This window comes from Arthrobacter sp. 10N44_2, assembly GCF_056394385.1.
On the sequence record NZ_JBFTHT010000001.1, the window covers coordinates 223,505 to 280,075 of the forward strand.

General features: G+C 67.5%; 53 protein-coding genes (1 of these 53 running past the window's edge). 32 read left to right on the top strand and 21 right to left on the bottom strand.

Annotation, left to right across the window (positions count from 1 at the left end):
* Positions 1-633 carry the end of an AMP-binding protein gene (locus AC1DBX_RS01070; protein WP_476930880.1) on the top strand. It extends 1,926 nt beyond the left edge of the window, so the window shows 633 of its 2,559 coding nt (coding positions 1,927-2,559); its start codon lies off the left edge, out of view; the stop codon is at positions 631-633.
* 32 nt (positions 634-665) lie between these two features.
* Positions 666-1,154, top strand: a complete 489-nt coding sequence (locus tag AC1DBX_RS01075; RefSeq protein ID WP_476930881.1) for a hypothetical protein — start codon at positions 666-668, stop codon at positions 1,152-1,154.
* Here the strand turns inward: AC1DBX_RS01075 and AC1DBX_RS01080 are convergent.
* Both AC1DBX_RS01080 and AC1DBX_RS01085 read right to left on the bottom strand, forming a co-directional pair.
* Entirely contained in the window at positions 1,144-2,433 is a 1,290-nt protein-coding gene (locus AC1DBX_RS01080) for a cytochrome P450 (protein ID WP_476930882.1), read from the bottom strand. The two genes, AC1DBX_RS01075 and AC1DBX_RS01080, sit on opposite strands and share 11 nt — an antisense overlap.
* Positions 2,434-2,487: 54 nt before the next feature.
* A complete protein-coding gene (locus AC1DBX_RS01085; protein ID WP_476930883.1) occupies positions 2,488-4,119 on the bottom strand; it encodes an FAD-dependent oxidoreductase in 1,632 nt (543 codons plus the stop codon).
* A gap of 291 nt (positions 4,120-4,410) precedes the next feature.
* Here AC1DBX_RS01085 and AC1DBX_RS01090 point away from each other — a divergent pair, with 291 nt between their 5' ends.
* The gene (locus AC1DBX_RS01090; protein WP_476930884.1) at positions 4,411-5,199 is read left to right on the top strand and encodes a GNAT family N-acetyltransferase; all 789 of its coding nucleotides are present in this window, start codon (positions 4,411-4,413) and stop codon (positions 5,197-5,199) included.
* A gap of 28 nt (positions 5,200-5,227) precedes the next feature.
* Here the strand turns inward: AC1DBX_RS01090 and AC1DBX_RS01095 are convergent, their stop codons facing one another.
* Together AC1DBX_RS01095 and AC1DBX_RS01100 are read right to left on the bottom strand one after the other, a co-directional pair.
* Positions 5,228-6,670: an AAA family ATPase gene (locus AC1DBX_RS01095; protein WP_476930885.1), complete on the bottom strand. Its 1,443-nt coding sequence runs from the start codon at positions 6,668-6,670 to the stop codon at positions 5,228-5,230.
* Positions 6,671-6,726: 56 nt separating this feature from the next.
* On the bottom strand, positions 6,727-7,485 hold the full coding sequence (locus AC1DBX_RS01100) for a VOC family protein (RefSeq protein ID WP_476930886.1): 759 nt from the start codon (positions 7,483-7,485) through the stop codon (positions 6,727-6,729).
* Between the two features lie 207 nt (positions 7,486-7,692).
* Between AC1DBX_RS01100 and AC1DBX_RS01105 the strand changes: the two genes are divergently transcribed.
* Positions 7,693-8,004: a hypothetical protein gene (locus AC1DBX_RS01105; RefSeq protein ID WP_476930887.1), complete on the top strand. Its 312-nt coding sequence runs from the start codon at positions 7,693-7,695 to the stop codon at positions 8,002-8,004.
* Positions 8,005-8,513: 509 nt separating this feature from the next.
* Here AC1DBX_RS01105 and AC1DBX_RS01110 read toward each other — a convergent pair.
* The 4 genes from AC1DBX_RS01110 to AC1DBX_RS01125 form a co-directional block, all read right to left on the bottom strand.
* Entirely contained in the window at positions 8,514-9,014 is a 501-nt protein-coding gene (locus AC1DBX_RS01110) for a DinB family protein (RefSeq protein WP_476871615.1), read from the bottom strand.
* 67 nt (positions 9,015-9,081) lie between these two features.
* Positions 9,082-9,744: an MBL fold metallo-hydrolase gene (locus tag AC1DBX_RS01115; RefSeq protein WP_476873889.1), complete on the bottom strand. Its 663-nt coding sequence runs from the start codon at positions 9,742-9,744 to the stop codon at positions 9,082-9,084.
* Positions 9,741-10,826, bottom strand: coding sequence for an S-(hydroxymethyl)mycothiol dehydrogenase (locus AC1DBX_RS01120; protein ID WP_476930888.1), 1,086 nt, complete (start codon positions 10,824-10,826; stop codon positions 9,741-9,743). The genes AC1DBX_RS01115 and AC1DBX_RS01120 overlap by 4 nt, the downstream gene beginning before the upstream one ends.
* 132 nt (positions 10,827-10,958) lie before the next feature.
* Entirely contained in the window at positions 10,959-11,216 is a 258-nt protein-coding gene (locus AC1DBX_RS01125; protein ID WP_011692168.1) for a mycoredoxin, read from the bottom strand.
* Positions 11,217-11,477: 261 nt separating this feature from the next.
* Here AC1DBX_RS01125 and AC1DBX_RS01130 point away from each other — a divergent pair, with 261 nt between their 5' ends.
* The gene (locus AC1DBX_RS01130) at positions 11,478-12,224 is read left to right on the top strand and encodes an SOS response-associated peptidase (RefSeq protein ID WP_476930889.1); all 747 of its coding nucleotides are present in this window, start codon (positions 11,478-11,480) and stop codon (positions 12,222-12,224) included.
* 68 nt (positions 12,225-12,292) lie between these two features.
* Here the strand turns inward: AC1DBX_RS01130 and AC1DBX_RS01135 are convergent, their stop codons facing one another.
* Positions 12,293-12,715, bottom strand: a complete 423-nt coding sequence (locus tag AC1DBX_RS01135) for a VOC family protein (protein WP_476930890.1) — start codon at positions 12,713-12,715, stop codon at positions 12,293-12,295.
* 14 nt (positions 12,716-12,729) lie between these two features.
* On the opposite strand from AC1DBX_RS01135, the gene AC1DBX_RS01140 reads away from it, so the two are divergent.
* Entirely contained in the window at positions 12,730-13,056 is a 327-nt protein-coding gene (locus AC1DBX_RS01140) for a chorismate mutase (protein ID WP_028277548.1), read from the top strand.
* 7 nt (positions 13,057-13,063) lie between these two features.
* Here the strand turns inward: AC1DBX_RS01140 and AC1DBX_RS01145 are convergent, their stop codons facing one another.
* On the bottom strand, positions 13,064-13,450 hold the full coding sequence (locus tag AC1DBX_RS01145; RefSeq protein WP_476849331.1) for a hypothetical protein: 387 nt from the start codon (positions 13,448-13,450) through the stop codon (positions 13,064-13,066).
* 202 nt (positions 13,451-13,652) lie between these two features.
* On the opposite strand from AC1DBX_RS01145, the gene AC1DBX_RS01150 reads away from it, so the two are divergent.
* The 6 genes from AC1DBX_RS01150 to pdxS all read left to right on the top strand — a co-directional run bounded on the left by AC1DBX_RS01150 (position 13,653) and on the right by pdxS (position 22,042).
* Positions 13,653-13,988, top strand: coding sequence for a DUF6504 family protein (locus AC1DBX_RS01150; RefSeq protein WP_476856813.1), 336 nt, complete (start codon positions 13,653-13,655; stop codon positions 13,986-13,988).
* On the top strand, positions 13,985-17,497 hold the full coding sequence (locus tag AC1DBX_RS01155) for a DNA polymerase III subunit alpha (protein ID WP_476930891.1): 3,513 nt from the start codon (positions 13,985-13,987) through the stop codon (positions 17,495-17,497). The genes AC1DBX_RS01150 and AC1DBX_RS01155 overlap by 4 nt, the downstream gene beginning before the upstream one ends.
* A gap of 129 nt (positions 17,498-17,626) precedes the next feature.
* The gene (gene thrS, locus AC1DBX_RS01160) at positions 17,627-19,636 is read left to right on the top strand and encodes a threonine--tRNA ligase (protein ID WP_476871611.1); all 2,010 of its coding nucleotides are present in this window, start codon (positions 17,627-17,629) and stop codon (positions 19,634-19,636) included.
* 19 nt (positions 19,637-19,655) lie between these two features.
* Positions 19,656-20,276, top strand: coding sequence for an HIT family protein (locus AC1DBX_RS01165; RefSeq protein ID WP_476930892.1), 621 nt, complete (start codon positions 19,656-19,658; stop codon positions 20,274-20,276).
* Positions 20,269-20,907 (top strand): phosphatidylinositol phosphate synthase, encoded by a 639-nt coding sequence (gene pgsA, locus AC1DBX_RS01170; protein WP_223916731.1) that lies wholly within the window; start codon positions 20,269-20,271, stop codon positions 20,905-20,907. The genes AC1DBX_RS01165 and pgsA overlap by 8 nt, the downstream gene beginning before the upstream one ends.
* A 208-nt stretch (positions 20,908-21,115) precedes the next feature.
* On the top strand, positions 21,116-22,042 hold the full coding sequence (gene pdxS / locus AC1DBX_RS01175) for a pyridoxal 5'-phosphate synthase lyase subunit PdxS (RefSeq protein ID WP_026266390.1): 927 nt from the start codon (positions 21,116-21,118) through the stop codon (positions 22,040-22,042).
* Between the two features lie 213 nt (positions 22,043-22,255).
* Here the strand turns inward: pdxS and AC1DBX_RS01180 are convergent, their stop codons facing one another.
* Positions 22,256-24,268 carry a M3 family metallopeptidase gene (locus AC1DBX_RS01180; RefSeq protein ID WP_476930893.1) on the bottom strand — a complete coding sequence of 671 codons (2,013 nt, stop codon included), beginning with the start codon at positions 24,266-24,268 and terminating at the stop codon, positions 22,256-22,258.
* Positions 24,269-24,350: 82 nt separating this feature from the next.
* Here AC1DBX_RS01180 and AC1DBX_RS01185 point away from each other — a divergent pair, with 82 nt between their 5' ends.
* Genes AC1DBX_RS01185 through AC1DBX_RS01195 form a run of 3 tightly spaced genes read left to right on the top strand, consistent with a single transcriptional unit; the run spans position 24,351 to position 27,358 of the window.
* Positions 24,351-25,637, top strand: coding sequence for a CapA family protein (locus tag AC1DBX_RS01185; RefSeq protein ID WP_476930894.1), 1,287 nt, complete (start codon positions 24,351-24,353; stop codon positions 25,635-25,637).
* Between the two features lie 11 nt (positions 25,638-25,648).
* On the top strand, positions 25,649-26,512 hold the full coding sequence (locus AC1DBX_RS01190) for an alpha/beta fold hydrolase (protein WP_476930895.1): 864 nt from the start codon (positions 25,649-25,651) through the stop codon (positions 26,510-26,512).
* Between the two features lie 9 nt (positions 26,513-26,521).
* Entirely contained in the window at positions 26,522-27,358 is an 837-nt protein-coding gene (locus AC1DBX_RS01195; RefSeq protein ID WP_476930896.1) for an alpha/beta fold hydrolase, read from the top strand.
* 34 nt (positions 27,359-27,392) lie between these two features.
* On the opposite strand, the gene AC1DBX_RS01200 is transcribed toward AC1DBX_RS01195, so the two are convergent.
* From AC1DBX_RS01200 to AC1DBX_RS01210, 3 genes are read right to left on the bottom strand one after another with little or no spacing between them, the layout of a single operon-like run.
* The gene (locus AC1DBX_RS01200) at positions 27,393-27,881 is read right to left on the bottom strand and encodes a GNAT family N-acetyltransferase (RefSeq protein WP_476871607.1); all 489 of its coding nucleotides are present in this window, start codon (positions 27,879-27,881) and stop codon (positions 27,393-27,395) included.
* 5 nt (positions 27,882-27,886) lie between these two features.
* Complete coding sequence (locus AC1DBX_RS01205) at positions 27,887-28,693, bottom strand: type 1 glutamine amidotransferase (RefSeq protein WP_476858407.1); 807 nt, start codon at positions 28,691-28,693, stop codon at positions 27,887-27,889.
* Positions 28,690-29,979 carry a MurT ligase domain-containing protein gene (locus AC1DBX_RS01210; protein WP_476930897.1) on the bottom strand — a complete coding sequence of 430 codons (1,290 nt, stop codon included), beginning with the start codon at positions 29,977-29,979 and terminating at the stop codon, positions 28,690-28,692. Before AC1DBX_RS01210 ends, AC1DBX_RS01205 begins: the two co-directional genes overlap by 4 nt.
* 103 nt (positions 29,980-30,082) lie before the next feature.
* Between AC1DBX_RS01210 and pdxT the strand changes: the two genes are divergently transcribed.
* The 9 genes from pdxT to AC1DBX_RS01255 all read left to right on the top strand — a co-directional run bounded on the left by pdxT (position 30,083) and on the right by AC1DBX_RS01255 (position 40,129).
* Positions 30,083-30,784: a pyridoxal 5'-phosphate synthase glutaminase subunit PdxT gene (gene pdxT, locus AC1DBX_RS01215; RefSeq protein ID WP_476856804.1), complete on the top strand. Its 702-nt coding sequence runs from the start codon at positions 30,083-30,085 to the stop codon at positions 30,782-30,784.
* 3 nt (positions 30,785-30,787) lie between these two features.
* Entirely contained in the window at positions 30,788-31,543 is a 756-nt protein-coding gene (locus tag AC1DBX_RS01220) for a YebC/PmpR family DNA-binding transcriptional regulator (RefSeq protein ID WP_223916716.1), read from the top strand.
* Between the two features lie 49 nt (positions 31,544-31,592).
* Positions 31,593-32,171, top strand: coding sequence for a crossover junction endodeoxyribonuclease RuvC (gene ruvC, locus AC1DBX_RS01225; protein WP_079554348.1), 579 nt, complete (start codon positions 31,593-31,595; stop codon positions 32,169-32,171).
* 125 nt (positions 32,172-32,296) lie between these two features.
* Complete coding sequence (gene ruvA / locus AC1DBX_RS01230; RefSeq protein WP_018773177.1) at positions 32,297-32,941, top strand: Holliday junction branch migration protein RuvA; 645 nt, start codon at positions 32,297-32,299, stop codon at positions 32,939-32,941.
* Complete coding sequence (gene ruvB / locus AC1DBX_RS01235) at positions 32,934-34,058, top strand: Holliday junction branch migration DNA helicase RuvB (protein ID WP_476871604.1); 1,125 nt, start codon at positions 32,934-32,936, stop codon at positions 34,056-34,058. The genes ruvA and ruvB overlap by 8 nt, the downstream gene beginning before the upstream one ends.
* A gap of 214 nt (positions 34,059-34,272) precedes the next feature.
* Positions 34,273-34,695, top strand: coding sequence for a preprotein translocase subunit YajC (gene yajC, locus AC1DBX_RS01240; RefSeq protein ID WP_476849317.1), 423 nt, complete (start codon positions 34,273-34,275; stop codon positions 34,693-34,695).
* Between the two features lie 104 nt (positions 34,696-34,799).
* Complete coding sequence (secD, locus tag AC1DBX_RS01245) at positions 34,800-36,575, top strand: protein translocase subunit SecD (RefSeq protein WP_476858410.1); 1,776 nt, start codon at positions 34,800-34,802, stop codon at positions 36,573-36,575.
* A complete protein-coding gene (gene secF / locus AC1DBX_RS01250; RefSeq protein ID WP_230008622.1) occupies positions 36,576-37,595 on the top strand; it encodes a protein translocase subunit SecF in 1,020 nt (339 codons plus the stop codon).
* A gap of 215 nt (positions 37,596-37,810) precedes the next feature.
* On the top strand, positions 37,811-40,129 hold the full coding sequence (locus AC1DBX_RS01255) for a RelA/SpoT family protein (RefSeq protein ID WP_476849343.1): 2,319 nt from the start codon (positions 37,811-37,813) through the stop codon (positions 40,127-40,129).
* A 27-nt stretch (positions 40,130-40,156) separates the two neighbouring features.
* Here AC1DBX_RS01255 and AC1DBX_RS01260 read toward each other — a convergent pair whose 3' ends face one another.
* The 3 genes from AC1DBX_RS01260 to AC1DBX_RS01270 form a co-directional block, all read right to left on the bottom strand.
* Positions 40,157-40,834, bottom strand: a complete 678-nt coding sequence (locus tag AC1DBX_RS01260) for a hypothetical protein (RefSeq protein ID WP_476930898.1) — start codon at positions 40,832-40,834, stop codon at positions 40,157-40,159.
* A 116-nt stretch (positions 40,835-40,950) separates the two neighbouring features.
* Complete coding sequence (locus tag AC1DBX_RS01265) at positions 40,951-42,639, bottom strand: DUF349 domain-containing protein (protein ID WP_476930899.1); 1,689 nt, start codon at positions 42,637-42,639, stop codon at positions 40,951-40,953.
* A gap of 61 nt (positions 42,640-42,700) precedes the next feature.
* Positions 42,701-43,507 (bottom strand): peptidylprolyl isomerase, encoded by an 807-nt coding sequence (locus AC1DBX_RS01270; protein ID WP_476849313.1) that lies wholly within the window; start codon positions 43,505-43,507, stop codon positions 42,701-42,703.
* Positions 43,508-43,786: 279 nt separating this feature from the next.
* Here AC1DBX_RS01270 and hisS point away from each other — a divergent pair, with 279 nt between their 5' ends.
* Positions 43,787-45,127, top strand: coding sequence for a histidine--tRNA ligase (gene hisS / locus AC1DBX_RS01275; protein ID WP_476849312.1), 1,341 nt, complete (start codon positions 43,787-43,789; stop codon positions 45,125-45,127).
* Here the strand turns inward: hisS and AC1DBX_RS01280 are convergent.
* Positions 45,124-46,503 (bottom strand): APC family permease, encoded by a 1,380-nt coding sequence (locus AC1DBX_RS01280; RefSeq protein ID WP_476849311.1) that lies wholly within the window; start codon positions 46,501-46,503, stop codon positions 45,124-45,126. The two genes, hisS and AC1DBX_RS01280, sit on opposite strands and share 4 nt — an antisense overlap.
* Before the next feature lie 123 nt (positions 46,504-46,626).
* Between AC1DBX_RS01280 and aspS the strand changes: the two genes are divergently transcribed.
* The 4 genes from aspS (at position 46,627) to AC1DBX_RS01300 (ending at position 51,422) form a co-directional block, all read left to right on the top strand.
* On the top strand, positions 46,627-48,411 hold the full coding sequence (gene aspS / locus AC1DBX_RS01285) for an aspartate--tRNA ligase (protein WP_476930900.1): 1,785 nt from the start codon (positions 46,627-46,629) through the stop codon (positions 48,409-48,411).
* A 95-nt stretch (positions 48,412-48,506) separates the two neighbouring features.
* Complete coding sequence (locus tag AC1DBX_RS01290) at positions 48,507-49,349, top strand: GNAT family N-acetyltransferase (protein ID WP_476930901.1); 843 nt, start codon at positions 48,507-48,509, stop codon at positions 49,347-49,349.
* Positions 49,350-49,561: 212 nt separating this feature from the next.
* Complete coding sequence (locus tag AC1DBX_RS01295) at positions 49,562-51,154, top strand: HNH endonuclease signature motif containing protein (protein WP_476930902.1); 1,593 nt, start codon at positions 49,562-49,564, stop codon at positions 51,152-51,154.
* Complete coding sequence (locus AC1DBX_RS01300; protein WP_476930903.1) at positions 51,087-51,422, top strand: ASCH domain-containing protein; 336 nt, start codon at positions 51,087-51,089, stop codon at positions 51,420-51,422. Before AC1DBX_RS01295 ends, AC1DBX_RS01300 begins: the two co-directional genes overlap by 68 nt.
* On the opposite strand, the gene AC1DBX_RS01305 is transcribed toward AC1DBX_RS01300, so the two are convergent.
* From AC1DBX_RS01305 to AC1DBX_RS01315, 3 genes are all read right to left on the bottom strand, one after another.
* Positions 51,360-51,872 carry an RES family NAD+ phosphorylase gene (locus tag AC1DBX_RS01305; RefSeq protein WP_476930904.1) on the bottom strand — a complete coding sequence of 171 codons (513 nt, stop codon included), beginning with the start codon at positions 51,870-51,872 and terminating at the stop codon, positions 51,360-51,362. The two genes, AC1DBX_RS01300 and AC1DBX_RS01305, sit on opposite strands and share 63 nt — an antisense overlap.
* Positions 51,873-52,036: 164 nt before the next feature.
* Complete coding sequence (locus AC1DBX_RS01310) at positions 52,037-52,522, bottom strand: DUF2306 domain-containing protein (protein ID WP_476872418.1); 486 nt, start codon at positions 52,520-52,522, stop codon at positions 52,037-52,039.
* A gap of 274 nt (positions 52,523-52,796) precedes the next feature.
* A complete protein-coding gene (locus tag AC1DBX_RS01315; RefSeq protein WP_476930905.1) occupies positions 52,797-53,444 on the bottom strand; it encodes an acVLRF1 family peptidyl-tRNA hydrolase in 648 nt (215 codons plus the stop codon).
* Positions 53,445-53,503: 59 nt separating this feature from the next.
* Between AC1DBX_RS01315 and AC1DBX_RS01320 the strand changes: the two genes are divergently transcribed.
* From AC1DBX_RS01320 to rpsD, 3 genes are all read left to right on the top strand, one after another.
* Complete coding sequence (locus AC1DBX_RS01320) at positions 53,504-54,949, top strand: replication-associated recombination protein A (protein ID WP_476857085.1); 1,446 nt, start codon at positions 53,504-53,506, stop codon at positions 54,947-54,949.
* A 265-nt stretch (positions 54,950-55,214) separates the two neighbouring features.
* Complete coding sequence (locus AC1DBX_RS01325; RefSeq protein ID WP_028276474.1) at positions 55,215-55,613, top strand: cupin domain-containing protein; 399 nt, start codon at positions 55,215-55,217, stop codon at positions 55,611-55,613.
* A 186-nt stretch (positions 55,614-55,799) separates the two neighbouring features.
* Complete coding sequence (gene rpsD / locus AC1DBX_RS01330; RefSeq protein ID WP_018773157.1) at positions 55,800-56,426, top strand: 30S ribosomal protein S4; 627 nt, start codon at positions 55,800-55,802, stop codon at positions 56,424-56,426.
* Positions 56,427-56,571 lie beyond the last annotated feature (145 nt).

Genomic DNA, 56,571 nt, shown 5'->3' on the forward strand with positions numbered 1-56,571 from the left:
CTCAATGCCGTCCTCGGGCCGGAGGGGGTGAGCACCCAGTGGCATTTCTGGTTCATCGAAGTTCTTGTTTACCTGCTTGTGGGGTCCGTGGCTCTGCTTGCCGTTCCGTGGGCGGACCGCGCCGAGCGGCGCTTCCCCCTGCTCTTTCCGCTGGCGCTGACCGGCGTGGGGCTCCTGACCCGGTATGAGCTGGTCAACCCGGGAGTGCCGCACACGGCGCCTGCGCTCTGGCTCTTCGCGCTGGGTTGGGCTATCGCACGGTCCCGGACCGTCGCCCAGCGTTGCCTGGTCTCGGTCATTGCAGCAGTGACCGTTCCGGGATTCTTCGAGAATCCGGGTCGGGAGGCCACGCTGCTCGCCGGGATCCTGCTGCTCATCTGGCTGCCCAGCATTCCGGTGCCGCAGGTCCTCCGCCGCCTCATGGTGGTACTCGCCAGCGCCTCCCTCTACGCATACCTTGTCCACTGGGTGGTCTATCCGCCGCTGGCCGGGATCAGCCCCGCCTTGGCCGTGGCAGGCTCGCTGGCCGCGGGGGTAGCCTACTGGGCGCTCTGCCTGCGCTTGATGGGGGCGGTCAACCGCCGGCGGGCAGGCGCAGGCAACGATCCGGGTACGAATTCAGCACAACAGTAGGCGCCGACTGCTGTACCAGCGACACTGACGGCATGGTTCTCTGTCTGAAAGACAGCGGGCGGCGCTCCGCGATCCGTGCCACGGTTGGCGCATTGGTGCTGGCTGCCTCGGTCTCGGGGTGCTCGTCCTCCACCGGTGGGGAACCGCCGTGTTTCCCGCCCGCCTATTCGCTGACCCCGTCGGAAGCCAAACCGGGGCAGAGCGTGACGGTGGCAGCGCCGGACGCTGACTGCAATCCCCGCTACGGCAAGAACGCCCGTATCCAGGTGAGCGTCACCGACGCCACAGGCGTGGAGGTTGTCAACACCACCACCGCCATGAACGACGCCGGGGGGTTCACCTATACGTTTGTCGTTCCCGCCCGGACAGCTGTGGGGGATGCCGCCGTAACCGCGGTGCCCTACAACATTGACTGGTGCGATGACACCGGCAGGAACAACCGCGTGGCGGGCGCTGGCGACCTACGACTGGAACGGGTGTCCTGTGTGTTGCCCATGAAACCTCTAACCGTCACCCGCTGAAGTGCATTTTCCGGGCGACGGTCGGCAGGGGCTTACCCGGGGCGAGGACGCCGTCGATGTCTACCGGGAGGTGGGAGGGGCCGCGCAGGAACGGGCTCGGCCGGTACGGCGGTGGGTCCGAGACCAGCCGCGGGTTCTCCAGCCTGGTGGCGAATTCAGTGAGCGCGATCTGCGCTTCCAGCCGGGCCAGGGGCGCCCCGAAGCACAGATGAACCCCGCCCCCAAAACCGAGGTGCTGGTTGTTGGCCCGGTCAGGGATGAAGAGCCCGGGGTCAGTGACGTGGGCGGGGTCGCGGTTGCCCGCAGCAAGGACCAGGGTGAGGGAGGCGCCGGCCGGGATGGTGGTGCCGGCGATGTCGATGTCGTCGAGGGCGGTACGGAACGGGACGAAATGCACGGGCGGCTCGTAGCGGAGCAGCTCCTCGACCATCGGGATGGCCAGGCCGGAGTCAGCGCGCAGCCTCTGGAGCTCGGCCGGGTGGCGGAGCAACGTCAGTACGCCGTTGGAGATGAGGTTCACGGTGGTTTCATGTCCGGCGATGAGCAGGAGAAGCCCGGTGCTCACCAGTTGTTCGTCCGGCATGCGGCCCTCCGGGCCATCATCGGTGGCCATCGCTGAAAGCAGGTCAGTCCCCGGGGCCTGCCGGTGGGCGTCGACTAGCTCTTGCATGAACGCGCGCAGTTCCGTGCCGGCCTCAATCCTCTTCTTTTGCTGGGTTTCGGGATCGAGTCCGGGATCTGTGGATTGCAGGGCCAGGTCCACCCAGACCCGGAAGCGCTGTTCATCTCCCGGGGGCACACCGAGAAGTTCGCAGATCACCGTGACGGGCAGGGGATACGCCAGATCATCGACGACGTCGATCCGGCTGCGGTCCGCCATATTGTCGACCAGATCGGTGACAATTTCCGCCATCCGCGCCTCCATCCCGGCTACCCTGCCAGGCGTCGTGGGCGGCCCGAAATGCCGCATGGTGATCCGCCGGAACTTGTCGTGATCAGGGGGATCCATGCTGAGGAAAGTCGGCGTCATGCCGGCGCCGTCCCCGTCCCCGTCCTCACCGACGGCGGCGCCCGCCGCGGCGGCAGCCGGGTTGCGGGTTATGTCGGAGCTGACCCGTGGATCGTGCAACAGGGCGGCGATCTCCGCGTAGGTGCTCACGAGATAGCTGCCGTCCGGAAGTCGTCTCACGGGGGTTTTGCGGAGTTCGTCGTAGAACGGGTAGGGGTTAGCCCGGTTGGTGTAGTCGAGGATCTGCTCCCAGGTGCTGGGCTCGGCCATGGCGAAGGCTCCTTGGGTCGTGGGCCGGTGGCTGCCGGCCTCCGGTGCGGCGCTTTACGGGAGGCGGCGGTCAGTCAATCTGGCGCGCCGCTCATTGGGATAGTGACCGGTCACGACGACGGTCGCATCCTGGGTGGGGCTGGCGGCGGGCTGGAACCCGGCCGGCACGGGCTGCGCATCCTCGGCCTCGTCAATATGGTGGAACGACGGCGGGAAGGGCGCCGCCTGGTCAATCAGCGGTTCATAGAAGTCAAGCCATTTGTTCTGGTTGAACGCCACTGCAGCCACGATCCGGCCCTTGTAGCCGTAAACGGCCAGGAACCGCCGAGATCCGACCGATCCTTGCACGATGGCGACCTCATCGGCGACCGAGGGCACACCCACGCTCTTGATTTCGGTGCCGAACTGGACGGACCAGAATTTGGGCACAGCCAGGTGCGGCCACCGTTCGGTTTCGCCGCTGACCATATTGTGCGCTGCAACCTCGGCCTGGGAGATTGCGTTGCCCCAGTGTTCGACGGCGAGGAACTGGTAGCCGAACATCGGCTGCGGGGCGCGGGATACGTCGCCGGCGACGAAGACGTCATCGGTGACCAGCCCGTTGACGTCGAAAGCCCGGCAGCCGGCGTCGCACGCGACGCCCCACACGCCGCTCGCCAATCCGGAGCCTGCGAGCCAATCACCGTTACGAACGGTCCCCAGCGCGGCGACCGCGATGTCCACGTCAAGTGTTGTGCCATCGGAGAGGCGGGCGCGGCGCAGCTGTCCGCCGGCATCGCCTTCCAGTGCAACGACCCTGACGCTGCAGCGCAGATCCACGCCGTTCTCGATCTGAAGCTCTCCGGCAATTGCACCGATCACGCTGCCGAGCGCCGCGCCGAGCGGTGCCCGGCCCGCCTCGGCCACGGTGACCGGCAGGCCAAGTTCGCGGCACACCGAAGCGACTTCGCAGCCGATGAACCCGGCGCCAATGACCAGGACCCGGCGAGGGCGCGCGGCCAGGAGCTGCCGAAGCGTTGCCGCGTCCTCCCGGGTCCGCAAGGTCAGCACGCCTGCCAGCGCCGCCTCCGCCGCGTTTGGCCAGGACCGGGCCCGCACCCCAGTGGCGATCAACAACTTGTCGAATCCGATCCGGCCACCGTCGGCGAGATGCACCTGCCTGGCGGCGAGATCCAGACCCGTGGCCGCGACGCCCAGACGCCAGTCGGCGTCGATTGCCCGGCGGCGCGGCAGCGACGTGTCCTCGGACGGCACCGACCCGGCCAGGACCTGTTTCGACAGCGGCGGCCGGTCATACGGCTCGTGCGTTTCCTCACCAATGAGAGTCAGCGAGCCCGTGAACCCTTCCTCGCGCAGCCGCTCCGCCGCGCGCAGCCCGGTCAGTGACGTGCCCACGATGACAATCCTGCCGGATCGAAGGAACGCGCCCCCGTTGCCCCCGGCGGCAGCGGCCGTCCCCGGGGCTTCTTCGGGAGGCCGCGGCCTGTGCGGCTCCTCAAGCTGGTCGAGCCGGATGGCCTGGACGGGGCAGGCCACGGCTGCCCGCCGGACCCTCGTGCGCTGCGCCTCGTCAGGGTCCGGGTCGTAGGTAAGTGCCTCGTCCCCCTGGATCGTGAAGACCTCCGGGGCGAGGAAGGCGCATTGTGCGTAACCCTGACACTTAGTGAGATCGACGACGAGCCTCATGCCGAACTTCTCCCTGTTTGCTCAAGCCAATCGAGTCTAAGCCTCGCGGGCTGGCCGTGGAAGAGGCCTGCGGCCGGGTACGACGAGGCTACGGAGGCCCTCCAGAGCGGAGCGTGGGGGATCTTGCGGCGGAGGCGGACCTTCGCCACGTGGCCGCGCTGGGGACGGCGGCAGGAGTGCAGGTGACACTTAGCCATCGCTCCGGCCGGGTTGCCCTCGGTGAGGGAACTTGAGCGCAGGCTGTCCTATGTCCTGTATCCGGCGTCCGGCGTGGCTGTAGGGTGGACGCCGATGACTCTTTCTGAAGAACTTCTTGTGGCGTACGACCAGCAACTCCGGACAGCTGCAGAGACGCCCGGTGCCAGCGGCGTGGAACGGCTGGGTCCGCTGCGGCTGGTGACCTTCGCAGGCGGCAGGGGCTTCGTGACCTATCAGAACCTCGATGGGGCCAACGCCCTGACGATCGCGCAGTGGGTGGCCGAAGCGCTCGCGTTTTACCGCAGCGATCCCGCAATCGTGCGGGTCGAGTGGAAAACCCGTGGTCACGATCATGCGCCCGGGCTCCACGGGGCACTGCTCGACAACGGATTTGAGCCTGATGAGACCGAGTCGATCATGATCGGACCGGCAAAGGCCTTGACGGCGGACGTCCAGCTCCCGCCCGGCGTCAGCCTGCGGCCGGTGAGCGCAGAACGGGACATCCGCGCCATGAGCGCGATGCAGGACGAGGTTTTCGGCGTTGACGTCTCCGACGGCAACGCCGACGCAATCCTGAAACGCATGGCGCGCGACGACGGCATGGAACTGTGGGTAGCCGAACACGAAGGACTGATCGTGAGCGCCGGCCGCCTCGAGTCGGTGCCGGATACGGAATTCGCGGGCATCTGGGGCGGGGCGACGCGACCAGAATGGCGTGGTCAGGGTATCTACCGTGCCCTCACTGCCGCCCGGGCCCGGGCCGCGCTGACGCTCGGCAAGAGACTCATCCACAGTGACTCGACTCAATATTCGCGACCGATCCTGGAACGCTATGGATTGCTGCGAGTCTCAACGACCACCCCGTACCGCTGGCGGCGCTGAGGGCCCAAGCGCACTGGCGCGGTTCGTCCTAGCCCCCGGGATGGAAGGCCGCCGGCGGTCCGGGGAACGGTCCGCCCATGCCCTCAGAGCCGTCTCCGGTGCCGCTGCCGAGGAGGCTTCGGGTGAGCGCGGCGCTGTCGGCCATCAGGTCATCCACAGCCTTCTGAAGATGATGGTCCGCCACCGGCACGCCTTCCAATGCGCCGGCAACGACCGCACGGCGGACGAGTTCGCGTGCGAACGAAGCGGTGGTTCCTTCGGTGCGGGCGGCGGCGTCTTCAATCGAGTTCGGACTGAGGGGAATACCGCGGGCATACAGTTTGATCAGTGCAACCCGCTCCGCCTGGGCAGGCATAGGAATTTCCACGGCCAGGTCCACACGGCCGGGACGCTGTGCCAGGGCGCGTTCCAGCATGTCCACGCGGTTGGTGGTGAGGACGAACGCCACGTCGGCATCGCTGGCCAAACCGTCCATGGCGTCCAGCACCTCGAATAGCAGCGGCTGGGGTCCGTGCCCGAAGCTGCGGTCCTCGGCGATGAGGTCGCAGTCCTCAAGGACCACGATGGAGGGCTGCAGCGCCCTGGCCATGGTGGCGGCTTCTGAGATCCTGGCGAGCGATCCTCCCGAAAGAAGGATTGCTGTGACACCTTCGCTCCGGCTCAACAAGTACCGCACCGTATGGGTCTTGCCCGTCCCCGGCCTGCCGTAGAGCAGGACGCCGCGTTTGAGGTGCTGGCCGTACCTGATCAGAGACTCACGGTGCTCGGCGATACCTAAGGCGTGGTCCGACACTTTCTCCAGCAGGCCATCCGGCAGGATGACATCCGACGCGGCAAGGACTGGCCGTGCATGGAACGTCACCCCGGCCGCGCTGGGACCATACTCACCCATCACCAGGGAAATGACCTGTCCCTTGAGCACGCTGCGGTGCTGCATCCGACGGCGGAACTCCGAGAGGAAGCGTGCGGCCTTATCTGTAGCGCCGGCCAAAACCTCAAGGGACGCTGACTGCCGGCCATACCGGGGGTTGGCGTCCCGCTGCAGCACGGCGATGGGACTGCCTCCATGGCTGAATAGCCAGAGCCCCAGTGCCACGGCCTGCCGTTGTTCGTCCGGCCCGACAGCTAAGTTGGCGTAGTCCGGCTGGGACAGGGGGAACTGCGGATATAGCTGGGACTGCTGCAGCATGTCGCTCAGCGAGTGATGGTGGCGTTGGTCGCCGCCGCCGATGCCCACGAGCCGGAACTCAGGATCCTCGGCGGCGAGCTCTTCCATGAGGATGTCTGCGTCCACGAATCGGTGCGGCGGAATCTCCTCAACCACTACCGACACTGATTCGGCCCGGACCGCCAAATGCTCGGTGAGCGTAGTCAGCAGCTGGGTTCCCGGTTGCCCCCGACGCTGCCCGGACTGCGCAAGCTCCACGAGCCGCGCGAAATCGTCGATGAACTTCCCCAAAATTTCATCCATGGGCTGACCCTACCAGCGCCGCCAATCGGTGTGGCGCCTATGCTCTCCAGCAAGCATCAGCCGGTGGTTGCGCTGACCGCGGTGGTGCCGCCCTGGGGGTCCCTGATCACGGCGCTGCGAAATCCCGGCGTGTCCATGGGCACCATCAAGACGCTGCCACCCAGGGCTACGGCCTGCCGGGCAATGGCGTCCGCGTCGCGGACGGCGAAATTGACGCTCCAATGCGGCGGGACCGCGACGCCGTCCGTGGCTGCCACCACCGCCACTACCCGGCCGGAGCGGAGCCACCGCGAGAAGGGGGCGTCCGGGACGGGTTCGAGTTCCCAGTCGAACATTGCACCGTAGAACGCCTGGGCCCGCCCGACATCTGTGGTGTGCAGCGAGCTCATGGCCCAGGAATTCGGCTCATTGGCCAGCTGGGCGCCGTCGTTCCCTCCTGCCCGCCGCAGGCAGAACGGGATGCCGGTGGCATCGGCGAGCACAGCAATACGGTCATCCGGGCCGGCACCAAACGGCGCCAGGCGCTTGCCCCCCGCCCGCTCGGCACGAGCCAAGGCTTCCCCGACGTTTACGACACGCACGTGGGTGGTCCACCCCGGCGGCGATTGCGGCGGCGCCTGTCCGATTCCGGCAACCAGTTGACCGCGGAGACGCGCAGCGTAGTAGAAGCCGTCGAGCCCGGGCGGCATCGGAATGGGGTCGTCGAAAGTCCACCCGAAGAGCGGACCGTAGAAGTCCTTGGCCGCCTGGGGGTCGGGCTGCCAGGTGTCGACCCAGCACGGAGCGCCGACTGAGGAGGTATCCCGCGCTGTCATTGAAACCCTTTCTCCGGGGCCCGTTACGCCGCGAACATTGTTTCCCAAGACCGCGGAGTGGATCAAGACCCAACTGCGATTCCGGCGAGGCAAACTGCCGAATCCTCCATGACCGAGGGGAAAACACCGTCGCTCGGGAAACCTGGCACCTGCGCGGTAGGCTCGCCAACATATTTCTGGCCAATCGGGGGAACCATGAATAAAGGAATGAAAACTGGAATTGCAGCCGTGGCGCTCACGCCACTTCTCGCGCTGGGGCTGTCCGCCGCATTCGGAGCATCGAAATCCGGTCCTGCTGGCACGGCAGTTGATGCCTCGGATCATCCCGGGTGCTACAACGAGGCCAGGCTGAACGATCCGAATGACTTCTGCTACCGAACGATGGGACCGTGGAACAGCACCCGATCCTCGGACGAGGAAGTCCGGAGCATGATGTCCGTTGAGCGAATGGTGAGGGCCGGCAAGACCGTTCAAGAGATCCAGCGTTACTACCCGGAATACGCCCCGTCCACGAAATGACGGCCAGCGCATCGGCCGGTTGACCTCAACCGCATCCCACATCTTTCCGGACTGTAGAGACGGTGAGCCGCGGATTACGGGGGGATGCCGGCCCAAAAAGCCGCAGGATAATTGTTACTCTCTTTTCCTTTTGTGTGGCAAATGCAATTGATATTCTGATTTTGGTCATGCAGAGGCTGCTAACTTCGTTGCGGGAGTTCCTATCTCATGGCCACCAAAGTCGTTGTCGCCGGCAATGCCGTCGCCCCGTTCACGGCGTTCGCCTTGAGATCGGACACGACATCCGGCCGGCCCGGTTCCTTGCGCGCCCCCGCTGTGCTGTCTGAGCTGGCCGGGGCGCGATTACGCCGCCGGCACGCGGAACCAGAGCCGGAACCCGGCCTTCCCTAGACCAGCGCGGATGCGGCCCTGTGAAAACCAATCGGGGGTGGCCGCATCCGCGCTCACCCGCACCCATGGTGCAATGCGGGTCTTCTGGTTTAGAACCTTGACCCGGGCGGCCGGTGCCGTCAGGTGCGCGCAGCGAGGATCTGCTCGCGCAAAATATCCGCGTGGCCGCAGTGCTGGGCGAGTTCCCTGAGCATGTGCAGGTAGACCCACCGCAGCGGCAGCGGACCGCGCCGGTTGCCTCTGACAAGGTCGTCGAGGCCGAGCGAAGCGGCTCGACGCCGTGAGTCCCCGCAGGCCTGAAGGTAGGCGGCCTGGAGGCCCGCGATGGTGTCATCATCCGCCAGGATGAACGATTCGTCGGGGGTGGCCGGAATGCCGATCACCGCCCGGGGCCGGCACGTGATGGCCTCGTCAAACCAGACCTTCTCCACGAAGGCGGCGTGCTTGACCAGCCCCAGAAGGGTGGTCCGCGACGGCACCAGCGAGGCCCGGGCCTCCTCTTCGGTGAGCCCGTCCAGGCAGGCGTGCAGGTCCGCACGATGCTCGTCGAGGAATGCATCGAACTGGGTACGCAGGTCCGCGGCCAGTGTTGCCGGATCCATGCTGGGGTGAGAGCTCATGGCCCCACATCCTATGGCGGAAAAGCCCGGTCCGGAAGCAGTGGACCGGGCCTTTCCGCGGACGCGGTCAGTGGCCGCGGGCGATCCATTCCTCAAGGTGCGGCGCTTCGGCGCCGATCGTTGTGGGTTCCCCGTGGCCGGTCCGGACCGTCGTGTCGGCCGGGAGCGGCAGGAGCCGGGTCCGGATGGACTCGATGATGGTCGGGAAATCGCTGAAGGATCGGCCCGTCGCCCCGGGGCCACCCTGGAACAGCGTGTCCCCGCTGAACACTGTTTTTTCGCTAAGCAAGGTGCCTTCGCTTTCGAGAAGGAAGCACACGGACCCGGGCGAGTGGCCGGGGGTGTGCCGTGCCACGAGTCTTGCCCCTGCGACGTCGAACGTGTCGCCGTCGGCAATGGCGTGGTCCGGCTCGGTGCCGGGGAACACCCGCTCCCACAGCATCCAGTCGTCCCGGTGCAGGTACACCGGCGCGTTCACGAGAGTCCGGACCTCGCCCACGGCGCTGATGTGGTCATCGTGGCCGTGCGTGAGCAGGATTGCGGTGACCTTCCGGCCCGAGACGGCCGCGGCCACGGCAGCGGGATCGTGGGCCGGGTCGATGATGACGCATTCGGCGTCGTCCCCGAGGATCCAGACGTTGTTCTCAACATCCCAGGTGCCGCCGTCGAGGGAAAACGTCCCGGAGGTGACCAGCCGGTCGATCCGGATGCTCACAGGGCCGGCGTTCACAGCTCCACCACCGAGCGCAGCACAGCGCCGGCATGCATCTTCGTGAAGGCCTCCTCGATCTGGTCGATCGTGATCCGCTCCGTCACGAAGGCGTCCAGGTCCAGCTTGCCCTGCCGGTAGAGGCTGATGAGTGTGGGGAAGTCGCGCGAAGGCAGGCAGTCGCCGTACCAGGAGGACTTCAGGGAGCCGCCGCGCCCGAACACATCCAGCAGCGGCAGTTCCAGGGTCATCTCGGGGCTCGGCACACCCACCAGGACCACCGTGCCGGCGAGGTCCCGGGCGTAGAAGGCCTGCTTGTATGTTTCCGGGCGGCCGACGGCGTCGATCACCACATCGGCGCCGAAACCGCCGGTCAGTTCGCGGATCGCTTCGACGGGGTCGACGGCGGAGGAGTCCACCGTGTGGGTGGCGCCGAGGTCCTTGGCGCGCTGGAGCTTTTTGGCGTCGATGTCGACGGCGATCACGGTGGTGGCGCCGGCGAGCGCCGCGCCGGCGACGGCCGCCGTGCCGACTCCGCCGCAGCCGATCACGGCGACCGAATCGCCGCGCTGGACGTTTCCGGTGTTGATCGCCGCGCCGATGCCTGCCATGACGCCGCAGCCGAGCAGGCCGACGGCGGCGGGATCGGCGCCGTCGTCCACCTTGGTGCACTGGCCGGCCGCTACGAGGGTCTTTTCGGCGAAGGCACCGATGCCCAGCGCGGCCGTCAGCTCGGTGCCGTCCTCCAGCGTCATTTTCTGGGTGGCGTTGTGGGTATTGAAGCAGTACTGCGGCTGGCCCCGGCGGCAGGCCCGGCACTCGCCGCAGACGGCCCGCCAGTTCAGCACCACGCGGTCCCCGGGGGCGACCTCGGTGACGTCCGGTCCCACGGCACTGACAACGCCGGTGGCCTCGTGGCCGAGCAGGAAGGGGAAGTCGTCGTTGATGGCGCCCTGCTTGTAGTGCAGATCGGTGTGGCAGACACCGCAGGTGAGGATGTCCACGAGGGCCTCGCCGGGGCCCGGGTCCGGCACCAGGATCGTCTCCAGGGTGACGTCGGCATTCTTGGAACGGACTACTGCGGCTTTGACTTTATGGACCATGAAACAAGCTCCTCTGTTCTGGAACGCGGATTGCTGGCACAACTTACTGGTTACTGGCACAACGGGCGGCGGCGCGGCCCTTGGGAGGCCGCGCCGTCGTGGTTTGGTGGTGTCCTGGGATGCAGGAAGGGCCTAGGCGGCGAGCCGGCTCTTGACCTCAGCTGCGGAGGGGTTGGTGGCGGCGGTGCCGTCGGGGAACAGCACGGTGGGGACGGTGCGGTTGCCTCCGTTGAGCTGCTCGACGAGATCGGCCGTGCCTTCGACTTCCTCGATGTTGATCTCTGTGTACCCGATGCCCTGTGCGTCCAGCTGCTTCTTCAGCCGGTTGCAGTAGCCGCACCACGTGGTCGAAAACATAGTGATGGTGCCGGATTCGGGGGTGAAGTCCACGAAGTTCTCCTCAAGTAAGTGGATGGGGCCGGCGTATCGGGCCGGGCGCCAACTGAAGTCGTACGTCACTGCCAACAACCGTACCCTGCAGCCCGCTATTCCCGCAGAGAGCGCTGCCCCCCTTCGCCGTCCGACGCGAACTCGCGGTAAAGATGCGAAATCGCCGGAAAGTTCCGGCGACTTCGCACGTTTCCGGCGACCTCGGCGGGCTCAGGCGGCAGCCCGGATGACATGGGATGGGTGCGGTGGCATGCTGATGCCATGTGTGGACGCTACGTGATGGCCCGGGCCGTCGGAGACCTGCTGGCCGAATTCGATGCCGGGCTGGAGGATGAGATCGCGATTCCGCCGTCGTGGAACGTGGCCCCGACGGCTGATGTGCCGATCCTGCTCGAACGGCTTGTGGAGGGAGAATCGGTCCGCCAACTGCACATTGCGCGCTGGGGCCTGGTGCCGTCCTGGGCCAAGGACCCGGGCATCGGGTCCAAGATGATCAATGCCCGCAGCGAGACCGTGCTGGAGAAGCCCGCCTTCCGGAAAGCGACCCGCGCCCGTCGCTGCGCCGTCCCGGCGGATGGCTACTACGAGTGGAAGGGCGAGGGCCGCACCAAGCAGCCCTACTACGTCCATCCCAAGGACGGACGCCCCATTGTCTTCGCGGGACTCTATGAATGGTGGCGGGATCCGTCCAAGGCAGAGGGTGACCCGGAGCGCTGGATGCTCTCGACCTCGATCATGACCACCGACTCGCCGCCGGAGGGCTACGCCGGGGGAATGCTGGCCGAGCTGACCGCGCTGCATGACAGGGTTCCGCTGCCCATGAACCGCGAGACCATGCAGACGTGGCTGGACCCGCAGGCCGATGATGCGGCCGGGCTCGTGGATCTGGTCCGGGCCGGGGCGCACGACGTCGCGGAAGGCTGGACGATCGACGCCGTCGGCACCGCCGTCGGGAACGTCAGGAATGACTCACCGGAACTCATCCAGCCGGTGGGGAGCCTGTTCTAGCGGTACGCCGGCCTGTCTGGCGGCTGCCCGGCGGCTGCCAAGGCACGGGGCGGCACTGGTTACCTGAGTCAGAGCGTTACTTTGCCGCCGCCGTCGACCGACCAGTCGGGGTTGAAGGCGACCTCCCAGCGGTAGCCGTCGGGATCGGCGAAGTAGCCGGTGTAGCCGCCCCAGGGCTGGGTCTTCGGTGCCGCAACGATGCGGGCTCCCGCGGTCCCGGCTTCGGCCATCACCCGGTCGACGTCCGCCGTGCCGGCCAGGTTGTGGCTGAGCGTGATGCACGCAATGCCGGCAGGGGCATCGGTGGCCGCCTCGGTCTGCATTTGACCCGCGTCCCAGAGCGAGAGGATGAGGCCGTGGTTGACCTGGATGAAGAGCACCTCCCCGGGGACTTCCCGGTGGACCGGCCATCCGAGGCCATCGACGTAGAAGCGGCGTGAGGCGTCAACACTGCGGACACCTAGCGATATGAAGTCGACTCGTGGCTGCATCTTTCGATACTGTCATGCACATGCCCACAAATCACGCAGACGACAAGGCCGCCCAGGCCGACCGCGAACAGCTCGCCGCCGTGCGGGTGGCTGTTGACGAGGTGGACGAGCAGATCGTGTCCTTGATCGGGCGCCGGGAACGGCTGATCCGGATCGCCGGGACCCTCAAGGCGGACAGCGCCGAGGTCCGTGCGCCCGGGCGTGTGGAGCGGGTCATCGAACACGTCCGCGCCACGGCGGAAAAGAAGGACATCGACGTCGAACTTGTCGAGAAGACCTACCGGGCGATGATCGATGCCTTCATCACGCTCGAGCTGGAAGTGTACAAGTCCAGCTCCTAGAAGTTGTCTAGAGGGCTTCTTCGACAGGCACGTTGGCCTGGTAGTCCCGGCCGTCACAATCGCTGAAGGCCGTCATGAGATGGCCCTTGGGCAGGCCAAGCACAGTCGTAAGCGGGAAATGGCCGGTAATGGTGTTGCCCGAGTGTTCGACCCCCTTGAGGTCGAAATTTTCCTCGGTGCCGTCGTGGCTGAAGCAGTAGAAGGACACGGCTTCGCCGTTCATGAACTCGATCCCCATCCTGCGCTGGTGGGAATAGTCCGGGGTGGCTGCCAAGAGCCCCACCACGTAGGCGCCCTGGCCGGGGATGTTTCCGTCTATATCAAAAGTCGCCACCAAGGTTGGATCCTTGGCGGCGATGCTTACGTGCTTCAGGAGTGCGTTATGGGAGCTCATGGCTCAATCCTGCTACCTGTACCTGCGTGAGTCCACCCCCGATCTGGGTTTTGTCGCCTCTCCGTCGTAGACTGATTTTATTCGAAGATATGTTCGAATAAATCCATGCGGCCTGGAACTCCGGGCGCCGGATGCGGAATGGACGTAGGAAGTCGAAGCGGGGACTGGGCCGGCTCCAGCCCGGACTGGGTCGGGAGGCAACGTGGGTATTTTCAGCGAGTCCGTGGATGTCGTCTGCACGCCCTCGGGCCAGCCCCTGCGCCTCGACTGGGCCGGCCGGCGCTACACGGTCTGCGCGGACCCCGTCCGCTGGTACGAACGCCGCCAATGGTGGGCCGAGGAACGCCGGGCGCCACTCGGAAGCGGGCCGGGCCTGGTGGACCATGAGATCTGGCGGGTCCAGGTGCGTGCGGCCGGGGATCACGCCGCGGATTCCACCCTCACCCTTGACCTGACCCGGCATGTCGGCAGCGGCCGGTGGCGGCTCCTGAAGATCCACGACGCCCTGCAGCCCCTCCGGAAGCCCGAATCAGCATGAGTTTCACCCATCTGCACGTCTCCACCGCGTTCAGCGCCCACTATGGCGTCTCCTGGCCGGAGGAACTTGCCGCCGCGGCCGCCGCTGACGGCGCCACCGCGCTGGCCTGCACGGACCGCGACGGCCTGTACGGAACCGTCAAGCACCTGAAGGCGTGCATGGCAGCCGGGCTGGATGCAATCGTCGGGGTGGACCTTGCAGTCTTTGACGACGACGGCGACCACCGTACCCAGCTCGGGGGACGCGTCGTCGTGCTGGCGCACGGACACAACAACGGTGCCGGCTACCGGGCGCTGTGCCGGCTGATCTCCGACGCCCACGCCCGCACCACGGGCAAGGCCGGGGGAATAGTGCCGGTGGCCGTCACCCGGGCGGAACTGGCCTCCCGCACCCTGCACCCGGAAACCCTGAAGCCGGTCCTGACAGTGCTGATCGGCCCGGACTCCGACGTCGGCCGGGCCATGGGCGGCCGGCGCTACCTGCGGCCCCGCACCCTGTTCAAACGATGGCTGGACGCCATGCCCCCCGGAACGCTGGCGGCAGAGGTTGTGTCCCAGCTCAGCCCGCCCGGGGAACCGCTGAGCACCGCCCACGCGGTGCGCATGCTCAAACTCGCCGCAGAACACGGGGTGCCCGCCGTGCTGAGCAACGCTGTGCGGTACGTGGCTGAGGACGGCGCGGCCACCGCCGATGTGCTGGACTCGGCCCGGACACTGAAATCCCTCCCCGAGCTCTCCGCCGCCCCGCTTCTGCAGCCCAACGGGCAGGGCTGGCTCAAATCGGCGGCCCGGATGCTGCAGCTGGGCAAGGAGATCATCCACGCCGCCGGCTACGGCACTGCGGACCTCAAACGGCTCCTGGCCCAGACCGAGGCGCTCGCGGACCGCTGCCGCATGGATCCGGAAGCCGACATGGGCTGGAAACAGCCCGTGGTCCCGGAGGCATCCGTGATCGGGATCGACGGCGACGCGCTCGCCGAACTGACCCTGCGGTGTGAGGCCGGCATCGGCCGCCGCTTCCCGGGCATTTCCGGGCAGCGGGAACAGCAGCTGAGGGCCAGGCTGGAGCATGAGCTCCGGATCATCGACTCGCTGGGCTTCGCCTCGTACTTCCTGACCGTCGCAGAGGTCTCCCGGATGATCCTGGCCCTGGGCGTCCGGGCGGCCGCGCGCGGTTCGGGCGCCTCCAGCCTGGTCAACTACCTGATCGACATCAGCCAGGTGAACCCGCTCCAGCACGACCTCATCTTTGAACGCTTCCTCTCCCGCGACCGCGCCACGCTGCCGGACATAGACATCGACGTCGAAAGCGCCGAACGGCACAACGTCTACCGGAAGATCTTTGAGCGCTTCGGCGCCGAACGCGTCACGCTGATGAGCATGCAGAACGGGTACCGCGCTCGCGGTGCCGTGCGCGATGCCGGCCTGGCCCTGGGCATGGACGACGGCGAGGTCGGGGAAATCGCCAAGCAGCTGTGGCGGTTCTCGGCCCGGCACTTCCGCGAAGCCCTCGTGGAGAAACCCGAGCTGAAGGAATTCGCGGACCGGGTGGAGCAGCGAGGCTTCTCCGAGAACCAGCAGCTGGACCTGCTGGTGGACCTCACGGAGCGGCTGGACCGGCTGCCCCGCCACATCTCCATGCACCCGTGCGGCGTCATCCTCGGCGATGCCACCCTGCTGGACCGCACCCCCGTCCAGCCCAGCGGCCTGGGCCTGCCCATGAGCCAGTTCGACAAGCACGACATGGACCCCATGGGCATGCTCAAACTCGATGTCTTGGGCGTCCGGATGCAGAGCGCCATGGCCTTCGCCGTCCGGGAAGTCATCCGGCTCCACCCCTCCAAGGCCGAGGTGGTGGCCGCCGGCGCGCATCCGGCCGGCCCGGACGGGACCGGCCCGGACTACATCGCCGAGGACGGTCACATCGACCTCAATGCGGTCCCGCTCGACGACGAACCCACCTTTGAGCTGATCCGCAGCACCCACACCCTGGGCTGCTTCCAGATCGAGTCCCCTGGCCAGCGCGAACTGATCGGCAAGTTGGCCCCCCGGGAGTTCAACGACCTCATCATTGACATCTCGCTGTTCCGTCCAGGCCCGATGAAATCCGACATGGTCCGGCCCTTCCTGGAGCACCGGCACGGATTCGCTCCCGAGGTCTACCCGCACCCGGACCTCAAACCTGTCCTGAAAGAGACCCACGGGGTCACGGTCTTCCACGAGCAGATCCTCAAGACCTTCGACGTCATGACCGGGTGCGGGCTGGCGCGGGCCGACGAGTTCCGCCGTGCGCTGGGCAACGACGTGTTGGAAGCCAGGGTGGAGGAGTTTTTCCGGAAGGAGGCGCGGGCCCGGAATTACAGTCCCGAGGTGGTGGACAAGGTCTGGGGCACGCTGAAGGCCTTTGGCAGCTTCGGGTTCTGCAAGGCCCACGGAGCCGCCTTCGCCGTGCCCACCTACCAGTCGGCCTGGCTGAAGGCACACCACCCGGAGGCGTTCCTCGCCGGGCTGTGGGAACACGACCCCGGAATGTACCCCAAACGCCTGCTCGTGGCCGAGGCCCGCCGGCTGGGGATCCCCATCCTTCCCCTCGACATCAACCGGAGCCAGGCCGAGTACCGGGTGGAGCGGGTGCAATCCGGGCCGGACCGGGGCAGGCTGGGCATCCGGCTGAGCCTGAACGGTATCTTCGGGCTCTCCGGCGCCGAGCTGAAACGGATTGTGGCCGGCCAGCCCTACGACTCCCTGGCGGACCTGCGGGCCAGGTCGCGGCTCAGCCGGCCCAGCATCCAGCGACTGGCCCAGCTGGGCGCCTTCGATTCGCTGCACCGGGCGTCCGGGGGAGAAGCCAACCGGGCGGATCTGGTTCAGCACCTGCAAAAACTACAGGCCCGCCCCCTCCGGAAGGGCGTGGAAGTCATTGAGGGCCAGCTGGCGTTGCCGCTGGGGGACGTGGAGTTGACGAACCTCAAGGCGGCACTGCCCGCACCCAGCATGGTGGATAACGTCCGCGCGGAACTGGACCTGATGGCTGTGGACGTCAGCGAGCACCTCATGACCAGCCACCGCCCGCTGCTGGACCGGCTGGGCGTCACCACCGCGGACAAGCTGCTGGGACTGCGCAACGGCACGGAGGTGCTGGTGGCCGGGGTCCGGGTGGCCACCCAGACCCCGCCCATGAGGGGCGGCCGGCGTGTGGTGTTCATCAGCGTCGACGACGGCACGGGCTGTGTGGATTCGGTGTTCTTCCACGAGGCGCAGGAGCAGTCCGGACCCTTGCTGTTCGGCACCCGCCTGCTCCTGATCCGCGGCACCACCCGCCGGACCGGGCCGCGGGGGATCAGCATCAGCGCCTCCATGGCCTGGGACCTCAGCCGCCCGGAGACCCTCCCGTTTCCGGCATCGGCTCCCGGCGCCACCGGCCGGAAGGAGCCTTACCTGTCCGGCCCCCTGTCCAGCCCCCTGGACGGGATCAGCAGGAACCTCGCCATCACCGGGCTGGGCGGCTGACCGGCCGGCGGTGCGGCTCGCTCGTGGCGCGTTGGTTGGCCTCTGGAGAAACCGATAGCATGGACGAGGCTGGCTGTGGTCCCCGTACGCCACAAGCTACGAAGCCTTAACTTTGAATAGGAGACACCCGTGTCAGATGCCCAGCAGATCACCCTTCTCGTCGACGGCGAAGAGACCAAGGTGACTACCGGGACCACCGGCGCGGAACTCTTCTTTGAGCGCCGCGACGTCGTTGTGGCCCGCGTTAACGGCGAGTTGAAGGACCTGGACCAGCCCCTTCCCGAGGACGCCAATGTCGAGGCCGTCACCATTGATTCCCCGGACGGGCTCAACGTCCTGCGCCACTCCACGGCCCACGTCATGGCCCAGGCCGTGCAGCAGCTGCGCCCCGACGCCAAGCTCGGCATCGGCCCCTACATCACGGACGGCTTCTACTTCGACTTCGACGTCGCGGAACCGTTCACCCCGGAAGACCTCCGCCAGCTCGAAAAGATGATGCAGAAGATCATCAACCAGAACCAGAAGTTCGTTCGCCGCGTGGTGTCCGAGGACGAGGCCCGCGAAGCGATGAAGGACGAGCCCTACAAGCTCGAACTGCTGGGCAGGAAGAATGACGCCGCCGAGGCCGGCGAGGGCGTCAACGTCGAGGTCGGCGCCGGCGACATCACCATTTACGACAACGTGGACCGCAAGAGCGGCGACAGCATCTGGTGCGATCTGTGCCGCGGCCCGCACCTGCCGAACACCAAGCTGATCTCCAACGCCTTTGCCCTGACCCGCTCCTCGGCCGCCTACTGGCTGGGCAACCAGAACAACCAGCAGCTGCAGCGCATCTACGGCACCGCCTGGCCCACCAAGGACGCGCTCAAGGCCTACCAGGAGCGCATTGCCGAGGCCGAGCGCCGCGACCACCGCAAGCTCGGCGCGGAACTGGACCTGTTCTCCTTCCCGGATGAGCTCGGCTCAGGCCTGCCGGTCTTCCACCCCAAGGGCGGCATTATCCGCAAGGCCATGGAGGACTACTCCCGCCAGCGCCACGTCGATGCCGGCTACGACTTCGTCTACACCCCGCACATCACCAAGGGCCACCTCTACGAAGTCTCCGGCCACCTGGACTGGTACCGCGAGGGCATGTTCCCGGCAATGCACATCGACGCGGAACTGAACGAGGACGGCACCGTGCGCAAGCCCGGCCAGGACTACTACCTCAAGCCGATGAACTGCCCCATGCACAACCTGATCTTCCGGTCCCGCGGCCGCTCCTACCGCGAACTGCCGCTGCGGCTCTTCGAGTTCGGCTCGGTCTACCGCTACGAGAAGTCCGGCGTGGTGCACGGCCTGACCCGCGTCCGGGGCATGACCCAGGACGACGCCCACATCTACTGCACCCGCGAGCAGATGAAGGACGAGCTCACCAGCACGCTGAACTTCGTCCTCGGCCTGCTCAAGGACTATGGCCTGGACGACTTCTACCTCGAGCTCTCCACCAAGAACGAGGACAAGTTTGTCGGCGACGACGCCACATGGGACGAAGCCACCCGCACCCTCGCCGAGGTGGCCGAAGCCTCCGGGCTCGAGCTCATCCCGGATCCGGGCGGAGCGGCATTCTACGGCCCCAAGATTTCCGTCCAGACCAAGGACGCGCTCGGCCGCACCTGGCAGATGTCCACCATCCAGCTGGACTTCAACCTGCCCGAACGCTTCGAACTCGAGTTCCAGGCCGCCGACGGCACCCGGCAGCGGCCCGTGATGATCCACCGCGCCCTGTTTGGCTCGGTGGAGCGCTTCATGGGCGTGCTCACCGAGCACTACGCCGGTGCCTTCCCCGCCTGGCTGGCACCGGTCCAGGTGGTGGGCATCCCGGTGGCGGAGGCATTCAACGACTACATGTTCGACGTCGTGGACCAGCTCAAGGCGGCCGGCATCCGCGCCGAGGTGGACATCTCCTCGGACCGTTTCCCGAAGAAGATCCGCACGGCCAGCAAGGACAAGGTCCCGTTCGTGCTGATCGCCGGCGGGGACGATGCCGAGGCGGGTGCCGTGTCCTTCCGCTTCCGCGACGGCAGCCAGGACAACGGCGTGCCCGTGTCCGAGGCCGTACAGCGGATCGTCGACGCTGTCCGAAACCGGACCAGCTAGGCAGACGGAAGGGCAGCGCGTGCAGGAAACCACAGGGGCCGGGCCGGAGTATCCGGGCGACCACGCCGTGACGGACGACTTCAGCCTGGCCGGGGTCCCGGACGCTTTCCAGCGCCTGTGGACGCCGCACCGGATGGCGTACATCAAGGGCGGCCAGCATCAGTTCAAGAACCCGGACGACTGCCCGTTCTGCGCCGCGCCCGAGCGGGGCGATGAGGACTCCCTGATCGTCTACCGGGGAAGGACGAGCTACGTGGTGCTGAACCTCTTTCCGTACAACCCGGGCCACCTGCTGGTCTGCCCCTACCGGCACATCCCGGACTACACGGACCTCACGGTCGAGGAAACGGCGGAATTCGCCGAACTGACCCAGACGGCCATGCGGGTGCTGCGCAAAGTCGCCAACCCTTCCGGTTTCAACCTGGGCATGAACCAGGGCGTCACCGGCGGGGCGGGCATCGCCGGCCATCTGCACCAGCACGTGGTGCCGCGCTGGGGCGGTGATGGAAATTTCTTCCCCATCATTGCCCAGACAAAGGCGGTCACGCAGACCCTCGGTGAGGTCCGTCAGCAGGTCGCCGACGCGTGGCCGCAGGAAATGCCCGCGCCGCAGGACACAGCGGGGGAGCAGGATGCTTAACAGGCACGCCCGGGGCTTCTTCACCGCCCTGTTTTCCCCGGTTGCCCGCTGGCTGCTGAGGATCGGGGTCTCTCCCGACGCCGTGACCGTGGTCGGCACGCTCGGCGTCGTGATCGGCGCTCTCGTGTTCTACCCGCTCGGGCAGCTCTTCTGGGGGACCGTGTTCATCACGGCGTTCATTTTCTCCGACGTTATTGACGGCATCATGGCCCGGATGCAGCACCGCGGCGGCCGGTGGGGCAATTTCCTGGACTCCACCCTTGACCGCGTGGCCGACGGTGCCCTGTTCGCCGGCGTCGCCGTCTGGTTCTTCACCGGCGGCGCCAACCCGGCCGTCGCCGTCGCCGCGATTCTCTGCCTGGTGCTCGGCATGGTGGTCTCCTATGCGCGGGCCAAGGCCGAGGCCCTGGGCTTCCACGCCAACGTGGGCATCGCCGAGCGCGCCGAGCGCCTCGTGTCCGTGCTGGTGGTCACGGGGCTCACCGGACTGGGCCTGACCCCGGTGGTGCTCTTCGTGACGCTGTGCCTTCTCGCGACAGCAAGCCTGGTGACGGTGATCCAGCGCATCGTGACAGTGCACCGCCAGTCGCTGGCGGAACCCGAAGGTACCGCCACGGAACGTCCCGCCTGACGGCGCCAGGCGGCACCCCGGCGGCCGCGCCGAATCCCTGTCCCCGCGCGAGATTCGACTGCTGTAACCCGAATTCTGCCGCGCCCCGGCCGGGGGATAGTATTAGCTTTACCGGCCAATGGATCCGGTAATCCGGTGTGTGCGAGACACGGCATGAACGTGCCGTTCGCGCCCCGGCGAGGTCATCTATCTACCCATAGGGGTTTTTGTGTCTACACCTGATGTAAGCAGCGAAGCCGGCGCGTCCGCGAAGAACGTCACGGGCAGCAGCCGCGTCAAGCGCGGCATGGCTGAGATGCTCAAGGGCGGCGTCATCATGGACGTCGTCAACGCCGAGCAGGCCCGCATCGCCGAAGACGCCGGTGCCGTGGCCGTGATGGCGCTGGAACGCGTTCCGGCCGATATCCGCGCCCAGGGCGGCGTGTCCCGCATGTCCGATCCCGACATGATCGACAAGATCATTGCGGCCGTGTCCGTGCCCGTCATGGCCAAGGCCCGGATCGGGCACTTCGTCGAGGCGCAGGTACTGCAGTCCCTCGGCGTGGACTACATCGACGAGTCCGAGGTCCTGACCCCGGCGGACTACACCAACCACATCGACAAGTGGAACTTCACCGTTCCGTTCGTCTGCGGTGCGACCAACCTGGGCGAGGCCCTGCGCCGGATCAACGAGGGCGCGGCGATGATCCGGTCCAAGGGCGAGGCCGGCACCGGGGACGTCTCCAACGCCACCACGCACATGCGCCAGATCCGTGCCGAGATCAAGAAGCTCGCCGGCATGGCCGAGGACGAGCTCTACGTCGCGGCCAAGGAGCTGCAGGCTCCGTACGAACTGGTCAAGGAAGTTGCCGCGACCGGCAAGCTCCCGGTGGTGCTGTTCACCGCCGGCGGCATCGCCACCCCGGCCGACGCCGCGATGATGATGCAGCTCGGCGCCGACGGCGTGTTCGTCGGCTCCGGCATCTTCAAGTCCGGCAACCCGGCCCAGCGTGCCGCCGCCGTCGTGAAGGCCACCACGTTCTACGACGACCCGGACGAGATCGCCAAGGCCTCCCGCGGCCTGGGCGAGGCCATGGTCGGCATCAACGTCGACGAGATCCCGCAGCCGCACCGCCTCGCCGAGCGCGGCTGGTAGCGTTCGCGCCTTTGGCGGCGCCGGACGGCGCTGATCCTCTGCGTGCTATTCCCCGCGCCCTGTTGGCAGCTGAGCGGCTGCCCGGGGCGCGGGGCCCCTTTTACGCACGCTGCCGGATCACGCCGCCCTTCGCCTTGCGCTTCTGATTGAACGACGACGCCGGGCGGTCACCTTCTTAGGTGACCGCCCGGCGTCGTTTGCGTTCTGCGGGGGTTAGTCGAGGCCGCGGCGCTTCAGCAGCGGCCCGAGATCCGAGTCCCGGCCGCGGAAGGCGCGGAAGGACTCCAGCGGGTCCCGGCTGTTGCCGCGGGAAAGCAGTTCGGCGCGGAAGAAATTGCCGTTCGCGCGGCTGAGGCCGCCGTTTTCCTTGAACCATTCCACGGTGTCAGCGTCCAGGACCTCGCTCCAGATGTAGGAGTAGTAGCCGGCGGCATACCAGCCTCCCGCGAAGATGTGCTGGAAGTAGCCGGTCCGGTAGCGCGGCGGGATCAGGCTGTGCGCCACGCCGGCCGCGGCCAGCGCCTTCGCTTCAAACTCGACGGCGTCATCCGGGATGTCAGAGCCGTCCAGGACATGCCACGCCAGGTCCAGCAGGGCCGCGCCGAGGTATTCCGTGGTGCCGAAGCCTTCGCCCCAAAGCTGGGCGGCGTTGAGCTTGTCCACGGTCTCCTGCGGCAGGGGTTCGCCGGTGGCGTGGTGCCGGGCATAGTTGGCCAGGACTTCGGGCCACATGATCCACATTTCGTTGACCTGCGAAGGGTATTCCACGAAGTCCCGCGGCACGTTCGTGCCGGAGAACCGAGGATAGGTGACGGCGGAAAACAGGCCGTGCAGGGCGTGGCCGAACTCGTGGAAGGTGGTGCGGAGCTCGTCCAGCGTCAGCAGGGTGGGCTCGCCGGCCGGCGGCTTGGAGATGTTGAGGTTGTTGATCACCACAGGTCGGGTGTTCAAGAGCCCTGACTGCTCCACGAGGGAATTCATCCACGCGCCCCCGCGCTTCGTCTCCCGCGTGTAGTAGTCGCCCAGGAAAAGGCCCAGGTCCGTGCCGTCGGAATTCTTAACCTCCCAGACGCGCACGTCCGGGTGGTAGCCGGCGAGGTCGGCGCGTTCGTGGAAGGTGACGCCGTACAGGGCGTTTGCCGCGAAGAACACGCCATCATTCAAAACCCGGTCCAGCTCGAAGTAGGGGCGCAGGGCCTGTTCGTCCACGGCATACCGCTCCCGCTTGACCTTGGCAGAGTAATACGCCCAGTCCCAGGCCTCGAGGGGGTGGCCGGCGGTCCCGGCCAGCGCCTCGGCCTCTGCGTCGGCATTGCGGACGGCTGCGGGGGCCAGCCGGCTCATCATTGCCTGGACGGCCTGGAAGTCCGGTGCCGTCTGCCGGTCCACGCTGAGTTCGGCGAAGTTCGCGAACCCGAGAAGGCTGCCCTTCTCGGCGCGGAGCCGGACCATGTCCTTGACCAGGTCGAGCACATCGAAGCTTCCGCCGTCGCTGCCGCGGCCGATGGAGGCCTCGTAGAGGCGACGGCGGATTTCCCGGTTCGCCAGCGCGGCCATGGCAGGCTGGTTGCTCGGCTGGATCAGGGTCAGCAGGAACTTTCCCTCGTGCCCGGCGGTCCGGGCGGCCTCGGCGGCGCTGGCGACGTCGTCGGCGGGCAGGCCCGCGAGGTCGGCGGCGTCATCCAGCAGCAGGGCAGCGGACTTCATGCCCTCCTTGACGCGCTGCCCGAACTCGGTGCCGAGCCGGGAAAGCTCGGCGTTGACGTCCCTGAGGCGCTCCTGGCCGGCGTCGTCGAGCTGGATGCCGGAGGCCCGGAACTCCTTGAGGTATTCCTCCACGAGCCGGGCGGACTCCGCGTCCAGGACCGTTGCGTCCAGCGCCGCGAAGCGCTCGTAGAGCCCGCGGTTGAGGTAGACGGCGTCCTGGTGGGCGGCGAAGAGCGGGGACAGGCGGGTCTCGAGGTCGCGGATGGTGTCCGAGGCGTCTGCGGACACCAGCGTGAAGAAGGACGCGGCGGCCCGGTCCAGGAGCCGGCCGGAGCGTTCCATGGCGAGGGCCGTGTTTTCGAAGGTCGGGGCCGCCGGGGTGTCCACGATGGCCTGGATTTCGGCAAGGTGCTCGGCCAGGCCGGCCTCGACGGCCTCGGCGTAGTGCGCGTCGTCGATATCCGCAAACGGCGGCAGTCCATAGGGCAGGGTGCTGGGGCTCAGGAGGGGATTGGTCATGAAATGACTCTTTCATGCAGGCGGCCGCTTCTCAACGATCGGCTCCGTGTGTTGTGATGCCGCCCACCATAGGATGAGCGGCATGGAGAACACGACCGCGAGGCCGCGGGGCCGGATCCTGACCGCAGCAACGGCCGTTGTTCTCGGGTCGATGCTGGCATCCTGCGGACTCCTCGCCGGGCCGGATAAGCCCCCGGGTCCCACGGCCGGCGGTACCGGGGGAACGTCCGACGTTACCCAGCCGCCGTCGGGCACCCCGACTCCGACTCCGACCCCGACTCCGACCCCGCCGCCGACGCCGACGCCGACGCCCGGGAAGGGGCCAGGCTGTGCGGCCGCCCGGTGCGCCTCCGTCCTCGTCACCGGGGACATGCTGGTCCACCCCCAGCTCTGGCAGCAGGCCCGCGAGGACGCCCGCGCCGCCGGCGCGACGGGGCTGGACTTCGGGCCGCTGCTGGAGGGCCAGCGGCGCTACATCGAGCAGAGCGACGTGGCGATTTGCCATCTGGAGACCCCGGTGGCCGGCCCGGACGGACCATTCTCCGGGTATCCCTCCTTCAACGTTCCGCCGCAGATCATCACCGCCGTGCGCGGCGTGGGCTATCAGGCCTGCACGACCGCCAGCAATCACACCGTTGACCGCGGCACCGCGGGACTCGTCCGTACCCTGGACGCCCTCGACGCCGCCGGACTCCGGCACACGGGCTCGTACCGGACCGAGGCAGAGTCCCAGGGCATCCTGATCCTGCAGACCGCCGCGGCCAAAATCGCCGTCATTGATGCCGCATACGGCCTCAACGGGCTGCGCGCCGAGCAGCCCTGGCAGGTCGACCTGCTCGATCCCGACGCCATGATTTCCAAAGCACGCAAGGCCAAGGCTTTGGGCGCGGACATCGTGCTGGGGGTCATGCACGCCGGGGAAGAGTACTCAGCCGAGCCCAACACCCAGCAGCGCGACGTCGCCCATGCGCTCGTGGACAGCGGCCTGTTCAGCCTGATCTACGGCCACCACAGCCATTCGGTGCTGCCGATCGAAAAGTACAAGGGAACCTGGATTGTGTACGGGCTCGGCAACGGCATCACCGAGCTCTCGCCGTCGTTCGTGGTCAACAACGAGGGCCTGTTGGTCCGGGTGCAGTTCAGCCAGGACGCGTCCGGGTTCTGGGCCGCCTCGGACCTGGCCTGGGCGCCGTCGGTGATGGTCCGCGGACCCTACCGCTGGTGTTCGGTGGCGGCCGACGCGCCGCAGGGCCGTTGCGCCGGAACGGCGGTGGACGCAGCCACGCGCCTGCGCACCGCGGCCGTGCTGGAGTCGATGGGCGCCGCGGCGGCGGGCGCCCATGAGCTTATTCTCACCCCGGGGTCCTAAGCTTGGGCAGCATGGAGATGATCAACGAACGGCGGAGCACCGTCGCGTCCAGCGGGGCTGAGCTTGCAGTGTTCGAGTATGGCAGGGAGCCGGGACCCGAAGTGCCGACACTGCTCCTGGTGCACGGCTATCCGGACGATCATCAGGTCTTCCTGCCGGCCATCCGTGATCTGGCCCGAAGCCACCACGTGGTCGCCTACGACACCCGGAACGCGGGCGCATCCGCCGTCGTCGGCCTCCCCGGGGACTTCACCCTGAAGACGCTCGTGGATGACATGTTCGCCGTGCTGGCCGCCGTCGGAGCCGCGGATGTCCATCTTGTGGGCCATGACTGGGGCTCGATCCAGGGCTGGGCCGCCGTCCAGGACCCCAGGGCCGCGTGCCTGATCGGCCGGTACACGTCCATCTCGGGCCCGGACCTGCGGCACTTCGCCCGCTGGGTGCGGAGCCGGTATGCACGTCCCCGGGCGTGGCCGCAGCTGGCCGGACAATTGGCCCGCAGCTGGTACATCGCCGCGTTCCTTGTGCCGAAGCTGCCGGAGGCCGCCTGGCGCCTCCTCCTCACGAAACGCTACGGGCAGATGGCCAAGCGCGACGTCGGCGATGATCCCATCCGCGGCTTGGCTCTTTACCGCGCAAATTTCTTCTCGGCGGTGAACCGGCCGGCCGGCGGCCGCGTGACGCTGCCCGTCCAGGTGGTGGTGCCGCTGAAGGATTCCTTCCTGTCGCCGGGCCTCGTGGACGGACTGGATTCCTGGGTGGATGACCTCACGGTGATCCGGGTGGACAGCGGCCACTGGTGGCCGGCATCCCGGCCGGCGGAGTTCGCGGAGCTGCTCCGGCAGCCGCAGCCGACGACTCAGATAACACCGTAGGACGGCGCCATGGCCCGGGTAAACCGGCGGGAGCGGGAATCCCGGAGCGGGACGTTCAGCAACGGGATGGAATACCTGACGTGGGGCCGGGCCCCGAAGACGCTCTTGTTCGTCCAGGGCGGACCGGGGAGCTTCGTGCCCCAGGGGGTGCTGCGCGGACTGTTCCGGCGGGAGTTTGCCGCCTATCAGGAGGCCGGGTACGCCATCTGGATTGTCACCCGCCGGCGGAACATGCCGGCGTCGCACACCAGCGCCGACATGGCCGACGACTACGCCCAGCTGATCGCCGAGGAGTTCGGCGGCCGGGTCGGCCTGGTGGTGGCCGAGTCATTCGGCGGGATGATCGGGCAGTACCTGGCCGCCCGCCATCCCGAGTCCTTCGGGCACATCGCGATGGTGGTCACGGCGGCCGAACTGAGCGCGTGGGGCAAGGACGTGGACGAGCGGATGGCCGCCGCCGTCGCTGCCGGAGACCCAGGCCGCGCCGGGACGGTCCTGGCCGAGTACCTCTTACCGGGGCCGCGGACCCGCTGGCTGCGGGAACTGCTGGGACCTGTCGTCGGCCGGCGCGTACTGGACCCCTCCGGATGCCCCGCCGCGGACGTCCTGACGGAGGCGCGGGCCGAGTTCGCGTTCGATGCGCGGGCGGTACTGCCGCTCATTCGTCCGCCCGTCCTGCTGCTCTGCGGCGGCCGGGACGCGTTCTTCCCGAGGACGGTTGCGGAGGAGACCGCGCAATTGATTCCAGACTGCACCCTGATCGTCTACGAGCGATGGGGCCATATCCGGGCAGGATCGAGCCGGCGGGTGCCGCGCGATGTCCTGGCCTTCGTCCGGACCCGATGACGGCAGGCGGGGCCCATGGAAGGCTGCCGGGCAGCTACCCGGCGTCCAGGAGCAGAGACATGAAGACGCTGTTGGGGTCGGCTTCGTAGCCGGCAAACGGCGGGCAGTCCGTGAAGCCGTGCCGCTCGTACAGCCGCCGTGCGGGGGCGAAGAACTCCTGGCTCCCCGTCTCCAGGAACAAGCGTTCGTAGCCGCTGTGCCGGGCCTCGGCCAGGAGGTGGCGGAGCAGCGCCGACGCAACGCCGCGCCCGCGGGCTGCATTCGCGGTGCGCATTGACTTGATCTCGGCGTCGCCGGGAGCCAGGTGTTTCAGCGCCGCGCAGCCCAGGAGCCGGGAGTCCTGCCGGGCGGTCCAGAAGCTGATGCCGGGTCCGGCCAGGGCGGCAGGATCAAGGGCGTGGACGCTTTCCGGCGGGGAGGTCGCGTACATGTCGGCGAGGTGTTCGCCCAGGAGCCGCAGGACGTCCTCGCGTTCCGGGGTGTCGCGCCCAATCCGGACCGTGCCGCCCTCGGCGCCTGCCACCTGGGTCAGCGGGGCCGGCGGGCGGCGTGTTCCCGCGCCAGCACCGCGTAGGAGTCATCCGGCGTGCCCGGGGTGAAGCTGCCGTATTTGCGTTCGACGGCGGTCCGGATCAGGAAATCCGCGAGAGCCGGGTTCTTGGGCAGCAGCGAGCCGTGCAGGTAGCTCGCCACGATGTTGCGGTAGCGGGCTCCCTCCTGGCCGTCCGTGCTGTTGTTGCCGGTACCTTTGGCCGTCGTCCCGAGCGGTTCGACGCCCGGTCCCAGTGTGGTCTGGCCGCTGTGGTTTTCGTAGCCGAGGATGTTGCCGAATTCGGGGGAGGAGACCGTGACGTTGCCGATCAGGCGCTCGTCGGTGCCGTGGGTTTCCACGTCCAGGATGCCGATGCCCGGAAGGACCGACCCGAGCCGGGTCTTGAAGAATTTCCCGAAGAGCTGGTACAGCCCGCAGATCACGAGCATCGGGGTGCCCTCGTCGGCCATCTGCTTCAGGGTGGACTCGCGCGAGAGGAGGTCGTCCTGGATGACGAGCTGTCCGCTGTCCTGTCCGCCGCCACCGACAATCAGGTCCACATCTGCCGGGAACGGGTCACCAACGTTGTACTCGAGCAGTTCCGGCGTGTAGCCGTGCCAGCGCAGGCGCTGCGCGAGGACCAGGGCGTTGCCCCAGTCGCCGTAAATGTTCATGTCCCGCGGGTAGAGCTGCAGGACCCGGATGGTTCCCTTGCTGGGGGCCGCGGAATCTTCGGGCGGAAGTTCGTGCCCGAAGGACAGCTCGTGCGGGGTTTCGGGGGATTCGGGGGACGCGGGGGTCATGAGACCACCTCCACTGTGGTGATTTTGGACAGCTCGCGGCGGATGGCCAGCATGGCCGTGTAGGTGCAGAAGATCCTCTTCGGCTTGCCCTCGCCGCCGCGGATGAACGCTGCCAGTGCCGGCGCAATGTCCGTGTCGACGGCGCCGATCGCGACGTCGTCGTACTGCAGCCGCAGCGCCATGTCATACGCGCGGGAGCCCGTGAGCTGGTCCACGCCGCCGTCGCGGAGCGTGTCGAATTCGACGTCCCACAGCCAGGACATGTCCCGGCCGTCGGCGTAGTTGTCGTTGATCGCGATCATCGTGGCGTACCCGGCGGCGGGGAACGATTTGAGGCCGAGCCGGAAACCGCTGGGGTTCTTGACCAGGACCAGTTCCAGCGGCAGGCCATCGACCACGAGGCTTTCGCCGCGGCCGAACGCCGGCGCCACCTTGGACAGCGCCGTGAGCAGGCCGGCCTGGTCGGTCCCGGTGCCGCGGGCGCCGGAGACGCCGCGGGCCAGGGTCAGCGCGGCGGCGGCATTGAAGATGTTGTAGACGCCGCGCAGTTTCATCCCCGTGGTGACCGTCGCGCCGTCGTACTCGAAATCGGCGTCGTCGGCGCCCACTCGGCGCAACACGACGTCGGCGGCGGGCCGGGCGGGGGTGGCCGGCACCGGGCTGCCCGGCGCCGCGCGCATGTCGTCGTCGTTGGGGAAGGTGCTCAGCAGCGAATCGTCGAGCCCGAAGTAGAGCACCTCCGGCCCGTCCAGGGTCTGGGCGATCCGGGCGACGCGCGGGTCTTCCCGGTTCAGGACCACGGTCCCGGTGGTCTTGGACGCGATGTGCTGGAGCAGTTCGGCGGTCTTGTCGATCTCGCCGAACCGGTCCAGCTGGTCGCGAAGGACATTGAGCAGGAGGCTGTACCGCGGCGGGACCTTGTTGACGAAGTGGACGGCATGCGCCTCATCCAGTTCCAGGACCGCGACGTCGGCATCGAGCCGGCCCCGCCAGTCGACCTCGCCCAGGAGGGCCGCGGCCACGCCGCGGGTGAAGTTGCTGCCGGTGCGGTTGGTGAAGACTCTCAGTCCCTGGCTCTCGAGCAGTTCCACGACCATCTTGGTGGTGGTGGTCTTCCCGTTCGTGCCACTGACGACGGCGACCCCCAGCGGCAGCGTGGACAGCGTCCGCCGCATGAAATCGGGGTCGATTTTTTCGACCACAAGCCCGGGGAGGGCCGAGCCTCCGCCCCTGAGCCGGGAGACCCGGCGGACGAACTTGCCGAGCGGAACGCTGAAGTAAAGCATGCTCTGTAATATATCCCAGCAGCGGCATGGAACCCGGACGCCCGGTGCCGTTGCATGCGTCTTCCATGCGTGCCGTGCAGGCGCAGAGCATTATGCTGTGGGGATGACCACCCCCTCTTTTTCCCCTGAATCCCGCGTGGGAACGGGGCTCCGGATCGGCGTCCTGGCGCTGCAGGGCGATTTCCGGGAGCATCTGCATGCCGTGGAAGCCGCCGGCGCCGCCGGCGTCGGGATCCGGCGTCCCGCCGAACTCGACGGCCTGGACGGGCTCATCATCCCCGGCGGCGAATCGACCACGATCGACAAGCTCTCCCGGATCTTCGGGCTCCGGGATCCGCTGCGCGAACGCATCCAGGCCGGCCTGCCCGTTTACGGCTCGTGCGCCGGGATGATCCTGCTGGCGGACGAGATCGCGGACCCGGCGAAGGACCTGGCCGGAAACCCGCAGCAGACGTTCGGCGGACTCGACATCACCGTGCGCCGCAACGCCTTCGGCCGGCAGCGCGAGTCCTTCGAGACGGACCTGGACTTCATGGGGTTAGGGTTCAGCGCCGCGGGCGGGGCAGTGGCCCCGGTCCACGCCGTCTTTATCCGCGGGCCCTGGGTGGAGCGCGTCGGCGACGGCGTCGAAGTCCTTGCTCAGGTGGAACCGTCCAAAGCCGGCCACCCCGAATCCCTGGACGGGACGGCTAGAATTGTTGCAGTGCGTTCCGGCAAGCTGCTGGCCACCTCCTTCCACCCGGAAGTGACGGGGGAGAAGCGCGTGCATGAACTGTTTATTCGAATGATCAGAGGAGAAGCGTAAAGCATGTCAGGCCACTCCAAATGGGCGACGACCAAGCATAAGAAGGCCATCCTTGACAGCCGCCGGGCCAAGTCGTTCGCCAAGCTGATCAAGAACATCGAAGTCGCCGCGCGCATGGGCGGCCCCGACCTCTCCGGCAACCCCAGCTTGGAACTGGCCGTCACCAAGGCGAAAAAGACGTCGGTGCCCGCTGACAATATCGACCGCGCCATCAAGCGCGGCGCCGGGCTCACCGGCGAGGTCGTCGATTACACCGAAATCATGTACGAGTGCCGCGGCCCGCAGGGTTCCGCGCTGCTGATCGAGTGCCTCACGGACAACAAGAACCGTGCCGCCTCCGAGGTCCGGCTCGCCATCTCCCGCAACGGCGGCACGATCGCCGATCCCGGCTCCGTCAGCTACCTCTTCTCCCGCAAGGGCGTCGTCTCGCTGCCGAAGAACGGCCTGGCCGAGGACGACGTCCTGATGGCCGTGCTGGATGCCGGGGCCGAGGAAGTCAAGGACAACGGCGACAGCTTCGAGATCCACTCCGAGCCGACCGACCTCCAGGCCATCCGCGATGCCCTCACGGAAGCCGGCATTGAGTACGACACCGACGAGGCCGAGTTTGTGCCGTCCATGCAGGTGCCGCTGGACCTTGATGCCGCCAAGAAGTTCATGAAGCTGGTGGACGCCCTGGAAGAGCTCGACGACGTCCAGAACGTGTACAGCAACGCCGACCTCAGCGACGAAGTGCAGGCCGCACTGGAAGCCGAGTGACCCGCTCACCCAAACGTGACTTTTGGGGCCCGGTCTTGACGGCCCAACCGTGACGCTGCGCGTGTTGGGGGTCGACCCGGGCCTCACCCGTTGCGGGATCGGCGTTGTCGACGTCGAGCGGAACCGGCGGGCCACTTTGGTGGCCTTCGGCGTTGTGGGCACCTCACCCGAGGAGAGCCTGGACCAGCGGCTGCTGGTCATCGCCACGTCCATCGACGAGTGGCTGGACCGCTACGAACCCCAGGTCCTCGCCGTGGAGCGGGTCTTTTCCCAGCTCAACGTCAGCACGGTCATGGGGGTGGCGCAGGCCTCCGGTGTGGTCATTGCGGCCGCCGCGCGCCGTGGCATCCCGGTGGCTCTGCACACCCCGTCCGAGGTCAAGGCAGCCGTGACGGGAAGCGGGACCTCGAACAAGGATGCGGTCACCAAGCTGGTGACCAAGATCCTCCGGCTGGACGCGCCTCCGCGCCCTGCCGACGCCGCCGACGCCCTTGCGTTGGCCATCACCCACGCTTGGCGGGCCGGCAGCGGGGCCGCCGTAGCCACGACTGGGCCGGGCAGCCAGTCCCTCACTCCGGCGCAGCGGGCGTGGGCGGACGCGGAGGCAAAAGCGCGCCGTGCGCGCTGAATGTCCGGCTGTGACGCCGCGGGGCTTGGTAGGGTATTCGTAGATATGTTCGGATAGCCGGCGTGCCCGGCTGTACGTTCTTTCATCACCCAGTTGTAGACGCCAGTTAGACCAGGAGCCCGGCCTTGATCAGTTTTCTTCGTGGAACCGTTGCGCATGTTGGCCTGTCCTCCGCCGTGATCGACCTCAACGGCGCCGGCATGAGCGTCAACGCCACACCGCAGACCCTCAGCGGCCTCCGGGTGGGTGAGGAGGGAAAGCTATTCACGTCCCTGATCGTGCGGGAAGACTCGCTGACCCTGTTCGGCTTCGCCAGCGATGACGAACGCGAGGTGTTTGATGTGCTCCTCAGCGTCAGCGGAGTCGGTCCCCGCCTCGCACTGGCGGTGCTGGCCGTCCACGAGCCCGAAGCCATCCGGGTGGCCGCCCACTCCGGCGACGGCAAGGCCTTCACGAAGGTCCCCGGCATCGGACCGAAGGTGGCCGGCCGGATCGTGCTCGAACTAGCCGGCAAGCTTGTGCCGCACGGCACCGCCGGCGCGCCTGTCGCGGCCGTGTCCGCCGAATCCGTCTGGAAGCCGCAGGTGGTGGCCGCGATGACCAGCCTGGGCTGGTCCGAAAAGGATGCCACGGCCAGCATCGACAAGTCCCTTGCCGATTCCCCGGACCTCGCGGCGAACGGCAATGTGGCGGAGATTCTCCGCGCGACGCTGCGCTGGCTGGGCCAGGACGGCGCCCGCGCCGGGAACCGGGTAGGCGCGCGTGGCTGAGCCGTCGATCGTCGCCGGGGGAGAGGAACCGGAGGAGCGGGTCATCGAAGCCGCCCTGCGGCCCAAGAACCTGCACGACTTCGTGGGCCAGCACCGGGTCCGCAAGCAGCTCTCCCTCGTGTTGGAGGCCTCGCGCATGCGTGGGCGCAGCGCGGACCACGTGCTGCTCTCGGGCCCTCCCGGCCTGGGCAAGACCACACTGTCCATGATCATCGCCGCCGAAATGAACGTTCCGCTGCGGATCAGCAGCGGCCCGGCCATCCAACACGCGGGCGACCTTGCGGCCATCCTGTCCTCACTCTCTGAGGGCGAGGTCCTGTTCCTGGATGAAATCCACCGCATGTCCCGGCCGGCCGAGGAAATGCTGTACATGGCGATGGAAGATTTCCGCGTCGATATCGTCGTCGGCAAGGGCGCCGGCGCCACGGCCATTCCGCTGGAGCTGCCGCCCTTCACGCTCGTCGGCGCCACCACGCGGGCCGGCCTCCTTCCCGGCCCGCTGCGGGACCGGTTCGGTTTCACCGGCCACCTCGAGTTTTACTCCGTCGAGGAGCTGGAACTGGTCCTGCGCCGCTCCGCCGGCCTGCTGGACCTGAAGGTCAACTCCGCCGGATTCAGCGAGATTGCCGGCCGGTCCCGGGGCACGCCGCGCATCGCCAACCGGCTCCTGCGCCGGGTCCGGGACTGGGCGCTTGTGCACGGCATCGAGCAAATCGACGCGCGGGCGGCCTCCGCGGCCCTGGACATGTATGAGGTGGACAAGCGGGGCCTGGACCGGCTGGACCGTGCCGTTCTCGAGGCCCTCATCACCAAGTTCGGCGGCGGCCCGGTAGGCCTGTCCACGCTCGCGATCGCCGTCGGCGAGGAAACGGAGACCGTGGAAACGGTCGCCGAGCCCTATCTGGTGCGCGAAGGACTCCTGGGCCGGACGCCGCGCGGCCGGATAGCCCTGGCGCCGGCATGGACGCACCTGGGCTTCGCCATTCCGGCCGGCGCCTTCGGCCAGGACCCGCTGGAACTGTTCCAGGCCGACGAGCCGGGCGAGAGCCCGATCGGCGGGTCCGCTGGGGATCTCGGCGAAGAAACCGATCCTCAGTGGATCCGAAACAGCCGCTAGCACCGTTCTTTCAGCTTTTCCCTTTAGACTGGTATGACGCTCGGCACGTCCGGGTTTTGTTTCCGTGGGCGGAGAGCAGGTAGCCGCCGGCGGTCTGGGGGACGGTCTCGCGGCCAGTTTGCTGCGCAGACCCCTGCCCGCGCCGTCAGGAGCAAACGGACGTTGCTGAAAAACAGCTATGCAAGTACAGAACGGAACTTTCCCCTTGGATCTAATGACAATTCTCCTGTTCGTGATGCTTGGCGTGTTCGTCTTCATGATGTTCCGCCGCAACAAGAAAACGCAGCAGCAGCAGGCGCAGCTCCAGTCGAAGTTCGGCCCGGGCGTCGAGGTCATGACGAGTTTCGGGCTGTTCGGCCGGATCGTCGACATTGACGAAGCGGAGAACAAGGTCACGCTTGAGCTTTCCCCGGGCAACACGGCCACGGTGCACCGCCAGGCCGTCACCAAAATTGTGGAGCCGGTTGTCGCCGCCGAGGAGCCCACGGTCGTTCCCGACGACGCGTCCTCGCTGACCACCGAGAAGCTGGGTGCTGAGGGGACCGACGCCAGCGCCCCCGTCCACGACGCGCCGCGCACCGAAACGCCCGAGGAAACCCTGCGCCGCCTCAACGACGAAGGCAAAAAAGACAGCTAGTCTGCCTACCTGAGCTATCCCGCGAAGCAACGGTTGCGGGCATCCGTCGGCGGGGCCCAGAGCCCGCGCCGGCGGATCCGCCGTAAATAATAGAAAGATCGACAATGGCACGAACTGGCCCCAAAAACTCAGCCATCAGGATGCTGGTCTGGCTTGGCGTAATCATCGCCGCCATGACGGCTGTCCTGGCGGGCGGCACGATGGCCGGCCAGGCGGGCTGGGCTCCAAAGCTCGCACTGGACCTTGAAGGTGGCACCCAGATGATCCTGGCGCCCAAGGTTGAGGGCGGTTCGGGTATCACCGAAGACCAGCTCAACCAGGCCGTGGCGATCATTCGCCAGCGCGTGGACGGCTCGGGCGTCGCGGAAGCGGAAATCAGCACGCAGTCCGGCCGCAACGTCGTCGTCAGCCTCCCGGGAACCCCTGCCAAGGAAACCCGTGCGCTGATCCAGGCTTCCGCCGACATGAACTTCCGCCCGGTCATCCAGACCGGCCCCGGCGCAGCGGTCCCCGCCGCCTCCAGGACCCCGGATGCCCAGCTGCCGAAGCCGACAGCCGCGCCCGCCAACAGCAGCGACGAGAACTGGATTACCCCCGAGGTCTACAAGCAGTTCGAGGCCCTCGACTGCGACAACCCCTCCCAGGACAAGCAGCAGCGCTCCGACCCGACCAAGCCGCTGGTGACCTGCGAGCCGGCCTCGGCCAAGTCGCCGGCCATCAAGTACATCCTCGGTCCGGTGGAGGTGAAGGGCTCGAACATCAAGTCCTCCTCGTTCCAGCTGCAGCGCGGCGCCCAGGGTGCCGTGACCAATGAATGGGCCGTCAACATCCAGTTCGATGACGCGGGCACCACCAAGTTCAAGGAAATCACCGAGCGCCTGTACCAGTTCTACGCCGCCGGCGGCGGCCAGACCGGCTCGGATCCGAAATCCCAGTTCGCAATCGTCCTGGACGACCAGGTCATCTCCGCCCCGCGCTCCCTCGCCGTCATCACCGACGGCCGGCCGCAGATCACCGGCGGATTCACCGAGGAGTCGGCCAAGGCCCTCTCCGACCAGCTCCGTTTCGGTGCCCTGCCGATCAGCTTCGAAATCCAGAGCGAACAGCAGATCTCGGCAACCCTCGGCGGTGAGCAGCTCCGCATGGGTATGCTCGCCGGCGTGATCGGCCTCCTGTTGGTGTTTGTCTACTCGCTGTTCCAGTACCGGGCCCTTGGCCTCGTGACCGTGGCATCCCTCGTGATCGCCGGGGTGCTGACGTTCCTGGCCATCGCCATCCTCGGCTGGACCGAAAACTACCGGCTTTCGCTCGCCGGCGTCGCGGGCCTGATCGTGGCCATCGGCCAGACAGCCGACTCGTTCATCGTCTACTTCGAACGCATCCGCGATGAGCTCCGCGAAGGCCGCGGCCTGGTCTCGGCCGTCGAAAACGGCTGGAAGCGGGCCAAGCGCACCATTCTCGCGTCCAAGGCCGTGAACCTCCTCGCGGCCGTCGTGCTGTTCTTCGTGGCGGTGGGCAACGTCCGCGGCTTCGCGTTCACCCTCGGCCTCACCGCGATAGCCGACCTCATCGTCGTCTTCATGTTCACCCACCCCACCCTGCAGCTGCTGGCCCGGACCAAGTTCTTCGGCGAAGGCCACCGGTTCTCGGGCCTGGACCCGAAGCGCCTCGGCGCCGTCCCGCTGTACCGCGGTGCCGGCCGGGTCCGGACCCCGGAGGACAAGCCCGTGGCAGTGGTGCGCGCGAAGAACACCGGCGCCGCCGCCGAGGCAGAACGCCGGATGACCATTGCAGAACGCCGCCTCGCCGAAAAGCAGGAGCAGGCACAACAGGCACAGCTCGCCGGTACCTCCAAGAGCGCGTCCAAGGAGGGCAAGTAAATGGTCAACTTCTCAACATTCGGCAATGAGCTGTACACGGGCAAGCGCTCGTACGACTTCGTCGGCTACAGGAAGCTGTGGTTCCTGATTGCCGGGATCGCCGTCGCCCTCTCCATCCTGATCCCGGTCGCCAAGGGTGGGTTCAACCTCGGCATCGAGTTCCGCGGCGGCTCCGAGTTCACGGTCTCCAACGTCAAGACCACCGAGGCCTCCCTCGGCGAGAAGGCCGTCAAGGACGTCGTGTCGGGATCCGTGCCGCGCGTGGCTAACGTCGCGGGTACCACCATGCGCATCCAGACGGACAAGCTCTCCGACGACGAGACGCTGCAGATTAAGGAAGGCCTCACCAAGGCCTACGGTGTGACCGATAACGAAGTCACCTCGACCTTCGTCGGCCCCACCTGGGGTGCGGACGTCACGAAGCAGGCGCTGATGGGCCTGGCAATCTTTGTGGGCCTGGCCGCCGTCCTGATGGCGCTCTACTTCCGGACCTGGAAGATGTCGCTCTCGGCACTTGTCGGCATGGCCGTCACGATGTTCGTGACCGCCGGTGTTTACGGCCTCAGCGACTTCGAAGTAACGCCGTCGGCCATCATCGGCTTCCTCACGGTGCTCAGCTACTCGCTGTACGACACCGTGGTGGTGTTCGACAAGATCCGGGAGAACACCTCGGACATGCAGGCCTCCACCCGGCGGACCTTCGCCGAAGAGGTCAACCTCGCCATCAACCAGACCCTGGTCCGGTCCATCAACACCATGGTGGTGGCCATCCTGCCGGTCGGCGCGATCCTCTTCATCGGGGCCGGGCTGCTCGGTGCCGGAACGCTGCGGGACCTGTCCCTGGCGCTGTTCGTGGGCATCCTGGTGGGCACTGCCGCCACGATCTTCATCGCGGCTCCGCTTTACGCCGCGCTGCGGCAGGGCGAACCCGACCTGGTCAAGCAGGCCAAACGGGTGGAACAGAGGCGTGCTGACGCAGCAGCCAAGGCCGAGTCGCCGGCGTCGCCCGCCACGGCCTGAACCGTCCCCAGCGGCCACAAACGGGCCGGAGACCGTCGTTTTCGACGGCCTCCGGCCCGTCGCCGTATCCCCGCCGGTTATCGAAGTATCCTGCTGCGGGAATACACTTGAATAATTAACCGGTCGCGAGAGGTGCTCCATTGGAAGAACGTTCGACGCCGGTGCCGGAGGCACCTGCGGACAAGGGCCAAGGCCAGGGTTCACAGACTGGCCTGGTGGTTCCCGGACGCCCCGATGTTCCCGTGCCGGTGGACAACTCCGGTGCCCGGCCCACTTTTCCCGGCCGGCGCGAGCGCACGAGGTCCCGCCTTGCCCGGCTGACGGGCCGTGGCACTCCGGCCTACTCGCCGATTTTGGAGCCGTTGCTGCGCACTGTGCGCGCCAACAACCCCAAAGAGGATTTCGATCTCATCCAGCGTGCCTTCGTGGTCGCCGAGCGCTGCCACCGGGGCCAGAAGCGCAAGAGCGGCGACCCGTACATCACCCACCCCGTCGCGGTGGCCACCATCCTCGCCGAACTCGGCCTCAGCGGCACCACGCTGGCCGCGGCCCTGCTGCACGACACCGTCGAAGACACGTCCTACACCCTCGCCGACCTCAAGACCGAGTTCGGTCCGGAAGTGGCCATGCTGGTGGACGGCGTCACAAAGCTGGACAAGGTCAGCTTCGGTGAGGCGGCCCAGTCCGAGACTGTGCGCAAGATGGTCGTCGCGATGGCCAAGGACATCCGCGTCCTGATGATCAAACTCGCCGACCGGCTCCACAATGCCCGTACGTGGCGTTTTGTCTCGGCTGAGTCCTCGGCCCGCAAGGCCCGGGAGACGCTGGAAATCTTCGCGCCGCTGGCCCACCGGCTTGGCATGAATACCATCAAGTGGGAGCTGGAGGATCTGTCCTTCGCTGCCCTCTATCCCAAGGTGTACGAGGAAATCGTGCGCATGGTGGGGGACCGGACCCCGGAACGCGAAAAGAACCTGGCGGTCATCCGCAACCAGATCACCGAGGACCTCAGGGCCGCGAAGATCAAGGCCACGATCACGGGGCGGCCAAAGCACTACTACTCGATCTATCAGAAGATGATCGTCCGCGACAAAGACTTCGACGACATCAACGACCTCATGGGAGTGCGCGTCCTGGTCGATTCTGTCCGGGACTGTTACGCGGCCCTGGGCGCGATGCACTCGCGCTGGAACCCCCTTCCCGGGCGGTTCAAGGACTACATCGCGATGCCCAAGTTCAACATGTACCAGTCGCTGCACACGACGGTGATCGGTCCCGGCGGCAAGCCGGTGGAAATCCAGATCCGCACCCACGAGATGCACCGCCGGGCCGAGTACGGCGTCGCCGCGCACTGGAAGTACAAGGACCAGCCGAACCGGACGGCGGCCGGCCCCGGCAGCCCGCGCGACGGCGACATGGGCTGGCTGCGTTCCCTCGTGGACTGGCAGCAGGAAACGTCGGACCCCGGCGAATTCCTTGACTCCCTGCGCTTTGAAATCAACGCCCGGGAAGTGTTCGTCTTCACCCCCAAGGGCGAGGTCATGGCACTCCCCGCCGGGTCCACGCCCGTCGACTTCGCGTACGCCGTGCACACCGAGGTGGGCCACCGGACTATCGGCGCACGCGTCAACGGCAAGCTCGTTCCGCTCAACAGCGAACTGAACCACGGCGACTGGGTCGAGATCTTCACCTCGAAGGCCGAAGGCGCCGGCCCCAGCCAGGACTGGCAGCACTTCGTCAAGAGTGCCCGGGCCCGGAACAAGATCAGGCAATGGTTCAGCAAGGAACGCCGCGAGGAAGCGATTGACCGCGGCAAGGACCTCCTGACCAAAGCGATGCGAAAGCAAAACCTCCCACTGCAGCGGCTCATGACCCACGACGCCCTCGCTGCGATCGCAGAGGACTTCAAATACGCTGACATCTCCGGGCTCTACGCCGGCGTGGGCGACGGCCATACCTCCGCCCAGTCCGTGATGGAACGCCTGGTGGAGAGCCTGGGCGGGAATGAGCACCCGGACGATGCCCTCACCGAGGTCTCCATCCCCACCCAGGTCAGCAAGGCCCGGTTCTCCGATTCCGGCGTCGTTGTCCGCGGCGTGGACGACGTCTGGGTCAAGCTCGCCCGGTGCTGCACGCCGGTCCCGCCGGATCCGATCCTGGGCTTCGTCACCCGTGGCTCCGGGGTCTCCGTGCACCGGACCGACTGCACCAACGTGAGCGGCCTGATGGACCAGCCGGACAGGATCGTGGAGGTGGACTGGGCCCCCACACAGTCCAGCGTGTTCCTGGTGGAGATCCAGGTCGAGGCGCTGGACCGCAAATCGTTGCTCTCCGACGTCACCCGGGTGCTCTCGGAAAACCACGTCAACATCCTGGCGGCGAGCGTGCACACGTCCACGGACCGGGTGGCAATCTCCAAGTTTGCCTTCGAGATGGGCGACCCGAAGTACCTTAGCCACGTGCTCAGCGCGGTCCGCAGGATCGACGGCGTCTTCGACGTGTACCGCACCACCGGAAACCGCCGCCGCAGCTGACCCGGCAGTTCAGGCCTCGGTCCAGGCTTACTGGACGGGATCTTCTGGCGCCTCCGGCTCTGCCGCGAGGGCGGCGAGCTTCGCCAGGGCCGCCCGCTTATGCGGAACGCGCGGAGTCGCCTCCACGGCGAGCCTGAGCAGCCGCAGGCGGACGCCCAGCTCGGCACGAGCCAACAGCGCCCTGAGGGCCGGCACGGCCCGCTCCGCGTCCACGTGCATCGCCACGTCCACCGCCGTGCGCAGCGGGCTGGACACCATCAGGCCTCCCATGCTCACGACGTCGAACGGCCCCAGCCGAACTTCGTGGAAGGTGCAGCCGCGCACGGACCGCAGACTGGAAATCCGCCGGTTGGCGTCAACCAGCAGCGCCAGGCGGTCCGGTTCCGTGGCACACCCATAGATCCATGCCGCGGTCATCCGGCCAGCCACGACCCGCTGCCGGATCGCCGGCGCCACCACCAGGGCCGCGGCCCGCGCGCGAAGCTGGGGACTGGCATGGGATCCGGGCGGCAGGTAGCCGCGCTGATACAGCTGCGTCAGCACGCCGTCGGCGGCCATGGCCTGCAGCTCCGGCCAGGAGAACAGCGCGCCGGGGGAGTAGAGCTCGCAGTGTTCCGGCCCCGGACCTGGACTTGGAGTCCCCGGCACCAGGGCGTGCCGGCCCGGATCCGGCGGAGCGGTGGGAGCGCGGGGCATGATTACCATTCCGCCATCGTTCCCGGTTCCCCGGACATAGAACAGGCCCCGTACCGGTCATGTGGATAACCGAAACGGGGCCTGGACTGACCTGCTGGTGTACTTCGTACTGGGGTGCCGTGTGCCTAGGAGAGTTCGCTCGCTGAGCGTTCGAGCTGCTCCAGCCAGGCCTGGCGTGCCTCGAGGGCTTCCCGGGCGGCCTTGATCTTGCGCTCGTCGCCGGCCTTCTCCGCCTTGGCCAGATCTTCCTTGAGGCCGGCAATAGCGGCCTCGAGCTGGGTGAGGGCGCTGTTGGTGCGCGCCTTCGTCTCCGGGTTGGAACGCTTCCAGTTTTCGTCCTCGGCGTGGCGGACAGCGTCCTCCACCTTCCGCAGACCGGCTTCGATGCGGCCCATGTCGGCGCGCGGCACCTTGCCGGCCTCTTCCCAGCGGTCCCGGATGGACTGCAGCGACTTCTTGGCTGCCGCGAGATCCTTGATCGGCAGGAGCTCGTTGGCTTCCACCAGGAGCGCTTCCTTTACCACCAGGTTCGCACCGTACTCCTGGTCGATCTCGTCGTTGGCTGCCTGGCGGTTGGTGAAGAAGACGTCCTGGGCGGCGCGGAAGCGGGCCCACAGCGCGTCGTCGTCCTTGCGGCTGGCGCGGGGTGAGGCTTTCCACTCATCCATCAGGCGGCGGTACTCGCCGGCGGCAAAACCCCAGTCGGTCGAGGAGGAAAGGGCCTCGGCCTCGGTGATCAGCTTCTCCTTTGCGGCCTTGGCCGCCGAATTGTTGCTGTCCAGCTGGGAGAAGTACGCGCGGCGGTGCCGGTCAAACACCGTGCGGGCGGCGCGGAATCGCTTCCACAGTGCGTCCTCGTTGCTGCGGCCGAGCCGGACGCCGCTCTTCTGGGCGGTCTTCCAGCTCTCGAAGAGTTCGTTCATCCGCGCGCTGGAGGTCTTCCACTGGATCTGCGCGGGATCGTGGCCGGCAATTTCCTCGGCCTCGGCCACGATGGCCTCGCGGGCGGCAAGCTCAGCGGCGCGGACAGCGTCGTGCTCGGCCTTCTCAGCCTTTTCCAGCTCGCCGATCTGTGTCACCAGAGCGTCCAGCCGGGCCTCGGCGGAGCGGATGTCGCCCACCATGTTCCGCTCGGCGAGCTGCTCGCGCAGGTGCGTGACGGTCTTCTGCATGTCCGCGGTGGGCGCCTTGGAGCTCACCCGCTGTTCCAGCAGGACGATCTGGGCCACGACGTCCTCGAACTTCCGGGCGAAGTAGCCCAGGGCCTCGTCCTCGCTGACACCCGGGTACTGGCCTACGGGGTATTCCGTGCCGTCAACGGTCAGGAAGACGTGGCCGTCGCCTTCAACACGGCCCCAGCGGGCCGCTTCGGCCAGTGAAGCTGCGGAGGACACGGCCGCCGGGGCCGGAACCGGTGCGGCCGCGGACGGCTTGGCCTTCGGCCGGCCGGCAAACGCTGCCGGGCTCGGCGCGGGACGCGCGGCCGGCGCGGGACCCGGCGTCGGAACCGGGGCGGCGGTGGCTGCAGCTTGGTCAACAGGCTCGGCCGTCTCCGCCGGCTCGGCAGGTTCTGCCGGAACGGCCGTCTCCGCCGGCTCGGCAGGTTCTGCCGGAACGGCGGGCACAGTGGCCTCGGGTGCCTCGGCGGGTGCCTCGGCGGGTTCCTCGCTGGTCGCGGTTGGGGCCTCGGGTGCCGCAGTCTCGCCGTCGGCGTCTACGGCAGCGCCTGCACTCTCGGCGGGGGTCGCCTCGGTTTCGGTTTCGTTGGCAGCTGCTGTTGCCAATGTTTCGTCGGATTTCTGACTGTCTGTCACCGCTAGAAGTCTTTCGCTTGGAGGGAAATACCGGGACCAGGGCCTTGGGGGCCGCGGCTGGTTACTTCAGTGAGAACGAGTCTATCGTGACTGGTTCCGCAGGTGCGCCGTCGGTGGCGTTGTCGCCGGGCTTCAGTCCGGCAGCGGCAATACCGCCCACCACGTCGAGTCCAGAGGTCACCTTGCCCACCACCGTATAGCCCCCGGCGGCATCCGCTGGAATGACGGTGTCCTTGTACACAATGAAGAATTGGGTGCCGTTACCGTTGGCGTTCCCGCCGGTCCGGGCCACTGCGATGGTTCCGGCGGGGTACTTGTTGTCCGTCGGGGTGTTTTCCAGCGGGCCCCAGGTGTAGCTCGGATCGCTGCTGCCGTCACCTGCCTTGGAACCGCACTGGAGTACGCCGAAGTTCTCCGCCGTGGTCAGCCGGTGGCAGCTGACGCCGTCGTAGAACTTTTGGTCGGCAAGGGATTTGAAGACCGCCGCGGCCTGGGGGGCCTTCGTGCCGTCGAGTTCGACGCCGAGCGTGCCGCGGTTCAGCTTGAGCTCGCCCGTGAACGTCTTGCCCGCGGCAGTCTCCGGCTTGGGGATGTTCGCACCGTTCGTCGGGGCCGCTGTGGGTGAGGCGGACGCCGACGGGCTGTTCAGTCCCTCCTGCGCGGCCGCGAATTCCTCTTCGGTTGGGTTTGAGGCGAAGGCGGTCAGCTGAAGCACCAAGGCCAGGCCAATTGCGGCCGTGCCGGCGCTGATGGCGAAGACGTTGTCGCGCTTGCGGCGCTTGTCCTGGTCCCGGCGCAGGCCGCGCCTGGCCTCCATCTGCTGGACGCGCCGCTTCGCCTCGCGTGCGCTGCGTGAACTGGCCGCCAAAGGTCCTCCTGGTTGTATGGCCGCCACCATGACGGGGCCGTAGGCGCCGTCGCGGTAGCAGCAGCAAGCTGCCGGCAGTCCCGCAGGGTCCGGCTCCGTTGGAAGAAGCGGGCGCCGAACGCATAAACTGACTGCCGCACACAGTTTATGCACGACTGGCCGGTCTGCCGCTTATCTTCGTTACGTTTCGACAGAGAGAATGCCGCCTGACGCCCGCGCCCGAAGATACTGCAGTAGCAACGCGATACCGCAGTGGTAACCAGAGGAGAAAATTTCACCATGGCACGCACAGCCTCCCTGTCAGGATTCCCCGAGTGGCTTCCCGAGGAGCGGCTGGTGGAACTCCATGTGCTGGACACGCTGCGCCGGACCTTCGAGCTCCATGGTTTCTCCTCGATCGAGACCCGCGCCGTGGAGACGGTGGGCCAGTTGCTGCGCAAGGGGGAAATCGATAAAGAGGTCTACGGCCTGAGCCGGCTCCAGGACGATGAGGACTCCGCGGCCAAGGTTGACCCGCATGCCCTTGCCCTGCACTTCGACCTCACCGTGCCCTTCGCCCGGTATGTCGTGGAAAACGCCGGCTACCTGGCGTTCCCGTTCCGCCGTTACCAGATCCAGAAGGTCTGGCGCGGCGAACGTCCCCAGGAGGGACGGGCCCGCGAGTTCACCCAGGCGGACATCGACGTCGTCGGCGACGGCGAACTGCCGTTCCGGTACGACGTTGAAATCGCGCTGGTGATTGCCGAGGCGCTCAACGCGCTGCCCATCCCCGACTTCCTGCTGCGGATCAACAACCGCAAGCTGGCCGAGGGCTTCTACACCGGGATCGGCCTCACGGACACCGCGGGCGTCCTGCGCAGCATCGACAAACTCGAGAAGGTCGGGCCGGCGAAGGTGGCCGAGTTGCTCAAGGAGGAACTCGGCGCCACTGACGATCAGGCGCAGGCTGCCCTGAAGCTCGCGGGCATCCGCACCACGGACACGTCCTTTGTGGAGCAGGTCCGGGCGCTCGGCGTCACCAACGAGCTGTTGGAGGAAGGCCTGAACGAGCTGGAGCAGGTCATTGCGGCCGCCGTCCAGCACGCGCCGGGACGGGTCGTCGCCGATCTCAGCATCGCCCGCGGCCTCGATTACTACACCGGCACCGTGGTGGAAACCGTCTTGGTGGGGCACGAGCAGCTGGGCTCGATCTGCTCCGGCGGCCGCTACGACGCCCTGGCGAGCAAGGGCAACCGCAAGTTCCCCGGCGTCGGCCTCTCGATCGGCGTGACCCGGCTGGTGTCGCGGATACTGAGCCAGGACCTGGCCAAAGCCACCCGCTCCGTGCCGACCGCCGTGCTGGTGACGCTCAACAACGACGACAGCTGGGCCGCCGCACAGGATGTCGCCGCGCAGCTGCGCAGCCGGGGCATCGCCACGGAGGTCGCCGCGAAGGCCGAGAAGTTCGGCAAGCAGATCAAGTTCGCCGACCGTCGCGGCATTCCGTTTGTCTGGTTCACTGACGACGACGGCAAGCACCAGGTCAAAGACATCCGCACGGGCGAGCAGTACGACGCCGACCCGGACTCGTGGACGCCCTCCGAGGAGGACCTGCACGTGCGCGTAGTCGCCGCGGGCTAGGACTTCCGGGCAGGCCCGTTAGTGTCCCGCGTCCTGCGCACCAGCAGGACGAGGAACCGCCCGGCCACCCCTGCCGCCAGCACCGCCGCCATGAACAGCACGGAGGCCGGCGGCAGGGTGACGGCCAGGACCAGGCAGCCGAGGAAGCCCAGCACATTGAGCCAGCGCGGCGCATGCCAGGGGCGGCCGGCCAGCGTGAAAGCCGCGGCGTTGGTCACGGCGTAATAGACCAGCACGCCGAAGCTGGAAAAGCCGACCACGGTCATCACGTCGGTGCTCAGCAGCAGGACCACGACGGCGGCGGCGACGGCCAGTTCCGCCGTGAACGGGACGGTGCGGGCGCGGCCCACCCTGGCCAGCGGGGCGGGCAGGTCCCGTTCCCGCGCCATCGCCAACGTGGTCCGGCCGACCCCGGTGATCAGGGCCAGCAGCGCGCCGAGGCCGGCCGCCGCCGCTCCGGCCTGGACGAACGGGACGCCGGCGCCGAGGCGGGAGACCGCCACCGCGTCCAGCAGCGGCGCCGTCGAACCCGCCAGCTGCTGCGGGGGCAGGTGCCACTGCAGCAGCGCGGCCAGGCCAAGGTAGATCACGAAGGCCCCGGCCAGTGCGGCCAGGATGGCTCGCGGGATCGTACGGGCGGGATCCTTGACCTCCTCGCCGAGGGTGGCGATCCGCGCATAACCCGCGAAGGCGAAGAACATCAGCCCCGCCGCGGGAAGGACGCCCCAGCCGCCGGAGGGCGGCGCGGGATAGGCCGGCGCCGCCGACACGGCGGGGGCGCCCGCCGGGTGCGGACCGAGCAGGGAGGCCACGGCGACGAAGACGAGCGTGGCCAACACGACGGCCAGCAGGATCCTGGTCAGCAGCGCGGTCCGCGTGATGCCGAGCAGATTAACTCCCGTGAGGACGACGACGCCGGCGACCGCCAGCGGCGTGGCATAGGCCGGCGCCACGTAGTGCCCAAACGTCAGCGCCATCGCCGCGCAGGACGCCGTCTTACCCGTGATGAAGCCCCAGCCCGCAATGAAGCCCGGCCACTGGCCGAGCTGCCGGCGCCCATACACGTAAGTTCCCCCGCTGTCGGGGTACCTCGCCGCCAACTGCGCCGACGCGACGGCATTGCAGTAGGCGATGACGCCGGCCACGGCCACGGCAAGTGTCAGCAGCGGCCCGGCCAGGGCTGCGGCGGGGGAGAACACGACGAACACGCCGGCGCCCAGCATCGAACCCAGGCCGATTGCCGTGGAATCGAACACGCCGAGGCGGCGCTGCAGCCGCTGGGGTGGCCGCTGCGGACCAGGCCGGCCGCCGGGCTGATCGCGGTGCTGACCGGGGGGCTGGTCGCCGGGCTGGGTTCCGTTGCGCCGGGTTGCCATGGCAAAAGGGGCCTTTCCAACGGGTAAACTCGAACGGGATCGTTCCCGTAGCGATCCTATTAGAACGTCATTGTTTTGTTATCACTTTTGATTTTCCCTCTGTCTTCTTCAGAAAGGCGTGCTGTGCTGCGCACACATGACCTCGGATCACTTCGCTCCGAGCACATTGGACAAACCGTAACCCTCGCCGGCTGGGTCGGCCGGCGTCGTGACCACGGTGGTGTCGCATTCGTTGACCTGCGCGACGCGTCCGGCGTCGCCCAGGTTGTGGTCCGTGAAGAAGAGGTCTTCCACGGACTGCGCAACGAGTATGTGCTGCAGATCGTCGGCACCGTCTCCCAGCGTCCCGACGGCAACGAGAACCCGGCGCTTCCCACCGGCGAGATCGAGGTCATGGCCGAGAAGGTCACGATCCTCAACACCTCGGATCCGCTGCCGTTCCAGATCGACGAACACGTTGAGGTGGGCGAGGAAGCACGCCTGAAGCACCGCTACCTGGACCTGCGCCGCCCCGGCCCCGCCCGTAACCTGCGTCTGCGTTCGGAAGCCAACCGGGTGGCCCGCGAACTGCTCCACCAGGACGGCTACGTGGAGATCGAAACCCCCACGCTGACCCGTTCGACGCCGGAAGGCGCCCGCGACTTTGTGGTTCCCGCCCGCCTGGCGCCGGGTTCCTGGTACGCGCTGCCGCAGTCCCCGCAGCTGTTCAAGCAGCTCCTTCAGGTGGGCGGCTTCGAAAAGTACTACCAGATCGCCCGTTGCTACCGCGATGAAGACTTCCGCGCGGACCGCCAGCCGGAATTCACCCAGCTGGACATCGAGGCCAGCTTCGTGGAGCAGGACGACATCATCCGTCTGGGCGAGAACATCGTCAAGGCCCTGTGGAAGCTGATCGACGTCGAGATCCCGACGCCGATCCAGCGCATCACCTACCACGACGCCATGGCCCGCTACGGCTCGGACAAGCCGGACCTGCGCTTCGGCCAGGAACTCACCGAGCTGACCGAATTCTTCAAGGACACCAACTTTGGTGTCTTCAAGGCGCCCTACGTCGGCGCCGTCGTCATGCCCGGCGGCGCCTCCCAGGCCCGCCGGGCCCTCGACGCCTGGCAGGAGTGGGCCAAGCAGCGCGGCGCCAAGGGCCTGGCGTACGTCCTGTACAAGGAGGATGGCGAACTCGCCGGTCCCGTCGCCAAGAACCTCACCGAGACCGAGCGGGCGGGTCTCGCCGACGCCGTCGGCGCCAAGCCCGGTGACTGCATCTTCTTCGCAGCCGGCGAGAAGACACCGTCCCGCGCGCTCCTCGGCGCTGCCCGCGTCGAGATCGGCCACCGCACCGGGCTCATCAACCCTGCTGACTGGGCCTTCTGCTGGGTCGTGGACGCACCGATGTTCGAGCCGGCCGCCGCTGCGGTCGCCTCCGGCGACGTCGCCGTCGGCGCAGGCAAGTGGACCGCCGTCCACCACGCCTTCACCTCGCCCAAGCCCGAGTTCATGGACTCCTTCGACGCCGATCCCGAATCGGCGCTGTCCTACGCCTACGACATCGTCTGCAACGGCAACGAAATTGGCGGCGGCTCGATCCGTATCCACGAGCGCGACGTCCAGGAACGCGTCTTCGAGCTCATGGGCCTGGACAAGGAAGACGCCCAGACCAAGTTCGGCTTCCTGCTGGAGGGCTTCAAGTTCGGAGCCCCTCCGCACGGCGGCATCGCCTTCGGCTGGGACCGCGTGGTTGCCCTGTTGGCCGGTGTGGAGTCCATCCGCGACGTCATCGCGTTCCCGAAGTCCGGCGGCGGCTTCGACCCGCTGACCCAGGCTCCCGCTCCCATCACGGCGCAGCAGCGCAAGGAAGCCGGCGTCGACTTCAAGCTGCAGCCCAAGAAGCCTGAGGACGGCAGGGACTAGCCTTCGAGCTTCAGCGGCAGGGGCTCCCCGGGCAACCGGGGAGTCCCTGCCGTCTGTCATTAGTTGCCCGCATTCGTCCCGGACGGAGTAGCCCGATGAACCTGGACCCGCGCCCCGGGATGATTCCTGGATCCATCCCCGGGCTGGAGACGCTGATGGATGCAGCGTGGCCTGCCGCGGAGCGCGAGGAATCCGGCGGGTGGGTGCTGCGGGCGGCGTCAGGGGTGACCCAGCGGGCGAACTCGGTCTGGCCGAGGGATCCCGGCGAGGATTCGCACCGGCAGCTCGCCGCAGTCCGTGACGCCCGGCTTTGGTACCGCAGCCGGCGGCTTCCGCTCATCTTCCAAATTTTTGACGGCCCACGCCACGCGGCGCTCAACGCGGTGCTCGACGCCGAAGGGTTCACCCGGCAGTCCGAAACCTTGGTGCTGGTCCATGTTCCCGGTGCTGAGTCCGGCGTGGAGTCCGGCGTCGGGCCCGGCGCCCCCGAACCTGCCGTGGAAATTTCGGCCGAGCCGTCGGCGGAATGGCTGGAGCTGTGGTGGAGCGTCGACGGCCGCGGGGGAGCGGACGAGCTCGCCGTGGCCCGCGGCATTCTCGAAGGGTGCCCCTCGCTGTACGCTCTGGTGCGGGACGACGGCGGCGCGCCAGCCGCCGTCGCACGCCTCGCCTTGCCCAACACCGGCCCGTCCGGGCCCGGGTGGGGCGGGCTGTACTGCATGGCAACGCGTCCGGATGCACGGCGTCGGGGCTATGGCGGCCGGGTGGTCCGGGCGCTGCTGCACGAGGGCGGGGCCCGCGGCCTGGCGGGGTACTGGCTGCTGGTCATGGCCTCCAACGCCGGTGCCCGTGAGCTGTACGCGCGGGCAGGGTTCCGCGAAACCGGCCGCTACCTCTACCGTCAGGACAGGCCCAAGCGGCACCTGACCGGCTGCTAAGGATTCCGGCTCCCGCCGTTAAGGGCTCTCCGGTGTCGCGGGATGTCCCTCGGCTCAATGCTCGCGCTCGAGGACAGCCTATGTCGCTATTTCTGTCGGTGGCTCCTGAGATGATCTGAGTGTGGAGAGCAGGACAGTGTGTTGAGTGCGGAGAGCGGGGCGGCGATAGAGGCCGTCGCCGCCTCGGTTGCCGCGCTGGCCGCCTTGCCGCCTTGGCCGCTAGCGACGATGCGCCTGCTGCCGACCCGGTGGGAGACGGCGATCCGCTGCGGCGGCTGGCGGACGGTTGCCTGGACGGGCTCGCCGAGGTCGCCCGGATGGAGGCCCGGACCGCGGCGTTGAGGGTGCGGCTGACCGCCGACTACGCGCAGGCAACCAGGTTTTTGGCGCCGCCGGCGCCGTCCCCGCGGGATCGCGCCGTTCAGGAGATGGCACTGGTGGCCGAGGTCGCCTGTGTCCTGACGGTCAGCGAACGCACCGCCGCGGCCCTCCTCGCCGAATCCCAAGTTCTGACGACGGCGCTGCCGCTGACCCTGGCCGCCCTTGAGTCCGGGGCGATCTCCTGGGCCCACGCACGGATCCTCGTGGACGAAACCAGCAGCCTGGATGCGGCCGGGGCGGCCGGGCTCGAGGCGCACTTCCTGGACCCCGAAGCACCCAACCCGGCCCGCGGCTGCCCGGCCGGGGACCTCGTTCCGTCCCGGTTCCGAGCCAAGGCCCGCACCTGGCGCGAACGCCACCACCCCGCCGGCATCGAGGAACGCCACACCACGAGCGCCGCGGACCGGCGGGTCGAGTACACTCCGGACCGGGACGGCATGGCCTGGCTCTCGGCCTATTTCCCGGCCGACACCGCCGCGGGGATCTGGGACCGGACCACCGCCGCGGCCCGCGCCCTCCAGGGCCCGGACGAGCCCCGGACCCTGACCCAGCTCCGCGCCGACATCACCGCCATCTGGCTCCTCACCACCGGCACGCCCGGCGGCGGAACAAACGGTGGAACGGCCGACGGCGGCACCGGCACCGGCACGGGGGCGGAAGCTCGTGCGGGGGCGGGTGGGCTTGTTCCGGTCCCGCGGGCGCAGGTCCTGGTCACCGTCCCGGTCCTGGCCCTGCTCGGCGCCACCGACGAACCGGCCGTCCTGGACGGGTACGGGCCGATCCCTCCCTCGATGGCCCGCCGCCTCATCGCCGAGGGCGCCGGTTCCTTCCACCGGGTCCTGACCGACCCCCGGGACGGCGCCCCGCTGGAAATCGGCCGGACCAGCTACCGGCTCACGACGGCCCAGCGCCACTGGCTCCGGCTCCGCGACGGCCGGTGCCCGTTCCCCGGCTGCGGCAACCACTCCGTGGACAACGAGGCAGACCACCTCCTGGCCTGGGCCGACGGCGGCACCACCGGGATCTCGAACCTCGGCCAGCCCTGCCCGAAACACCACCGGCTTAAACACGCCTCCGCCTGGACACCGGCCCGGGCCAGCAAAGACCACCCGCCCGGCTGGACCTCCCCGTCCGGACGCTACTACCCCAGCGAACACCAGGACTGGGACCCACCCCACTGGCCCGAAGACTGGCTGCCCCACATCCCGGCCACGGACGAACCCAACCCGGAACCCGACCCCGACACGGGCCCCGATCAAGGCCAGCCCGCGGATCCGGGCCCAGGCCTGCCCCCGGACCCCTTCCCGGACTGGCACCAATTCACCGCCGGGCATCCACTGCCCGAGGCGGACACAGATGATCCGTACTGGCCAGCAACCCCGGCCGACCCCTATTCGGAATGGCTCCTGCTCCAATGTGCCTGACCGACTGTGCCTGACCGAGCAGTTGCCGGTCGTCGGTGAACGCGGTGTGGTCGTTGACTCGTTAGGGCGGCCCGTTTGCATCACAGAAGTTGCCGAGGTTCGCGTCGTGCCCCTCGGCACCGTCGATGCAGCTCACGCGATCGACGAAGGCGAGGGTTACCAGACAGTCTCCGAATGGCGCGTAGGCCACGAGCAAACGGATCCGCTACCGGAGAGAAACTACCCGAACACTTGGAGCGCCATCAGCGTTCCAGTTGAAGAGCGTTAGGTGCCAGAGCTGCGGCCGTTTGCGTGAAGGGTCGATTAGTCCATTGGCGCCCAAACTCTGCAGAGCCTCTCGAACTTTCCACGACGGAGGCGTTCCACCCGCAGCAACAGCTCGTTGCCAGTCCGCCGCGGCGTCCGCGGGACTGATTCCAGCGGACTTCAGAGCTTCGTGATCACGAAGATCAACAATACGGTTGGCCTCTACATTGAACTGCAACACCTCACGACCGGGAGTGCGTTCGTCAGTGTGGGCGATCATTGCAGCGGCGACACCTTCAGGTGACGAACTTAGGTACAGCGTTGGGACCTCTGGCGGCGAATACCGGCCGGCAGCCCGAGATCCCGCAAGAGCCGCGTCACTATAGGCAGGATCCACAGCACGGTAGAACGAACCTTCTACAGTGCGCATCAGGGCACTTTCCCAACTGACAACTGGTTGGTCTCGCTGCATGGTTTCCTTATCCTTAGGATTTAGTTCAGGGACGCCAGTGTTCTAGGTACGGGAGCCAATCGGCTTACGAAACTTCGAGGCGCCAGGAACTCGCTGCCAGCTCCACGAGTAAGGCAATTTCCTGTTCCGGCTCTTGGTCCCCATACCGCGAGTGTCCGGCCGGACTAGGTGATGGGGACCGTCTGTGTTTTGCGGAGCTGGGCGATGCCGATGAGAGTGAGTGCGGCTGTGCCCAGCAGGACCAGGATCAACAAACCCAACAGCGGGAGCTCGTGGATGGCGAGCTGGGGAATGCGGCGCGAGGGCACTGCCAGAACGCCCACAAAGGCGCCGATCAGACCGAAGTAGCTGCCCGTCATGAAACTGCGGTGGGCCCTGATGTTTCTCTTCCAGATGGCCCACAGTCCCGCTGTTAGTGTGAAGAACGTCAGCACTGAGAGTGCGTGGAGCCAATTGAACCCGCCGTCGATGGTTCTGATTCCAAACGAGGTCAGCACCACGACATACATGGAAGCAGCCCAGATTCGGCCCACGATCCGATGAACGCGGCCGCCTTTGGTCCTGCGCAGCAGGTTCATGGCTCCGAAAATCAGTGAGTAGCTGGCGGCGATTGCGTGAAGTGAGATCAGAACGGTCCAGGAGGAAGGCATAGTCCGGAGCCTAGCTGACCGTGCCCAGAGGGTTCGGAACGGCCCACCTGGAGACCTTGCTGCAGACGTAATTTCCCTTCCAGCGGCTCTAAGTCACAGAGCGGGCCAAAAAGGTCCCGTAGTGGGTTCCGTAAACGGATTGTTCATCGGGCATCTGGTTGGGGTGGCTGATCTACTCGGCCTGGCAGTCCCGCCGACACCACGGCTGATTCCTGCGCGCGGGCTGCCGGACAGTCCGTAACAGGTGGCGGTAGGGCCGTTGCTCAAGCCGTCCCTACTCCGGTGGATCCGTCACCAGGATGCGCACCGCGCACAGGTCCGTGGCCGCCTTCTTCAGTACCGCGGCGCGCGGATCCGGGACGTCGAGGAACGCCAGCCTCGGCCGTGCCGCGTACTGCTTCAGCACCGGTTCGGCGAGCACTTGGTCCGCAAGGGTCCGGTCGCCGCCGGGAGCCAGATACTCGATCGGGTGCTCCGCGAAAATCCGCCCGGCATGCTCCGCAACGGCCTCCACCAGCGCATCGGCCTGGTTCGCCCGGCGCCGGGCAAAGCGCTGCTGCGACCAGCCGCCCGCAGCCGTCCGGGACTGGACATGCCGTGTACCGGTCTTCGACGCGAGCACGGCGCCGCCGCTCACCACCGCCACCGAGTAACCGCCGCGGCGGACCAGTACCGCCCCGATGCCCCGCGACTGGGACGCCAGGGAAGCGAGGCGGGCGACGGCGTCGCCGCCGCGCCCAGGACGGCCGTCCACCGGCCATGGCGCCTGGAGCAGAGCCACGGCCCCGTCGGCGGCGCGCAGCTGCAGACCTGCGTCGAGCTCGTCCTCCACCAGTGCGCCGTGGCTCGCGGCGAAGCGGTCCACCCAGCCCGGCAGCCGGTCGCCGGAGACGAAGGCCACACGGGTGTCGGGGGTTGTCATGGCGGGGTCTCCGTTATGAGGGTGTCTGGACAGGCGGGAACTAGAAGTAGCCTATCTATGTGGATGATCTCTTTGGCGCAGGGCGGGACGGCGGCGCCGCTACCGAGGATGACGGCGACGCTGACCAGACCGGCGAGAGCCGCCGGGTCTCCCCGCGGAGCCCCCTCGCCGTCCGGATGCGGCCCCGCACCCTCGATGATGTCGTGGGCCAGCAGCACCTACTCGGCCAAGGCTCGCCGCTGCGCCAGCTCGCCGCCGGCACGGACGCCACCGGCCCCGCGGGTCCCAGTTCACTGATCCTCTGGGGTCCTCCGGGTACCGGCAAGACCACCCTTGCCCATGTGATTGCCAAGGGCCCAGGGCGGAAGTTCGTCGAGCTCTCCGCCATCACCGCCGGCGTCAAGGACGTCCGCCGCGTGATGGACGAAGCCCTGACCGCGCGCGACCTGTTCAAGACCACCACCGTCCTCTTCCTGGATGAGATCCACCGCTTCAACAAGGCCCAGCAGGACGCCCTGTTGCCCGGCGTCGAGAACCGCTGGGTGGTCCTGGTCGCCGCGACCACCGAAAACCCCTCCTTCTCCGTCGTTTCCCCACTGCTGTCCCGCTCGCTGCTGCTGACCCTGAAACCGCTCACCGACGCCGACGTCGAGGGCCTTCTCCTGCGGGCCGCAACGGATGACCGCGGGCTCGGCGGCAAAGTGGAACTCAGCGACGAGGCCCTGGCACACCTCGTCCGGCTCTCCGGCGGGGACGCCCGGCGTGCGCTGACCGCGCTCGAGGCGGCGGCCGGCGTCGCGTTCGGGGACGCGGACGACACTGACGCAGTCGTAGCCGGCACAGCCAGCGGGGCGCCCGAGGCGGCCCCGGTGAAGATCGAGCTCAAGCACACGGAGCGCGCCCTGGATGTCGCCTCCGTCCGCTACGACCGGGCCGGGGACCAGCATTACGACGTCGCCAGCGCGTTCATCAAGTCGATCCGGGGTTCCGACGTCGACGCCGCGCTGCACTACCTTGCCCGGATGCTGGAGGCGGGTGAGGACCCCCGGTTCGTGGCCCGCAGGATCGTGATCTCGGCGGCCGAGGACGTCGGCATGGCTGACCCGACTGCGCTGCAGACCGCCGTCGCGGCGGCCCAGGCCGTACAGCTGATCGGCATGCCGGAAGGCCGCATCATCCTCGCCGAGGCCGTGGTGCATCTGGCCACCGCGCCGAAGTCCAACGCCGCGTACATGGGCATTAACCAGGCCATCGCCGACGTCCGCGCCGGGCTCGGGAACGGCATCCCCGCCCACCTTCGCGACGCCCACTACCCGGGCTCGAAACAGCTCGGCCACGGCAAGGGCTACAAATACGCCCACGATGCCCCGCACGCCGTCGCCACGCAGCAGTACCCGCCGGACGACCTCGTCGGGCGCAACTACTACGAACCCACCGGCAACGGGGCCGAACGCGACATCGCCACCCGGCTCGAGCGGCTTCGGAGGATCATCCGCGGCACCTGAAAGGCACGTGGGCGGCAAGTGAACGCCCGTGACCTGCGGCTGGTCGGCGGCGGCCCGTGGCGCCGGAATCCGCCGTTGACATAGGGGCCAAGAGGTCTAACGTGGAATTACGGCGGCATGGATCTGCTGACCGTCCGTGCGGCGCAGGGGACAGCGCGGTCACATCGCTGGCTCCCTCGTTCCGGACCCCGGAACGGCAGCCGGCTTCGCTCCATCCCAGCTCATCCAGCGCGAGCGTTCCCGTCCCGTCCCCGGCAGGTGTCCCATGAGTATCAACTTCGTTACAGCCATGGCAGTGAAGTCCTTCGATGTGCCGGACAAGAAACGGTGCCCGGACAAGGCCGAATTCGACCTCTGCACAGTGAACGACTACTCGGTGGCCCGGCTGATCCTGGGCCCGGGCTGGCGGTGGTCGGAGAACACCAGACCCTACGAGCGGACCGACGTCTGCCTGCACCACCATCTCGGCTTCTGCATCTCCGGTGAAATGGAAGTCGAAACGGCCGAAGGGCTGCGGTCCACGATCCACGCCAACGACACCTACGCGATTCCGCCGGGACACGACGAATGGGTGGTGGGCCCGAAGCCGTTCGTGGCCGTGGAATTCCTGGGCGCGGCGTCCTTCGGGCGCAGCGGTGTCCGGGGAGCGCACGCCAGAATCTGACTTCGGTCCGCCGGCCGGATCTGGTAGGCTGGATCGTTGTCTGGCAAGGCACGGACGCACAATCCATGGAAACTTCGGTTCGATGAGGGTTGCCCTGTGCCCAGTAGCAAAAGGCAGCGGTTGGCCGATGCTCTCCATCGTGGAGGCCAGTAACACTGACACACCGCAGATATTGGAAGGACACAAGTGGCTAACAACACTCGTGCTCGCCGTACCGCACGCCTTTCGCGTGCACTCGGCATCGCTCTGACCCCCAAGGCCGCCAAGTACATGGAGCGCCGCCCGTACGGCCCCGGTGAGCATGGCCGTGCCCGCAAGAAGCAGGACTCCGACTACGCCGTACGTCTGCGCGAAAAGCAGCGTCTGCGCGCCCAGTACGGCATCCGCGAAGCCCAGATGACCCGTGCCTTCGAAGAAGCACGCCGCACCAAGGGCCTGACCGGTGAAAACCTGATCGAACTGCTCGAAATGCGTCTCGACGCCCTCGTGCTGCGTGCCGGCTTCGCCCGCACCATCGCCCAGGCCCGCCAGCTGGTTGTGCACCGCCACATCCTCGTTGACGGCATCCGCGTTGACCGCCCGTCTTTCCGCGTCGGCGAGGGCCAGCTGGTCCACGTTCACAGCCGCAGCGAGACCATGCCTCCGTTCCAGGTTGCAGCAGCCGGCGCTCACCGCGACGTCCTGCCGATCGTTCCGGCTTACCTGGACGTCAAGCTTGACGCCCTGCAGGCCCGCCTGGTGCGTCGCCCCAAGCGCTCCGAGATCCCCGTGACCTGCGAAGAGCAGCTCGTCGTGGAATTCTACGCACGCTAATTCAAAAGGCATCACCTACAAAGAAGCCCGTGGCAAGCGCCGCGGGCTTCTTTGTATGTAAGGTACTTGGGGGAGTTCCCCGGGAGCCGGTTCGGCTTGCCGGATTTAACTGTCGGCGAAACCGTCGGAACCCGACGCAACAAGC

Bases quoted from the DNA above. Each gene is read 5' to 3' on its own strand.
- AC1DBX_RS01205 (WP_476858407.1), bottom strand. From the start codon at position 28,693: ATGACCCCCGCGTCCCCCGAATCCCCCGAAACCCCGCACGAGCTGTCC.
- pdxT (WP_476856804.1), top strand. From the start codon at position 30,083: ATGACCACCCCCTCTTTTTCCCCTGAATCCCGCGTGGGAACGGGGCTC.
- AC1DBX_RS01080 (WP_476930882.1), bottom strand. From the start codon at position 2,433: ATGGCCGAGCCCAGCACCTGGGAGCAGATCCTCGACTACACCAACCGG.
- AC1DBX_RS01130 (WP_476930889.1), top strand. From the start codon at position 11,478: ATGTGTGGACGCTACGTGATGGCCCGGGCCGTCGGAGACCTGCTGGCC.
- AC1DBX_RS01110 (WP_476871615.1), bottom strand. From the start codon at position 9,014: ATGAGCTCTCACCCCAGCATGGATCCGGCAACACTGGCCGCGGACCTG.
- AC1DBX_RS01155 (WP_476930891.1), top strand. From the start codon at position 13,985: ATGAGTTTCACCCATCTGCACGTCTCCACCGCGTTCAGCGCCCACTAT.
- yajC (WP_476849317.1), top strand. From the start codon at position 34,273: ATGACAATTCTCCTGTTCGTGATGCTTGGCGTGTTCGTCTTCATGATG.
- AC1DBX_RS01220 (WP_223916716.1), top strand. From the start codon at position 30,788: ATGTCAGGCCACTCCAAATGGGCGACGACCAAGCATAAGAAGGCCATC.
- AC1DBX_RS01190 (WP_476930895.1), top strand. From the start codon at position 25,649: ATGGAGATGATCAACGAACGGCGGAGCACCGTCGCGTCCAGCGGGGCT.
- pgsA (WP_223916731.1), top strand. From the start codon at position 20,269: ATGCTTAACAGGCACGCCCGGGGCTTCTTCACCGCCCTGTTTTCCCCG.
- AC1DBX_RS01180 (WP_476930893.1), bottom strand. From the start codon at position 24,268: ATGACCAATCCCCTCCTGAGCCCCAGCACCCTGCCCTATGGACTGCCG.
- AC1DBX_RS01290 (WP_476930901.1), top strand. From the start codon at position 48,507: ATGAACCTGGACCCGCGCCCCGGGATGATTCCTGGATCCATCCCCGGG.
- AC1DBX_RS01310 (WP_476872418.1), bottom strand. From the start codon at position 52,522: ATGCCTTCCTCCTGGACCGTTCTGATCTCACTTCACGCAATCGCCGCC.
- AC1DBX_RS01100 (WP_476930886.1), bottom strand. From the start codon at position 7,485: ATGACAGCGCGGGATACCTCCTCAGTCGGCGCTCCGTGCTGGGTCGAC.
- AC1DBX_RS01315 (WP_476930905.1), bottom strand. From the start codon at position 53,444: ATGACAACCCCCGACACCCGTGTGGCCTTCGTCTCCGGCGACCGGCTG.
- hisS (WP_476849312.1), top strand. From the start codon at position 43,787: ATGGCACGCACAGCCTCCCTGTCAGGATTCCCCGAGTGGCTTCCCGAG.
- AC1DBX_RS01305 (WP_476930904.1), bottom strand. From the start codon at position 51,872: ATGCAGCGAGACCAACCAGTTGTCAGTTGGGAAAGTGCCCTGATGCGC.
- AC1DBX_RS01090 (WP_476930884.1), top strand. From the start codon at position 4,411: ATGACTCTTTCTGAAGAACTTCTTGTGGCGTACGACCAGCAACTCCGG.
- AC1DBX_RS01085 (WP_476930883.1), bottom strand. From the start codon at position 4,119: ATGAGGCTCGTCGTCGATCTCACTAAGTGTCAGGGTTACGCACAATGC.
- secF (WP_230008622.1), top strand. From the start codon at position 36,576: ATGGTCAACTTCTCAACATTCGGCAATGAGCTGTACACGGGCAAGCGC.
- AC1DBX_RS01185 (WP_476930894.1), top strand. From the start codon at position 24,351: ATGGAGAACACGACCGCGAGGCCGCGGGGCCGGATCCTGACCGCAGCA.
- AC1DBX_RS01135 (WP_476930890.1), bottom strand. From the start codon at position 12,715: ATGCAGCCACGAGTCGACTTCATATCGCTAGGTGTCCGCAGTGTTGAC.
- AC1DBX_RS01095 (WP_476930885.1), bottom strand. From the start codon at position 6,670: ATGGATGAAATTTTGGGGAAGTTCATCGACGATTTCGCGCGGCTCGTG.
- AC1DBX_RS01195 (WP_476930896.1), top strand. From the start codon at position 26,522: ATGGCCCGGGTAAACCGGCGGGAGCGGGAATCCCGGAGCGGGACGTTC.
- AC1DBX_RS01140 (WP_028277548.1), top strand. From the start codon at position 12,730: ATGCACATGCCCACAAATCACGCAGACGACAAGGCCGCCCAGGCCGAC.
- AC1DBX_RS01300 (WP_476930903.1), top strand. From the start codon at position 51,087: ATGATCCGTACTGGCCAGCAACCCCGGCCGACCCCTATTCGGAATGGC.
- AC1DBX_RS01075 (WP_476930881.1), top strand. From the start codon at position 666: ATGGTTCTCTGTCTGAAAGACAGCGGGCGGCGCTCCGCGATCCGTGCC.
- secD (WP_476858410.1), top strand. From the start codon at position 34,800: ATGGCACGAACTGGCCCCAAAAACTCAGCCATCAGGATGCTGGTCTGG.
- AC1DBX_RS01325 (WP_028276474.1), top strand. From the start codon at position 55,215: ATGAGTATCAACTTCGTTACAGCCATGGCAGTGAAGTCCTTCGATGTG.
- AC1DBX_RS01145 (WP_476849331.1), bottom strand. From the start codon at position 13,450: ATGAGCTCCCATAACGCACTCCTGAAGCACGTAAGCATCGCCGCCAAG.
- AC1DBX_RS01280 (WP_476849311.1), bottom strand. From the start codon at position 46,503: ATGGCAACCCGGCGCAACGGAACCCAGCCCGGCGACCAGCCCCCCGGT.
- AC1DBX_RS01260 (WP_476930898.1), bottom strand. From the start codon at position 40,834: ATGGTAATCATGCCCCGCGCTCCCACCGCTCCGCCGGATCCGGGCCGG.
- AC1DBX_RS01105 (WP_476930887.1), top strand. From the start codon at position 7,693: ATGAAAACTGGAATTGCAGCCGTGGCGCTCACGCCACTTCTCGCGCTG.
- AC1DBX_RS01210 (WP_476930897.1), bottom strand. From the start codon at position 29,979: ATGCTTTACTTCAGCGTTCCGCTCGGCAAGTTCGTCCGCCGGGTCTCC.
- AC1DBX_RS01120 (WP_476930888.1), bottom strand. From the start codon at position 10,826: ATGGTCCATAAAGTCAAAGCCGCAGTAGTCCGTTCCAAGAATGCCGAC.